Below are 57,671 nucleotides of genomic sequence, written 5' to 3'. Positions count from 1 at the left end.
GAAAAATATGATTTTCTATTTCTCCATGTACTAGAACAGTTGAATTAAATAAGAACAGTAAACAAAAAATAATAAATGCTTTTTTCATTCGAAATCTCCTGTTTTAATGTTTAATATTCAACTGAGTTATGGGCTTTTATGCAGTTAAATACTATTTAGTCATAAAAAAATCGACTAAATAGTCTCATGAACCTCTTATGAGTTAATAATTTGCTTCTTTCCTCTCTTTTTTTAACTCATGAATCCCTTATGAGTTAATTTATTTCGTATTTCCTCTCTTTTTTTAACTCATGAACCCTTTATGAGTTAAGATATTTCGTATTTCCTCTTTTTTTTTAACTCATGAACCCTTTATGAGTTAATAATTTCCGTATTTCCTCTTTTTTTTTAACTCATGAACCCTTTATGAGTTAATAATTTCCGTATTTCTTCTCTTTTTTTAACTCATGAACCCTTTATGAGTTAATTAATTTCGTATTCCCTCTCATTTTTTAACTCATGAACCATACTCGTGTAAGCAATTTTCATATTCTCGGTATTTTATGATCACGTAAATCTTTCATGAGTATGAATGATTTATTTTTCAATATTGACTAGGTTTTATTTCAACAACATGAAAAAAATCGACTAAATAGTCGATTTATCCCATTTAAAATTGTTCATAGTTTTTTTAGATAGCTAAAATTATTTATATAGTGTTCAATCCTTCTGGTGGTGGAAGTTCATTTTCAGCTACCTCATAATGCATTCATCCTTGCTAGGAATACATCGATATAAAAACAAAGTTATATAACCTAATAAGATATTATAATGCCCGATCCTCTACTCCCCTATTTTCTTTAGCGATTATTCCTCTCTTATTCCCAATCCATCTAACAGACACGAAGCTACTAACAAGTAATACAAATGCTCCGAATAGATAAGGTAGATTGATATGAATATCGAATAAAAAGCCCGCAAGTACTGGTCCAAAAATTTGCCCGAGACTCATATATGCATTGTTCAGTCCTGCTACAAAACCTTGTTCATTACCTGCTTCCCTCGAAAGTAATGTATTTATCGTTGGACGTAGTATGTTATTAAATGTAAAGTACAACATTGTAATGACCATTACATAAAAGAAATTTCCTGAAAATAGCAAGAACACAAGTGAAATGCCAGACAACAAGAGCATACTGCTAATAATTGGCTTTTCCCCAAATCTTTGTGTAAGCCTGTTCGTCAGTACCAATTGGTTGAATGTACCGATAAATGAACAGACCATAAACAGGATGGATATTTCTCTAGTCGTAAATCCATAGCTCTGAGTAACGAACAGTGGGTATATTGCTTCAAAGTGAGTAAGTCCGAAACTAAGTGCGAATATCAATAACAATAAGATAAAATAGCGAGATTTAACCGATTGTGCAAGTTGGCGAAAAATATTATCCTTCTTTGGTTTTGATTTCAGAAGCACTAGACGTTCCTCTGCAGTTTTGGCTTCCTTTAGTAATGGTATGCAACTAAGTACTGCCAAAAATCCAATACTTGCAGACGCAAAGAAAGGAGTTCTCGTTCCAAACTCAGCAAGTAGTCCTCCTATACCTGGTCCAACAATAAAACCAGATGACATTGATGCGCCTAGAAATGACATTGCTCTTGGCCTTTGTTCTTCTGTTGTAATATCAACAACATAAGCCATAATAGAAGGAATCAAGGCTGCTGCCCCCATCCCACCAACTAATCGTGAGACAAGAAAAAGCGAAAAATGATCTGCAGTAGCAGCCAATAGGTTAGATAAAACGAATAGGCACAGTCCAACAACAATCATCGGCTTCCGTCCGTATTTGTCTGAGATATTACCAGCTATTGGCGAGAACAAAAATTGTGTTAAGCCGAATGCGGATACTAAATATCCCGCTGCTTTTCCACCTGCTCCAAAATCTATTAAAAGCTCTGGAAGAATTGGAATAACAAGTCCAATTCCAAGCATTGCAAGAAACGTATAAATCAGTAAAAACGGTAACGCAGTTTTTCGTAACATGGATTTTTCCCTCTTTTACTCGTATTGCTCAAAAAATATATTTTTCATTTGGAATACCTTAATTAATTTGATACAAAACTATCTGCTTTTGAATAGTGTAGAACAGCTTCTTCTAAAACATCTACTCCAATTAAAATATCATCAATATCCGTGAATTCATCTGGATGATGGCTAAGACCATCCTCAGATGGAACAAAAATGAGACCTACAGGAGCAAGCTTTGTCATATTCATTGCATCATGTCCTGCACCGCTTTGCATCACTTCAAAAGGAAGTTCTTTTTCAACGCAAATAGCTTGTAACCCATCAATCAGTTTAGGTGAAAGCAATACAGGTTCTTCTGTACTGATGATTTTACTTTCTATTTCTAGCTTTCTATTTTTTTCAACCTTTTCGATCGTTTTTAATAAATAATCCAAAACAAACTTTCTTGATTGTACTGAAGATGATCGAATGTCGATTTTCATCAGCACTTCTCCTGGAACTACGTTCATCGCACTAGAATGGATATCCAATACACCAACTGTCGCAACAGTGCCATGTTCTTGTTCATGTATTGCAACTTTTTCAAGCTCTAAAGCGATCTCAGAAGCTCCAAGAAGTGCATCTTTTCTCATATTCATTGGAGTGGTTCCAGAATGAGACGCTTTTCCGTTTATGTTAACTAGAAGTCTAATAGGTGCTGCAATTCCAGTAACAATTCCAATTTTTTTATGATTATTTTTCAATATTGGACCTTGCTCAACATGAAGCTCAAAAAACGCTTTAAATTCTTCATCTGCTCTACTAGCTTCATCAATACTATTGAAATCAAGTGCACAGTGAGCAAATGCTTTCTCCATCGTAATGCCATTACGATCTTCTAAATGACGGTACTTCTCTTTTTCAATGATCCCCGCCATCGCTTTACTCCCAACAGTTGATACCCCAAAGCGAGAAGATTCTTCACAGGCAAACGAGATAATTTCGATTGGGTGGTCAGTCACAATATTCTTTTCATTTAAACGCGCAATAACTTCGAGTGCCGCAATTACGCCAACTACTCCATCATATTTCCCACCCTCGTACACTGAATCCAAATGAGATCCCATTACAACAGGAGGGAGCCCTTTTACTCTGCCTTCTCTTCTTGCTATCACATTTCCACACTGATCCATTTGGATATCTAATTTTTCTGCTTTACACATACGGATAAAAGCATGTGTACAAGTTTGTTCCATATTCGAATACGCTAGTCTTGTAATTCCTTTTTCCCCAGTGTTATATTGACTAATTTTATTAAAAAGTGTTAAGTATCTTTCTTTACGATCCATGAGATATCTCCTGTCCTGTTATTTATCTTTTTCCCTACACTTAACGGGAAGTAACCCTCCACTAATAGAGATTTCATTTTATTGAAGGTAAGAGAAAACACTTTACATCATGTTCCTCATGAAAAGTTTATTTATAAAATGGTAAAATCCGACTCCAATGACAAGAGAGCCGGACAGTGTTATTTTCGTAAACGATCTAGTAGTAAAGCTCTGATGATATTGGCTTCACTTAAATATATGGTGTAGAAAAAGATTATTTATTTAGTTTGTGAAAATGCTCAAATAAGTTATCGCAGTCTTCCCTTTTGTCCACTTTAATCAGATTAAGAACGCTTTTATCTTCTCCTGTTAAATATTTTCGAAGATGTAGATCAGAGAACCCGTGAACATCAGCGTCTTCTGAAGTATTGCAATAGTAAACTTTCTTAATCCCAGCCCAAATAATTGCAGCTACACACATTGGACATGGCTCACAAGTTGCATAAATTTCACAATCAGATAAATCCATTGTTTCTAACTTCTTGCAAGCTTCTCTGATTGCAACCATTTCTGCGTGTGCAGATGGGTCAGTATCTCTCATCATCGTGTTGCCTACAACTGCGATAATTTCATCGCCTCTAACGATTGTAGCACCAAATGGTCCCCCAACTTTATTATTCATTCCTTTGATCGTTTCTTCTGCTGCCATTTTCATGTAATCCATTATTAAATCCTCCTATTATATAATGACTATATAGGTGTCTATATGTTACCCAGTCGTCCTATGAATCTTACTACTTCGCTTTGCTTATTCTTCCGAAAATGGTGTATAAAATAAGCGAAACGATTAATCCACTAAAGAAGGCAAATTCATTCATTTTCACTAAAAACGGCACACTTTTAAGGAAAGCACCTGACATCGGAAAAATAAAGCTGATGACCAAAACAATCATAGCAATTGGATTATATCCGCTCTTATATTCTCCATTACTGCCCTCTGGAACATAAATATGATCTAGATTTATCTGTCTTTTGCGGTGAATATAAAAGCTTGAAAGCATAATACCTGCGATTGGTCCGAAAATTGAACCAATAAAGCTATAGAAATAAAATAATGTCGTTGGGCTTTCTACAAGCTTCCATGGTAGAATTAATGTTCCAATAATTGCTGTTAAAATCCCCGCTGATTTTACTGTAAACACTTTTGGGAAAAGAGCAGTCATTTGTAATCCTGATGGTAATAAGTTAGCAAACACACAAAACGCTGTAGCACCAACGTTTAATGCAAGTATTAAAACAAGAACTGAGAATGTATTTTCGATTTTATCAATCGCATGAACAATATTAAAGATTGGTTCACCGAAAGCTATTTCAGTACCTGCAATTAATGCAACACAAGTAATGGCAAAAAGGATATAAGATAAGATAAACCCTAAAGGTAATCCAATTATGGCATCCTTTGGACGTTTAGCTCGATTCGTAAAATCGGAAATATTTACGATTGGACCTGCCCAGTTAGATACTAAAGCACTCACACAGGCAATAAACACTAGTGGGCTACTTGTTGGGTTCTTTGGAACATAATCAAAAATTGGCCCAAAACCTCCAGCCATATTAATCGCCCAAACAGCTGCACCAATGATAAAGATGTAAACAATCGGTGAAGACCAGCTACCAAATTTGTTAAGAACATTCATTCCACCTAAGAAAAGTAAAACAGTTACTGTCCAAAGTATTGCGTATGAAATCATCGTTGGGACTGTTAATCCGAGTAGATTAAAGTCACCACCTAGCGTCATAAAATTTGGAAAAAATCTTGCAAAAATGACATTTAAAGATTCCGCTCCGACCACGGTTGTGGTACCAAAGAATACTAAGCCAGCAATTAGACCACGACATAACGCTGGGATAATAGCTCCTTTTACTCCAAACGTATCACGGAGTAACATCGCAAATGGCAAGCCATATTTAGAAGCGGCATAACCATTAAGGCAATAAAACACTGCGACAATACTAGCTGAAAGCATAACAGCTAAAATAACTTGCTTCGTGTTTAAACCGAGGACAAAAAAACCTGCTACTGTCATATAAGACATGATATTATGAACCGCACCCATCCAAACGGTAACATAGTTGGACATACCCCAATCTCTTTGATTAGGCGTTTTAGGTAACAGTTCTTCCGAGTACCCATAAGATTGATAGATCTCATGGTCACTGGCTGCTAATTTAGCTTCTTCCATCATTAACACCCCTTACTCATTTAAAAATTGATTTTCTTACTAGTTTGTAATTTAATACAGGGCCGCCTTTATATTATGCATTTACAATATGAGTACCTGCTTGCTCGTTGATTGCTTCCTTCAAGCTTTCAGGATTCGTTATAATTACTCGTTTTCCGTTATTTTGTAAGAAACTTAAACTAGCCTCAATTTTTGGTAGCATACTTCCTGGAGGAAAATGATTTTCTAAGACATACTGTTTTGTCTCTTCTACAGTAATTTTTTCAAGTGCTTTTTGATTTGGTTTACCAAAATTGATACATACCCTTGGAACACCAGTTGTGACAATTAATGTCTCCGCTTGAATTTGTTCTGCTAAAAGACTTGTAGCAAAATCTTTATCGATCACTGCGTCAATTCCTTCATACGTTTTATCATCCTTTTTCACGACAGGAATTCCACCGCCACCTACAGCAATTACTACGTAACCATCCTCAATTAAAGAATTGATTACCTCTTTTTCAACAATATCAGTAGGTCTTGGAGATGGAACAACTCGTCGATACCCACGGCCAGAGTCTTCAACAAAAACCCAACTTGGGTGATCTTTTTTCATTTCTTCAGACTGTTCTAGTGAAAAGAATGAGCCAACAGGTTTCGTAGGGTTTTTGAAATTAGGATCATCTGCGCTAACTTCAACTTGTGTTATAACAGTCGCTACTTTCTTGTTTATCCCTCTTCTTGCAAACTCGTTTGTTAAAGCTTGTTGTATTTGATAACCAATACCACCTTGTGTATCTGCCACGTTGTTAACAAGAGGGACTGTCGGCATACCTGCTACTTCATTAGCAATCTCAGATCTTTGTAATGCAAATCCAACTTGTGGACCATTACCATGAGTTACGACAATTTCATATCCTTCTTGAACCATGTCTACGATATTTACAACCGTTTCTTGTACGGCTTCATATTGGTCTTGAGTTGTGTTGCGGCCGTTTTCTCTAACTAGAGCATTGCCTCCGATCGCAACGATCACTAATTTCCCCATTATTTACCTCCTAGTTGTCTAAACTCGTTAATACTTAACAAATTTAGAGATTGCTCTTTATGCATCTGATATAACGAATTAGTTGGATCATTTTCAATAGCATTTTCAATTGCTTCTACAGCTTCTTCATGTCTTTCTAGCGATCTAAGACTATTCGCTTTATGAAACGAAAAATCATATCTTTTTGGCTGAAGAGCTAGAAGATTTCCCATGGCATGTACAGCTTCCTTATGTCTTCCAAGTTCTCTTAAATAATTTGATTTATGGTATAGATAGAAAGTTTCGTTAGGATCAAGTAAGACAGCTTTATCATATTCACCTAGTGCTTCATCTGGTCTATTCATTAATCTTAAGCAATTGGCAGTGTAAAAATAAAAATCAAGATCTGTAGGATCAACAGCTAGAGCATGATTGTATTGCTCAAGAGCTTCTTCATATCTTTTTAATTCTTGTAAAAAATGCCCTTTGTAGTAGATTAAATCTAAGTTTTTACTGTCTAATTCAAGAGCGCTATTTATCTCTGAAATGGCTTCCTCGTATCGATTTTCATTAGCAAGTACTTTTGCTTTTTTAATCGACTCATTTTGTTCCACATACTCTTTATTAAGTATTTTTACAACCTTATGGTGATTCAGTTCAATTGCATGTTGCAAAGAGGATTTTCCATCACGGTCTGCCAAGTTTTCATCCGCACCCGCATCAACAAGTAGTTCAATTACATCAGAGTATAACCGGCCTCCATTTCCCAAAATAACTGCCTCAAGTAAAGCCGACCAGCCTAACTTATTGGCATGGTTAACAGGAACTCCTGCCTCTAAACAAATTTGTACAGTCTTTAAATAGCCTTTTTCACTAGATGGTAATAAAGCTGTTCCACCAAATCGATTCACGCTATTTATATCAGCCCCATACTTTAACATCATGCTTAATATTTCATGAAATCCATTTGCTCCCGAACAGATAAACGGAGTTAATTGGGTAATGTCCCTTGAGTTAACATCACTGCCAGCTTCCAATAAACTTTTTACAATTGCAATTTGATTTTTTTGAGTAGCCGCCATTAAAGCTGTACGACCATCAGCATCTTTATATTCAACACTTGCTCCTTTTGATAAAAGCAGTTCTACTGTCGGTAAATCTCCTCTTTCACTTGCGAGAATTAATTCTGAATTTAAGGATTGATTTTCCATAGCATTTCTCTCCTTCAGTTGTTTTCTTATACGAAATGGATGGCCACTTTATTTAAATAATCCTGGGTTTCCTTCCTCAAAAAAGCGTAGTTAAATCCATGTGTATCTAAGAATGAATTGTGGGGTCTGACACTTACTTTCGATTCAGACCCCAAGCAATAATTTAAAATTTTTAGGATGATTAAGTGTGACAATCTATATGGGGGGGAATCCCATGAGATGTCAACAGTTTAAAAGTGGTTTAGAGTACTAGATTCGAATAATTCAAAGCCCTTACTCCTGAATTATCCGAATCTAGTGTAACTATAAGATGTTTTCACTTAAAGTTAATAAAGCCTTTTCAAACGCTTCAACTGGTGGATAAGTGATACCCGCACCAATCATGCCAATACCCGCTTCTTTATGGGCAATAGCTGTATTGATAACTGGCATGATACCTGTTTGAATTACTTTTCTTACATCAATACCAGTTGAAATACCCATGAAATCTAATAAAGGAATCGTGACATTCGGATTTTCATCAGTTGTGATTTCTTTCATTTTTGTCGAAAAGCCAATTGCCTCATCAACCGTTCCACCTACAAGTGCAACAATCGCTGGAGCTGTTGCCATTGCAAATCCACCGATACCGTATGTTTCAGTAATCGCACTATCTCCAATATCCAATCCTGAATCTTCTGGTTTGTATCCAGCAAACATTGGTCCTACAACCTTTTGTGCTGGTCCAGTAAACCAAGTGTTTCCTGCCATACCACTTACACGAATACCGAATTCTACACCATTACGTGCCATCGTTGTGACAATCGTGCTATTTTCAATACCATGAGCAGCATCAAGAGCACATTTACAAAGTGCCATCCATGTTGGACCAGAAAAATAATCACTGCTAGCTACGAAATCAAATACTTCGCGCTTTTGTTCAGTTGTAAAATCTGTTTCCAAAATATATGGAGTTAATGCTTGAATTAACAGCGCTGTACCTGCATTGTTTCGATTGTGACACTCATCACCCATGTGAAGAGCTTGTGCAAGCATTAAACGTAAATCAATTCCATTCTTATTTAATTTCATCGCATCTCTTAAAATAGGACCAAATACATCGCGCATCCAGATTAAACGATCTACAACACTTTGATCATTTGCACCCATTCTAAGAATTTTTGCCATCTGTTCACTTAAGTTTGTATAAGCAATATTACCGTAAGTTTTATTCTCAACAATGTGCATGAACATAGAAGCTGATGTTACCCCAGCCATAGAGCCTACACAATTGTGTTCATGACATGGTGAGAAAGTAATCGATCCAGAAGCCGCAACCTCGTAAGCTTCCTCTAAACTATTTGCTAAGCCTTCATACACAATTGCTCCTGTAACTGCACCTTTCATTGGGCCGCTCATTTTTTCCCAAGTAATCGGTGGGCCTGAGTGAAGAATCGTATGCTTAGTCATACCTGGCACGCAATTGATTGCTTGGTCGAAGCCAATTAGTACTGGTTGAGAATTAATAATTCGTTCTACAGCTAATTTATTTGCTGCTTCAATTTTTTCCATTACGCTTGGATCTTCTAACTTATCTAGAGCTGCAATTAATTCAGGATTTCCTCCACCTGGTGGTGTCCATTCTAAATGAGTTGCACTTGCATTTTGTTTTAAAATATCATCTTTAAAAAATTCAATCCCCACGTTAATAGCAGAAATTTTACTATTAAAAAGTTCGTTAATTTTATTCATGACTATTCTCCTTTCACTACGAATTCTCTAGCTAATAGTCCTGCGTTCGTACTACTGCTAGCATGTGTAACACCTACAGCTAATAATTTGTTCACTTGATCATCAAAGTTTTGAGGGTCTAAATCTGTTCCAAGAACGTATCCAATAATCTCTAAGTGACGTCCTTCTTTTTCAGCCAATTCCTTCGCTTCGATAATAGCTGGAAGCATTACGCCAACTGGATCTTCGTGTGAACCATAGCCTAAAACAAAGTCCATAACGATCACACCAACTGATGGATCCTTCGCTTCTTGTAAAAATCTAGCGATTCGAGTAGATGGATCAATCATTGGGTGAGGTTTTCCTTGTGTAAAGTCATCATCACCTAAGTCAATGAAAGTATGCTCTTGACTAACATTAATGTCTTTTAAAAGGTAATCAGGATTTTTCTGGATGTTACTATAAACATTGTCAAACTTATCAAGTGCTGCATACATCGCTTCGTCACATAATGTACCGCCACAAAATAGTCCACGAATATATTTTTGTTCCGGTGTTAATTTGGCACGAACCTCTTCGATTAGAGGAATATTTAAAGCACGTTTGTTAATTTTGCTTTCATCAGCTCCTGCTAATAAAACTGCCTTAAGCGCAGCTTCTTTTGACATTTTTGCAAAATGTCCTCCAGCCTGAACTACCTTCTCTTCATCTCCACCAATGAACCAAACGACAACTGGTTTTTTGCATTGTTTAATTTGCGCTAACACTTTCTCTTCTACACTTGGTGCAGGTGGCTTAGAAACAAGAACAATTACCTTAGTAGCCTCATCATCATCTAACGCTTTAATCGCATCTAACATCATAATTCCGCCAACTTCTTCACTTAAATCACGGCCACCAGTTCCGATTAACTGAGTTATTCCACCACCGAAATCATGGATACGAACACTAACCTCTTGACTACCAGTTCCAGATGCACCGACGATACCGATGTTTCCTTTTCTTACTCCATTAGCAAATGCTAACCCCACGTTACTAATAATCGCTGTTCCACAATCTGGACCCATCATTAATAATCCTTTTTCATGAGCAAGCTTTTTCAATTCGACTTCTTCTTCAACGCTTACATTATCGCTAAATAGCATGACATGAAGATCATTTTCAAGTGCTTTTCTTGCTTCTCTTGCAGCAAAGGCACCATTAACCGAAATAACTGCTAGATTTGCTTCAGGTATACTCGTAGCAGCTGAAGAAATCGTTGAATAAATAATCTCGCTTTTCCCTTTGGAAGTATTCTTTTTAGTTAATAATTCATCAATTTCTAAGAAAGCGTTTTCAATAAGTTCATCAGTTTCTGCTTTAACAGCAATAATCAAATCACTGTTTTTTGCTTCTTCAATCTCAGGAGTGTTCAAACCTACATTTTTAATTACTCCTTTATTCATTTCAGTACCCATTGCAATGATCGCTTGTTCTATGCCTTCAATTTGGTTCGCTTTCGTTGATAAAGACATTAAAGAAACTGAATCAAAAAATGTATTTGGCTTTACCACAACTTGTACAGTCATAATCTACCTCCAGCTTTAATTTTCGCCTCCAACCCACAGACAAGTCCTAAGGCTATATCTGTTCCGGATGAAGACCCGATGTTTAATACTTTGTTTAAGGAGAGAATCAAGTCCTCTTCTGTCCCATTTATTAAGGAATGAATTAATTGAATAAGTGACTCTCTCACTTTGCCAATTGATGCCTTTTTTATCGCCATATAGCTTATTTCATTTGTTAAGCTTTTCGCTTTCTTAACCACTTCTTCACAAAACGATTTATTGGTAAATCCTGAATTCGTGTTTAAAATAGTTAATATTCCAACTAGAAAATCATCACCAGATGGAGTTAATCCAGAACCAAGACCTATTAGTGATTCTGCATGCTGTAAGGCACTAGTCATCCGGTTGTTTGCTAAATCATTCAATAGCAAACCCGTTCTTTCTTGAAGTAGTTTCGACATTTCCTTTTCAAAAGAGGTATGAAATATAGGGGCTTTCTTTATTCCACCGCTTTTTCCATGAAGGTCGATGTAGTTCTTCATGAATGCGAGATGATCTTTCAAACGTTCGATATTATTAGGTAATAAAGGAAGTTTGCTTTCCCATTGTTCAACATTCACAATATGAATGGATAATTTATTCGCTATGTGTAGAATTTGATTTTCTACATAAATCGTGTCTTTTATTTTTAGATCCATCCTGTCAAAACAATCGACATCGATCACAAGTGTATTCGGCGCGTTATCAATTTCATTGCAGGCGACTGTGTACAGTTCACCATCTTCTAAACATTGAAAATTGAATGTCCTATGAAATATACTGTGAACAAAACCACTCAAATTCGAATTTTTTATTTTTTGGATAAAATCAACATCACCAGATTTTGCAAATATCATTCGAGTCACCTCATCAATCTGGAAGAAATGCAATTTTCTACCCAGTACACCCACTCTTAATTTCCTGAAAACTCATATGCAGCTTGCCTATGATAAAATTTGTTAGATTGTTACAAAATAAGCTATTATAAAAATATTTTTCAGTCTAAAACCTACTTTTCTTTGTAGTAAAAACGAAGATTTCCTACAAAATAATTGACGATTAGCTAACCTTACGTAATTATTTTAGAATGAATACCTTCTATCGTCATCGTTTACAAAAACCAAAAATTAAGGATGTCATTTAGGCATATTGCACAAATATATGTGATTAAATTATGTCAAAGGAGTTGAGAAAATTTGTTAACAATTAAGGATTTATTAGAAATAAAAGCGATTGATGGAATTAAACTTGTTGGAGGAGAAAAGGGGATTAATAACGTTATTTCTCTTGTTAATATCATGGAAAACCCCGATGCGTTTGACTGGTTGTCGTCAAATGAATTACTTCTATCAACTGGTTATATATTTAAAGGTCAGGTAGATTTACAAAATAAAATTATTAAAGAGCTTTCAGAAATAAATTGTTCCGGTCTCATTATTAAAATGAAACGATACTTTGATCAAATTCCTCAAAATATGATTGATCAAGCAAATAAATATGGTTTACCTCTTTTAGAACTACCATTCGAATACACGTTATCAAATGTCATATCGATTATTAATGAAAAGGCTTCTGGAAGATATGATTTGCTGAATAGAAAAACGTTGGACATGCATAATACGCTCTTTAGAATTGCATTAGAAGGAGGAGGAATTGAACGAATATCTTCTACGGTATCTGAAACCGTTAATAATCCAATTCTGATTGTAGACGATCATTGGGATTTGATTCACTTCTCAGAACATAAAGATAATCCAACCTATTTAGCCTATTGTCTTAATCTCGTAAAAGGTAGACAAGTGTTCCATAAAGAATTTATCGATTCGATTCCGCACAGCATTACCCAAATGAAAAAGCTAATAAAACGGATCTATTATTTGGAAGATTTAGAAGTTAAGTGTAGAATCCTGCCCATTGGGGTTGCAAACGATATTTTTGGATATATCGTTGTTTGGCAAACCGTAAATGAATTATCGGAATTTGATTATATTGCACTAGAACAGGCCTCTACGATCATAGCGCTTGAGATGATAAAGCAGAGGGAAATAGAAAGTGTGAAACAAAAAATTAGAAATGATTTCTTTGATGATTTATTAAATGGAAAAATAACATCTAAAGAATCGATTAAAACGCTTTGTGACTTACATGGCCTGAATCCAAATTATATGTACTACTGTATGGTTATTAATATCGAATCAGATGAACTTACAAACATTGAAGACATGGTTGATTGGAGATATAAACTAGAAAATAAAGCAAGAAAATGTGTAGACATAGTTTATGAGTGTGCGAATCAAATAGATGGAGAAATTACATGCTTGCATAGAAACAACCGACTCATTATTTTGATCGGACAAAGTGATAACAAAGCTTCTATATCCTTAAATGAAGCAAAACTAAATGCTAATACAATTCTCGAAGTTCTTACTAAAAACATTAATAAAACGACTTTTTTTATCGGAATAGGCCGCCAGTTTAAAACGATTAGTTCAATTCATAAAAGTTTTTCTGAAGCCCATGAAGCCATTAGACTAATGCAGAAATTTGATAAAAAAGAAGGGATATCTCATTTTGAAGATTATGCGGTCTATCATCTTCTAGATTCAAATATTAAAGATATGCAGTTAGAAAACTTTTTCATGAAATCTCTCGGAAAAGTATATGAACATGATCAACTTCACCAAACAGGCTATATACAAACACTAGAGAACTATTTCAATCACAACCAAAATTTAAGTGAAACAGCAAAAGCAATGTTTTTACACAGAAACACTCTCATCTATCGAATTGAAAAAATCAAAGAAATATTAAATACAGATTTAAAGAATGCAGAGGATTTACTACAAATCCAGATAGCATTAAAGATTTTCCGACTTTTACAAAAAAATCTTCCACACATCAACAATGAAATTTAACTAATTTTATCTCTACTATTGGACGTGAACGAATGAAACAAACAGTTATTTACAAAAAAAATGATCGCTTTTCTCTTCAAGCAGACTTTTATGAAACAAATCGTGAACATGCTCCTGTGATTATTTATATCCATGGAGGTGGTCTCATTTGGGGAACAAGAGAAGATATTACGAAAGATATGATTGAGTTTTACACTAGCAACGGATTTTCGTTGTTTTCGATCGATTATAGGCTGGCTCCCGAGTCTAAACTACCAGACATCCTTGAAGATGTTCAAGATGCACTTCGTTGGATTGAAGCTGAAGGACCCAAATATTTTTCGATAGATCCAAATAAAATTGTGATAGTAGGAGGTTCTGCTGGCGGTTTTCTTGCTCTATGTTCTGGAACATTTAAACATAAGCCACGTGCAATCGTCTCCTTCTACGGCTATGGCGATATTAGTGCGAGTTGGGCTACAAATCCAAGCCCTTATTATTTGCAAAAGGATATGGTTCCAAATGAAATTGCTGAAATGCTTCAGTCTAATCAAGTTATTACAGAGGGAACCATTGAACAGCGTTTTTTAATATATTTACACGCCAGACAGCATGGAGTATGGGTTCAAAAATTAACTGCTCTTGATCCAATAAAAAATAAAGATCAGCTTCTTACATTGTGTCCGATTCATCACATTACAAAAGATTATCCGCCCACTTTATTTTTACACGGAACGAAAGACACAGATGTTCCATATGAACAATCTGTATTCATGAGAGCCGCCCTTTTAAAAAAAGATGTGAAAACAAAATTCATTACAATTCCAAACGGCGAACATGTATTCGAAAAGGATTTCCATCTCCCAATCGTTCAAAATGCATTGAAACAGATGATTGAATTTCTCCAAGAGCATGTACAAGAGTAAGATCAAAAAGAGAAAGTCGTAGAAACCCTACTCCCTTCTCTTTTTCTGATCTCTTTTATTTTAGTTCACCGCTCCACTACACAATTACCCGATTTCATATGTAACTATAAAATAAAAAAAAGTGATAGACTCTTCTATCACTTAAATTATCTGTTTTGATTTTCACTTTCATCTAAATGCTTTAATTTCTTTTTATTTTCGTTCATCCATAAACTAATGATTACGACTGAAACGTACACAAATGCAGTCATGATCATTAGATTATATTCTTCTAGCTTGTTTAATAAAGTAGTTAATACACCTGCAGCAACTGTTATTTGTAACATCACAAAATGATATCTCATCTGTCCCTCACCTTTTTTCTGTTTTTATGTATTTTAAAAAAATATATTTAAAAGTTTTATTTTTACAATTTTGTACACAATATTGTAACATATTTATTTTCAAATAAACTAAATATCATAAAGATTCTTAAGAGGTTATATTTGGATAATTTCAATAAATTCATTTGCGACAATGATGCCTAAATTTACTTACTGTTTAATTCATACGTTTATTAGCAGGATTTTTATAAATAGGTTCTTAGTACAAAAAAAGGATAGAAATAGTAGATTTCACTTCTACATTTCTATCCTAATATTTATATAAATTTACATATTATTTTATTTACTTTACTTATCTATTAACCAAAATTCTTTCTCTTTTAAAACTTAAGCTACTCTTTTTTCAACGTGACCTTTTTCCTTTATTTCGCTCATTTTTGGAACAAATTTTTTAATAAAATAATCTAAACCAAAGCGACCAGCATTTGATCCAGCAACAATAATGAAAATACTTAGTAAAACTAATTGTGGGTTAATGCTTGTTGTACCACTAAACATAAATGAGAAGTTCATCATAAGTGCAAAAAATGTTGCTGTTTTTGTAAAACAACCAATAATTAAACCAAGACCAATAGCAAATTCACCAATAGGTACTAAGAAATTAAATAAGTCCACATGTGGGATGGCGAAGTTTGTTAAAAAGTCTGCCCACCAACTTTGAACGGCTGGATGATCGCCTGTTGCACTTTTTACAGCAAAAGCAAGGAAACCTGACGCATCGAATCCACCACTTGATAATTTTTGCCAACCCGCACTGATAAACTCGTATCCGACGTATATACGAAGAATAGTTAAGACACCAGCAGCGATTTTATTGTTACGTAAGAAATTAATAAACATTTATATCCCTCCAGTTGTTTTAATGAATCTTGTGTGTGATGTTTACGGATTTATTGTACAATATACCTTGTGAATTATTTCACATTATTATTGAACATTTTGTGTCGTTTCTAAATTAACAATTCATCGCTAACCGTCTATGCGTAAAAAGAAGATTTTATCCACTTTCAAAAGCTTTCGTTCAAGAGAATTTTTAATTAAGCTCTTATAATTCTTTGCCTTTAAATAAAATGAACCAGAAAAACCCTCTCCGGGATCTTCCGGTTATATTTTCGAATCTATATTTTGAACCATGAATTATATAACAATCGAATAGCCTCTTCAATCTCATCCTCTGATAAAATAGCAAATCCAAGTAAAACTGTATTTTTGGGATTATTCCCTTCGCTATAATACATTGAGACTGGATATACTTTAATACTATTTTCAGCCGCTCTTTTTATTAGCTCTTCTTCTAACATTCCATTGTGAACTTTTAATAAAATATGTAAGCCAGAATCTTCTCCGATCACTTCCACTTTATTAGAAAAGTATCTTTCGATCGCCGAAACAAGAACATCTCTCTTTTTTCTGTAAACAACTCGCATTTTATGAATATGTTTTTCCCAATGTCCTTCGTTTAAAAATCTTCTAATGATTTCTTGGTCAATTCTCGAAACAGTTTGTGTGAGGAATAAATATTGTGAATGATACAATTTAATTAGTTGTTTTGGCAACACCATATAACTCATTCGTAATGACGGGAGTAAAGCTTTTGAAAATGTTCCCATGTAAATTACTTTTCCTTCTGTATCAAGTCCCTGCAATGCTGGAATCGGTTTTCCAGAGTAACGAAATTCACTGTCGTAATCATCTTCAATAATATAACGTCCATACCCCTCTTGTGCCCATTGTAATAGTTGTATTCTCTTTTTAATTGGCAAAATCATTCCACATGGAAATTGATGAGACGGGGTAACGAACATAACATTCGCATTGCTAGCTTCTAAAGCTGCAATACTGATCCCATCCTCATCAAGTGGGATCATTTGAACATTTTCTTCACCCTTTTCAAAAACAACCAACTTTCGATGATATCCTGGATTTTCAACTGCAAAATGCTTTCCCTTTAGTAACTGAAACAGGATTTTTATTAAAAATTGTGTTCCGGCACCAATTACAATTTGACTCGCAGAACAGCTAACACCTCTTGATTCATATAAATAGTTCGCAATTTCTTCACGCAAGTTGTACTCACCTTGAGGATGACCAAGAAATAGCAGGTCCTTATTTTCTAGTTGCCATACTTCATTTGAAATTTTCCGATAGACAGCGAATGGAAATGTCTTTGGATCTACACCCGTTTGTGTAAAATCATATTTATATAACTGTTCTCTGACTAATACTTCCTTAACGGATTCTCTTTTTTTCTCTGTAAGCAACATTTGCTCAATTTCACATACAAAATAACCCTTTCGTGAAACTGATTCAATATACCCTTCTGCCAAAAGTTGGTCATATGCTGATTCGACTGTATTTTTACTCACTTCTAAATGCACTGCTAACTTTCTTTTTGCAGGAAGCTTCGTCATAGGAGGGATTTTTCCGCTTCTTATTTCTTCTTTTATATACCCATATAACTGTACATACAACGGGATTTTTGACTCAATATTCAAATTTGGTGTTAACTCTAACATTAAAATCTGACCCCTTTAAAAAATACATTTCTGACACTTCTAGCAGTACCAGGTGTTATATATAATAATTTTTATCATGTAAATTGAATAAAATCAATCTTTGAAAGGAGCATCATGATCATGCAAAACAGCAGACGTCTTGGACTATTTATGATTCTTACAGGAGCTACTTTATGGGGAGTATCGGGTCCATTAATTCAGTGGTTTTTTCAACGCACGGCACTCTCATCTATCGACTATTTAGTCATTCGCCTCTTACTTGCAGGGGGTTTTATTTTATGTTTCTTACTTACAAAAAAACAAAATATTTTTCGTATTTGGCAACAACCACGTCATCTATTTCAACTGATCATTTTCTCTATTCTTGGAATGCTTGGCGCACAATATGCTTTTATTGAAACGGTGCATATTAGCAACGCTGTCACAGCTACACTATTCCAATTTTTAGGGCCAGTTCTAATTACTATTTATGTCGCAATACAAAATAAAAAACTGCCTTCTACTTTGCAAGCACTAGCAATTGTCTCTGCACTGATCGGCACATACTTTATTATTACAAATGGATCTGCCCACAATATTGTCATGTCTAAGGAAACTATCTTATTCGGACTGTTAACAGCTATTGGTTTTACCTTCTACACACTTCACCCTACTTCCCTTATACAACAATGGGGGACGACTCTTATTATTGGCTGGGGTATGTTAATCGGAGGTATAGCATTATTTATTTACAATCACTCTTTTGAATGGAAGCAATATTCACAAACCTTTACATGGTCAACATTCTCGATGCTGATTTTAATTATAATAATTGGTACACTTTCTTTTCTTCTCTACATCGGTAGTCTAAAATATTTATCAGCAACAGAGACTAGTATTTTATCTAGTATAGAACCACTTGTAGCAACTATTGTTTCTATTACGTGGCTAAAGGAATCTTTCGGAGTATACCAATTACTAGGTGGTATATGTATCGTCATTGCAGTTATTTTCTTAACAAAGCCAGATAAAGTAGCAAAATCTACATTCACAGCTGAGCAAATATAATGCCAAATGTAAAAAGAGGACTATTTTTACTATTACTACTCCTTGTTCAACTAACATGCCATTATGTTGAATAAGAACTCTTTCTTGCTATTGATTTAACTCTAAGTCTTTACGAAAAAAACCAGAAAAACCCTAGACAGCACCCCTTAAAGTAGATATTGAAAAAACCCTCTGTTGGGCAAGAAATTAAGGGGTGCAGTCTAGATTATAGCCGGTTTTAAAGGGATTGTGACTTAATTCGGTATTCGGTAGGTGAACAATTTTTAATTTGTCGAAATACCTTATAAAAATTTGAAGTACTCTGATATCCGACCTCATAACAGATTTCAAGGTTTGTTTGATTTGTGTTTTTAAGTAGATGTGCTGCCTTATCAATACGAATTTTTTCTAAGTAAATTCGAGGGGTGTCCCCAGTTTCTTGTTTAAATATTCTTTCAAGATAAAAAGGGCTCATACCTATATGTTTTGAAATATCGTTTAGTACAAGCTTATGTCTATAGTGATTTAATAAAAACGTAATCACACTCTTAATAAGTACGACTTTAGGTGATTCAACTATTTCTGGCTGGCATCGTTTACAAGCACGAAATCCAGCCTTCTCTACTTCATTCAAATCATAGTAAAACTCTACATTTATTTTCTTCGGTTTTCTTGATCGACAGGAAGGCCGACAATAAATTTTTGTTGTCTTCACTGCCGTAAAAAATAAGCCATCATATTTACGATCACAATCAATAATTTTCTCCCACATTTCCTCAAATGAAAGATTGATAGTGCACATTATTTCACTCCTAATCTTACTGATTAACATATAGATGAGAGGTATCCATCGTGCTAAATATTTGCTCTATATTTGACTCTAGGTAAGCAATAATCTTATCTGATAATGCATTTCCAAAACTAAAACGCTTTACCCCTAATTTTTCAAGCTTATTACAATTTGTTAATCCAGGTAAAGATAAAATATTCAGTGGTGATTGAATAGTGGTTGCAACTTCTAGTATTTCTTCTTCATTTATTAAACCTGGAACAAATATCCCACTAGCTCCACTCTCGACATAAACTTTACCTCTTTCAATTGTTTCTGTTAAAGGATTTTCCAATTGAAAAAAAGTATCTATTCTGGCATTAATAAAAAAGTCTTTAAAACCATGTCGATCCAAGGCCGTTCTCATTTTTTCTAAAAGTTTACTATGTTGAACAATTTGGCTAAGTCCTTTTTCATATTTTAAAGAATCCTCAATATTAATTCCAGCTACTCCAATATCTGCTGTTCTTAACACGTTATTTACAATTATTTCAATTGTTTTCCCGTATCCTGCTTCAATATCTGCAGATACTGGGATGGCTACATTGTCTACTATTGATTTTATGATAGCTAAATGTCTATTAAAATCAATATGTTCGCCATCTGTAAGGCCGATTGAATTTGCTATCCCAAAGCTCGTTGTACCGATTGCTTTAAATCCAACTTTTTCAAGTGTTAGTGCTGAAAGAAGATCCCAAGCATTTCCTAAAAATAATAGTTCATCGGATTGATGAAGCTCTTTAAATTGTTGGATTTTATTCATGTTAATTCCTCCCAAAGTAAGTTATTACCAATTGTAGCAACAAATCTTAATTGTTCGCGTCCTCAATCTTGCTCTTATGGTCACAAGAAATGGTACGGTTGAACGTTGATTTCTATGTCATTTAATTAGGTGGAAAATATTATTTTGAGAAGTTAAGTAAATTAGTATCTCCTTCACGTAGAAAGAAATGAGGAAAATGCTATAAGATGATTATAAGTCGAAACAATTACGCATTTTAACTTTTTACCAGAACTAAAAAAAACCAGGAAAACCCTCTACTGGGCTATTCTGGTTTCACTTATATTCTATTCGTATTTCATTAAAGCCTAATGACAGGTGATTATTTCGCTGCCTTCTCATACTCCTGTTTAAAGAAGCTCTTCATTGAATGGAGTACATCTGATTTTTGTAAGGATATAGTAGTGGAATTTTTCATCGTTAAAGCTTTTATATGCGGACATTAGAGTAGAGTGTCTGTTGTATCGGCTTACTTGTTTAGGTTATACCAGGTATTTTCACTAACTCCTTTAATTCTTCATACAAGAAGTTAATTATTTGATTAATCCACTCTATTCATTTTAATTTTCCTATTGATAGGTTAACACGATAATTCCCGTACTCTAATAGTCTTTCTAGAAATGTATCCAATTCTTCATTCGAAGCAAAATGCGTTTTTAATAAATAACATCCTTCACCGCTTGTACGATGTACTTCAGAAACTGCTTCTTCCTCTTGAAAGAAATTCTTAAACCCTTGATGATTAGCAGTTTTTACGAACACAGTAACAAATGCAGTCACTATTTGTCCTAATTTGATTCGGTTTATTGCGATTGTATATTGTTCAATAATCCCTAAATCCTCTAATCTCCTAATTCGATTTCCTACAGCCTGCCCTGTCATATGTATTTTTTGACCAAGTTCTTTCCATTGAATTCTTGAGTTTCCTCCTAATAATTTCAGTATTTCAAAATCTGTTTGATCAATGATATAAATCAATCCTTTCATCATGAAAGTAGAAAGTCAGATAGTGTTTCGCCAACTTATTCTGCTTATCAATCCAATTCACTATACTTAATCTATCCTCATCACTTTACTTATACCATAGAGGAATCAACAAAGAAAAACATCTAAATTTAAGGGTGGTAATAAATATGCTATTACAAGAAATATTAGCGTACAACGAACAATTTGTACAAAACAAGGAATACCTACCTTTTGAAGCAACAAAAATACCTCAAAAGCATATGGTTGTTGTCTCTTGCATGGATGCTCGTTTAATTGAGCTACTTCCAAAAGCTTTAGACTTACACAATGGTGATGCAAAAATCATCAAAAATGCAGGTGGAACGATTACAGATGCCTTCGGTAGTATCATGCGAAGTGTTGTAACAGCTATATATGAATTAAATGCAGAAGAAATTTATATTATTGGACATCATGCATGTGGAATGAGCCAAAGTAATCCAAAAGGAACACTTCAAAAAATAATAGATCGTGGAGTATCTTCACCAGAAATTTTATCAGCTATTGAATATGCTGGAATTGACCTTGAAAAGTGGTTATTTGGATTTGATCATGTTGAAGATTCAATTCAAGCTAATATTGGTTTAGTAAGAAATCATCCATTTATTCCAAAAGACATTCCTGTACATGGCTTAGCTATTGATCCCCACACAGGTAAACTAGATTTAATAGTTGATGGATATCAAACATTAAGTAACGTGAAAAATTAATTATTATTATTTAACATGGAAGGAAGTTATTAAATATGAATAGAAACGAAACTACACAAAAAATTATTGAAGCAAAAATTGCAAAAGGTTTAACTTGGGAGGAAATTTCAAAAGTAAGTGAGAACTCTGAGACTTGGGTTGTAACAGCATTATTAGGACAAGCTACAATGACTCGCCCGGAAGCAGAAAAAATGGCTAAACTATTAGAGTTAGATGAAGATGTAGTTCAAGCATTAACGATTATTCCACATAGAGGTGCTGCTATGCAAATGCCTCCTACTGACCCAATCTTATATCGTTTATATGAAATGTTATTAGTGTACGGACCAACCATTAAAGAATTAATTCAAGAAAAAGTTGGCGAAGGGATCATGAGTGCAATTGATTTTGAATTAGGTGTGGAGAAAAAAGAAGATCCAAATGGTGATCGCGTAATCCTAACACTTAACGGTAAATTCTTACCTTATCGTAAATGGTAAATTATTAAAAAATATATCTATTAAAATTAAATAATTTTATAAACTTACACCGTATAAACCTAAGTAATCCATCCTTTTTAATTTACCTATATTGAAAAGGTGGATTTTTCTATGAGGTCCTTTTTCGGCAAAGGAGATTAATATGAATAAAAAATATTTTAATACTAGTTTTAGTATCCTACAGTGGTTTGTGTTTCTTTTAGCTAATGCAATTGCATTGCCAATCATCATTGGTGGCATATTCCATTTATCAATAGAAGACATCTCAACTTTAATGCAGCGAACTTTTTTAGTTGTAGGGGTTAGTTCATTTTTACAAGCATGGTTAGGGCATCGTTATCCTATTGCCGATGGTCCTGCCGGTTCATGGGTAAGTATATTTGTTATATTGGGACAAGTAGCTATGCATCAAGGACAAAGTGCAAAAGAAGTACTGCAACTTTTAGAAGGTGGATTAATAATTGCAGGTATCTTACTTTTCGTTCTTGGGATAACAGGGCTAGTGCATCGAATTCTACGTTTATTTACCCCTTTAGTTACAGGAACATTTCTTTTAATCTTAGCTCTTCAGCTTAGTGGTGTGTTACTAAAAGGAATGATGGGATTACAAGGAACTGTAACTCATCCTAATTATCTATTGGCTACTATTGCGCTCTTAGTTTTTGCCATTATTACATTCTTATCAATTAAAGGGAAAGGATGGATGAAAAGTTACGCTGTATTACTTGGAATTTCAAGTGGTTGGATTTTGTATGCTTTAATTGGAAAACCGTCTCATATTCCTTCTCATACATCTTTTATTAAGTTTCCTGAAGTATTTGCTTGGGGCACGCCTAGGTTAGATATTGGGATCACCCTAACTGTAACTTTATTTACATTCCTTTTAGTTGCAAACACAATTGCTGCTATTTCAGCTGTAAAACAAGTGGCTCCACTATCTAAAGAAAATGAAAGACGAACTTTGAATCGTGGTGTATGGGTCGGAGGTATATCACATGTTTTCACGTCGTTGTTCTCTACAATTGGAGTTGTACCATTACCTGCATCAGCAGGATTTATTCAACTAACAGGACAAAAAAAAGTGAAGCCGTTCCTTATAGCAAATCTCATATTAGCAGGAATTTCTTTTTTCCCTTCATTTGTAAGCTTTATATCCTTGCTACCAGGTCCAATTGCAAATGCCGCACTTTTAGCAACATTTGTTCAAATGATTGGAATTTCATTTCAATCCATTTTACGTGAAGAATTAAATCAACGTCGATTAACGATATTAGGAATTTCATTATTAATTAGTTTGGGAATCATGTTTCTTCCAGAAAGTGCATTTAGCGGAATCCCATCTGCCTTTAAATATGTCTTAAGTAATGGATTACTAGTAGGTACCATGATTGGCATTTTACTAGAACAATTTTGGAAAGAATGAAGAGTTTTTCAAATTTGGCTCATTTGTTTGTAGATGCATTTCGTTAGAATTTTTGATTACAATCATGATTGGCAACTGCAACCTACGATCAGAAAATGAAGCCGTTTCGATTATTATGACTAAACTACCATTATATTGAATAGGAACTCTGACTTTACTATTGATTAAGCACCATATCTTTATGACAAAAAACAGAAAAACCCTATAACGGGCTTTTCTGTTTTTCATTTGCTATTCTATTCGTACTTCATTTCAATCTATTGACTAGCGATTATTTCGCTGCCTTCTCATACTCCTGTTTAAAGAAGCTCTTCATTGAATGGAAAACATCTGATTTTTGTTTTAGGATGTAGTAGCGGAATTTTTCATCGTTAATGTTTTTATATGCGGACATTAGAGTAGAGTGTCGGTTGTATTGGTTTAATTGTATAGCATACACCCTTTGATCTGACTGAGTTTTTTCGATTTCATTTTTAAAAAATCTCATTAAGTTGTTTAGGATATACCCATATTTTAACTAACGTGTTCGGTCATTTTAGTACACTTATTAATTCAAAGCTTTTCTGATCTTCCTTGCAAAAGCTAAAGGATCTTCAACAGCTTCAATATTGACATATATCAAATTCGGATTATCGAAAAGCCACTCATTATGAACCGATGAAACGATAATTCCTTGTTTAGTTATAGAGGCAACAAATTTTTCGACTTCATTTTGCAAGAGTGCTACTCTACCTAAGCACAATGCCTTTTTAGTTTGCTTATCTCTCGATTCAAAAGAAAAGGAAGAGGTAACTTTGAATGGTTTACCTAAAATTATTACTGGCAATTCATAACGATTTATGGTTGCCACACATTTACCACCCGCAAACCCCTCTTGGCCACCGATAATTCTAGCAAACTCCTTACAAATCAATTCCTCATTAGACACAATTTTCAAATCCCTTCCAAATATTATCAGTATTTGAATTTGTGAATTGATCGGATCACATATTCATCTAATTCGTGATAAATTTTATGATATTCAACTAACATATGATGTCGTTAATGCTTTGTCTAATCTGTTTTAGACAAGAGCATAATACATTTTCTCTATCCCTTCACAGCTATTAAAACTATCCTATGCACTATGTTTTAGTAATGTACTTAACTTAAATTTTACTTAATTTAAGTAAAAGAAGATCTACAACTAATATTTGATTTTAATAGTCAAAACTGCATTAAAAAAGAGTCTGCAATAGACTCTTTTATTTATAATGAATTTTAAAGACATTAAAAAAAGAATCTCTACAGAAGATCCTTTTTTATTATCTATAAATACCATAATACAATTTGAATTGCTTACTCAATTCACAACAAGATTAAGAATTTAATAATTGAGCAAAATAAAGCTTAATTCCTTTAATTTTCCACCCACTAGTAGTTCTTAAATAGACGACATCTTCACTCTGATAGACAAGATTAGTCACACCCCCACCTTTTACACCGACCCATAGCAAGTACTTTCCTGTTGCACTGTCACCATTGATATCGATAATTGGGTTAGTAAAGCTATGCATGCCAAGTTCACCATGGGCAGTTGCTTTCTTTAACATGTCTATAATGTTGTTAATGCCTTTAACGTTAACCTTCATTGCTTCAGACTCCCAAGTCGCATCTTCAGTAAATAGAGTAGGAAGTTCTGCAAAGTTAACTTCTTTACCATTCCACCCTTTATCCACATAGTGTCCGTATATTGCCTGAAGTTTCTTAATGGCTTCAATATCTTCTAGACGTTGTATTCTTTCTTCTAATGAAATATTTTCTTTCATTTTAATTAGCTCCTTAAAGGTTCGATTCATTTTTATAATTTGATCATAAGATTACCGTCAATAACGTCCACCATGAACCGAGTTCTCAGGGCTGACTTCTTCAAGGTGTTTTAAATCTTCTTCTGTAAGTTCTATGTTAAGTGCTTCAATATTCTCTTCCAAATATTTAACTCGTTTTGTACCTGGAATTGGCAATGCACCATTAGCAATTGTCCATGCGATTGCTAGTTGGGAAACAGTTACATTTTTTTCATTCGCAACTTCATTAAGTTTATCAACAATATCAACGTTTTTTTTGAAATTATCACCCTGGAATCTTGGCAAATTTCTGCGAATATCATTTGGTTCAAGGTCATCAAACTTTCGAAGTTCTCCAGAAATGAATCCTCTACTCAGTGGACTATATGCCACGTGTGTGATACCAAGTTCTCTTACTGTTGGAAGTATCTCTTGTTCAATATCACGACTCCAAAGTGAATATTCTGTTTGTAATGCATCGATTGGATGTACTGCATTTGCTCGACGAATAATATCTGCTCCTGCTTCAGAAAGTCCAAGATAGCGAACTTTACCTTCTTTAACTAAATCAGCCATTGCTCCAACAGTTTCTTCAATTGGTACATTAGGATCAACTCGATGTTGATAATACAAGTCGATATAGTCCAGACCCAAGCGTAGAAGACTCTCGTCTATTGCTTTTTTTACGTAATCCGGATGTCCACCAATGAACTCCCAATTAGGTCCGAATGTAAACTTAGTTGCAACAATTGCCTTATCACGTCTTCCTGCTAATGCTTTTCCAAGTAATTTTTCATTATGCCCATTCCCATAAGTGTCAGCACTATCTAAAAAAGTAACGCCGAGGTCCATCGCACGATGTATCGTTTTAATTGATTCTATATCATTGATGGAACCATAAATTCCTGGTGACATTCCCATTAAACCTAGTCCAATAGCTGAAACTTCTAAATCACTATTTCCTAACTTTCTTGTTTTCATTTTATTTCCTCTCTTTCAAGTGAGATTAACTTCTTGGCCAGTGTATCACAAAAAACATACACCTTAAACAAAAAAGACGTTTTTTGTCTATTTTATTTTTAGTGTATAAAACGTATTAGATATGATTGATTTTTGATATAATACTCATAATGAGGAGGTAACAATAGTGACCGACGAAAATAATACAAATGAAAAATTTAAACAAAAACAAGAAGAAATTATCTTAAAACTGATGCCGACTATTAGAACAAATGGTTTTCAGACACTACGAATGGATGAAATAGCGAAAATCGTTGGCATTAGTAGAGCAACATTGTATAAATATTTTCCTGCAAAGGAAGATTTATTCCATAGAGTTACTGATGGATTTGTGCAATACATTAAAGAAATGACCTCTAATATACCCAATGAAGATACAGTCTTTGCTTCGAAATTTCAACTAATCATTGAGCAATCTGTTTCACTCGCGCTTTTTATCACGGATGATTTTCTTAATGAGCTACAGAGTACCTATCCGTTAATGTATGATAAGGTTTGGGACATCATTCAATTTCGTGAACAGCAATTACTTATTTTTTATAGTGAAGGAATGAAAAACGGTGTCTTTAATAATATCAATGGAAGACTCTTGATATTACAGGATCAGATGTTATTTTCAATACTAGATCTAAAGTATTTAATGAAAAATCAATTTTCAATTGAACAAGCGCTTTTGGATTTTTATCAGCTAAGGAAACTACAACTATTTAAACCAGACAAACTTTCAACCGTTGATGATTCATTAATGATGCCTAGAATTGAATATTTATCCCAGAAAATATCAAAGGTTTTATATTAATTTTTGAAAAAAGTCAGNNCTGACTTTTTTCAAAAATTATAAAAGAATTTCTTGTTTAACTATCGCTAGAATTTATCTTTTGTTTGTATATTTTCGCGTACTGTGTCGATTGTATTGGTTTACTTGTTTAGGATACACCCTTTGATATGACTGAGTTTTTTGTATTCAATTTTTAAAAATCCTATTAAGATGTTTAGGATATACCCTTATGAACTAATATTACAAAAGGTGACTAAACTGGGTCCACTAATAATATTGTTAATGATTAGATAGAGATTCACTTTCCTCAAATAGTAAATTATCGAAATAGGCATCACTCTTAGTATTCTTATTAGAATGATCTACGTCTAAAGGACAACATGGTTTACATTATCACCTGTTGTAAATGTAACTTCTTTGAATTATGTTACAATCCATTGTTCAACAATCTGGTCCTTAAATGGCTAAAATATTTACTAATTCCCTCTGTATCTCCATTATTACTAAATTAATCCTTTATCTTTATTCATAATGCCTAATAGAAAACCCACATTTTTGGTTATTTTATACAATTACATTAAATGGAATACCTCATACAATAATCTTGCAAGGTCAAATGAAAGCGCTTTATTAAAGGTACACCTTACAAATTAAAGAAGGGGGAATCACAAACGACAATTATAAATAGATCCACCATGTTTCGCTTCTTTGCTCACCAGTGAACAAATTAGTTTGTCAAATGCGGTCAATCATGAAATTGGTCTAATGAGTCTAAATACAAGGGATACACCCTCTTGAGATGACTTATTTATTATTCAACTTTTATTTGCCTAATTGCCCATGTGACTCGTTAACAATATTTCACAAAAAGGTAAGGTAAAGTATACATCAATTTTTCGTTCCGACTTTCAGCTTTAAAGTACGTTTTAAAAAAAGAGTTTCATCCAAATCAGGCTTTTCTCTTGGCCTTGTTATCGGATTGGAGACTCACCAAAAATTTGTTTCACTAGGAGGAAACATTCATGTCAACCAGCGTTGATGAAAAGAAGTTATTGGATCCAGAGTTTGAACACACTCCTGTTCCTAAAGAATACCGCAAAAAATTATCATCCGTTGCAGCTGTTTGGTTTGGTTTCCCAATGGTATTAACAAGTGCAGTAATCGGCGGACTAATCACTGCACAGCTTGGCTTTAAAGCCGGCGCCTTAGCAATGCTGCTTGGTAATCTCCTCCTTTTCGTTATGGTAGGCTTACTAAGCTATGATGCCGGCCGTTCTGGATTGAACTTTTCTCTGACCGCACAAAAGACATTTGGACGTTCTGGTTATTATATTATTTCCGGATTACTTTCTACAGTTGTAATCGGCTGGTTTGCGCTTCAAGTCGGACTTACTGGCGCTACGATGCATGGATCATTTGGTGCTAATTTGTTAATAATGACCGTCATCGGTGGAATTCTCTATGTTGCAGTAACTTATATCGGTATTAAGGCTTTATCTTTCTTAGGGTGGATCGCAGCACCATTTTATTTTCTAATTGCCATTATTACAATTGTTATGGCAATGAAAACCGGTAACTCTGATATCTTAAACTATCATCCTCAAGTTTCAAATGCAATGTCATTTGGAGCTGCTGTAACGTTAGTATTCGCTGGGTTTGCCGATTCAGGTACAATGACAGCGGACTTTACCCGTTGGGCAAAAAGTGGCCGTGAAGGGATTTTATCAACCATTTTCGCCTTTCCAATCGGGAACTTGATTGCCGAGCTGGTTGGAGGAATTATTGTAGCAACTGGAGTTATCCCAAATCCAGCTTCAACTGGTGGGGACTTCATGTCAGTATTAGCAGGACATGGTCCATTGCTTACCATCTTGTCTATCCTTTTTGTCTTTATCAATTTAGGTTCTGTCGGTACACATTGCTTATACAATGGCGCTGTAGGCTGGTCACATATGACTGGTAAAAAAATGAGACCTATCACGCTTATTATTGGTATAGTCGGTTTAATCGTTGCAGTTTCTGGAATTTATAATCACTTTTTCAACTGGCTCGTTCTTCTTGGGGTAATCATTCCGCCTATCGGAGCAATTATGATTATGGATCGCTTGGTTCTACGAAAGAATGATTCGGCAAATTTAGTAAGCTGGAGACCAATGGGATTCGTTGTCTGGATTTTGTCTTCGGTCATCGCAGTATACTGTAACTTCTACGCACCACATCTTTCAGTAGCTTTTGTTGGCCTTGTATCTGCAGCCATTTTCTATTGGATAGGCAGCAAGTTAGTCAAAGGTCCCGACTCTATCCCTGAAATGAAATAGGTTGTATGAATTAAAAAGATAAGAAAAAGCCGTCTCCTTTTTATAAAAGGTGAACTGCCTCCCAATTGTTAGATACGTCGAACAATTGGAGGTGCAGTTTTTTTATGGTGAAATCTTCTCCAGAAAATAATTGCTAAATCCAGTGGTTTTCATCCTAGTATTCTTCACAATTTTCCAAACCAATCATAAGGAGTTATTCTTACATAGAGAAAGAGCACAATTCTTGCTGCAGAATTGCGCCTGATTGTGGAAGATTTCTTTTGGTAATATTCTCACCCTTTGTGACAGTTTAGAAAAGCTCAAACAATTACAAAAATCTCAGTTACTTATGATCCGGCTCCCAGCTATTAATACAAAACCACATCCTTTACGATATGACTATCCTGCCATTTACTTGAATAAGAAAACGATCCTTCGTTATTGAAGAATCGCATGCGTTAGTTGAATAGTATTTATTTAATTAATGTCTAAATTCCTAAAATTGTAATAAACTCATGTTTCTTGCTTTGATCGCAAATCCATGATTGAAATTCAGTGATTAGATTTATTAAGTCAATAATATTTTGATTAATATTTTCTTTAAATTTTGATTCTGTATCTTCCCACAAAAAACCGACCATAGTTTTTATCTCTTCTTCTTTTGGAATGTCTTTTAAAAAGAGCTTTACATTTTCTAATTGTTTTAAAATTAAATTCCAAGTATGTTTATCTATTTCACTAACTCCCCATAGTCCCCAAGGGCTATAGTCTTTATACTCTTTCTCGATTGCACGAGACAAATAGGTAAAAGTTTCATCTATAAGGTAAATAGAGTCTTTATTCCAATGACTTCCTGTATCTTTTCCAGGTTTAATTTCTACATAACAAGTACCTTTTAAAGTCTCTACATCATATATAATTTCAATTGGAGATAATTTTAACGCTTCTAACTCATCATGAATAATCTCTAAAAGAAAATCGCCAAAATCCTCAGCAATCATTTCTTGTTTGCCCCAGTCCTCTCCTATATTAAAAGAAACAACCGCTGGCTCACCTTCGTTATTGAGCTTATTTAAGTCCAAACAATATAAGATTTCGTAATCATAATCAATAATAGAAATGAAGTTATCAGGTAATTTATTCTCTTTTCTTTTTGATAATGTGAACCTAATGGCATCTGGATTGTCTGGATTATATGCTTCGTAAAAGTTTTCATTAGTAATACCCAATATATCCCATGTTGCAAAAACACCTGAACCATATTTTCTAATAAAATGACGATAGATGTTTGGAAATTTCAAACCTAAAGTTATTTCCGCCTTCTCAATTATAAGGTCTGAACATTCCCCAATATATTCACTATTAACTTTATCTTGTTCCAATAGTGCTAAAGCCTTTTCATAATTTGACCAACTCATTGATAATCCCCTTAGAAGCTATTTATTATTAAGATACCATAGAAACTCTTTTATTTCTTGTTCAACTAAACTGCCATTATGTTGAATAAGAACTCTGTCTTAACAATTGATTTTAACTCTAAATATATAAGACAAAAAACCAGAAAAACCCTCTACCGGGCTTTTCTGGTTTCACTTACTATTTTACTCGTACTGCATTAAAGCCAATTATCATGCGATTATTTCGCTGCCTTCTCATACTCCTGTTTAAAGAAGCTCTTCATTGAATGGAAAACATCTGATTTTTGTTTTAGGATGTAGTAGCGGAATTTTTCATCATTAATGTTTTTATATGCGGACATTAGAGTAGAGTGTCGGTTGTATTGGTTTACTTCCCCATAACCAAACATATTGCTTACTTTCATTAATTCTTGAACTAATTTTACACAGCGAGCATTATCAGATGTTAAGTTATCTCCATCAGAGAAATGGAATGGATAAATATTGTATCTTTCAGGTGAATATTTGTATTCAATAACTTCTAATGCTTTTCGATATGCAGATGAACAGATTGTTCCTCCACTTTCTCCTTTTGTGAAAAATTCTTCTTCAGTAACTACTTTAGCTTCTGTATGATGCGCGATAAACTCAATGTCTACAGACTCATACTTTGTTCTTAAAAATCTAGTCATCCAAAAGAAGAAGCTACGTGCCATATACTTTTCCCATAAGCCCATACTTCCGCTCGTATCCATCATTGCAAGTACGACGGCTTTAGACTCAGGTTTTCTAATTTCGTTCCATGTACGGAATTTTAAGTCTTCTGGTGATATAGGATAGAATGACGGTGTCCCGCTCATGGCATTCCGTTTAAATGCTGACATCATTGTACGCTTTTTATCAATATTACCCATTAAACCTGTTTTTCGAACATCATTAAATTCAATATTTTCTACAGTATTTAAATCTTGTTCTTTTCTTTTTAAATCAGGTAATTCTAACTGACTAAAAAGAGCTTCCTCTAATTCCATTAGTGAAACCTCTGCCTCATAATAATCTTCACCTGATTCTTTTCCTGCGCCTTGCCCTTTACCAGCACCTTTTTGCGGCTGGCCACCTTGTGAACCATCTCTTGCTACTACATCGCCAACTTTACTGTCTCCAGTACCCTGACCAACGTGTTTATTTTTATCATAGTTGTATCTAATCTTATACTCATCTAGTGACCGAATTGGAATTTTTACTACATCGCGTCCGTTTGACATTATGATGCTTTCTTCTGTGATCAAATCGGCTAAATTCTTTTTTATCGCCTCTTGTACCTTCTCTTGGTGTCGCTGTTGGTCATCGTGTCCTTTACGATGGAGGGTCCAGTCTTCCTGTGAAATGGTAAAATTATGCTTTTGTTCATGTTCATTATTTTCATTACTCATTTTCTTTCCCTCCCTTACTTGTTTTGATTTATTTGTAAAAATAAAAAAATCGTCACACAGTAAAACACATTTGCATAAACTAATTCGGTAGGTGATTTTCTACCCTTTTTTATGGATTACTCTATCATATGCAGAAGGACACAATAATTGACAATGTTTCTTCTAAATTTTACACCCATTTTTTCAGAAAATAGGACGAGTCCTTAAAATTAAATATATTTATATAAAAATTTTAATCAATTTTTGTCAGAAAAATTACACAATATTGAACTAAAAAAACAAAAAAATAAGTGGAAAACTAGAAAAAGTTCTCCACTTATTTTTTTTATGGTAAATTATGTCCCATACCAGCTACATAAATTCTTAACCATTGTTCCGCTGTCATATTCAATTTTGTAGACTCAGCAGCTGTTTTAACACGTTCAATTTTACCAGAACCAACGATTGGCATCATTTTAGCAGGATGAGCTAATAGCCATGCATACAATACTTCATCAATTGTATTTGCGCCAATCTCACTAGAAATTTCTTCAAGCATCGCTCGCACTCGTACCGCAGCTTCAGACTGACTTGTAAAAATTTGACCGCCTGCTAATGGAGACCAGATCATCGGAGCAATCTCTTTTTCAAGTAATAAATCAATTGTTCCCTTTTCAAAATGCTCTAATTGCATTGGTGAAACTTCAATTTGATTAGTTACTAAAGGCATTTCAAGGTGAGCTTGTAATGCATTAAATTGAGATGGTAAAAAGTTTGATACTCCAAAATGACGTACTTTACCTTCTGCGTGAAGCTGATTAAATGCTTCAGCTACTTCTTTTGGATTCATAAAAGGATTTGGTCTATGTATTAAAAGTAAATCGATATAGTCCGTTTGAAGATTTTTCAAAGAATTGTTAACGCTCATTAAAATATGTTCTTTACTAGTATCATAATGATTCATTTTCAATTCCGGAAATTTTGATGATTTTAACTTGATGCCACATTTAGTAATGATTTGAATATTTTCTCTAAGCTCCGGTTTTAATGCTAAAGCTTTTCCAAAAATCTCTTCACAAGTATATCCTCCATAAATATCGGCATGATCAAAAGTTGTAATGCCTAATTCGATACACTCTTCTATAAACGCTACTAATTGTTCGGATGTCATATTCCATTCGCCTAAGCGCCATAAACCATGGATTATTTGTGAAAACTCAAGATCTTCAGTTAGTTGAATTCTTTTCATAAACGCTACTCACCCTTCTATTATTTATTATCATAATTATAGGATAAACCATTTGAATTGCAAAAGAAAACGGCTATCTAATAGATAGCCGCTTAAACATTTTATCGGTTTAATAATGAGCCTACATAGCGCAATAATTCATTTGCTGATGATGAGTTATATCCATACTCATCAATTAGACGACTTACTACATCATTAATTTTCTTTAACTGACGCTCATCCGGCGTTTTTGTGGATGTCGTGATTTTTACAACATCCTTTAAATCTGAAAAAAGTTTCTTTTGAATTGCCTCTTTTAATCTTTCATGTGAATTATAATCAAATCGTTTTCCTTTACGTGCATATGCTGAAATTCGAATCAAGATTTCTTCACGGAATGCTTTCTTCGCATTTTCAGAAATTCCGATTTGCTCCTCAATCGAACGCATTAGTTTCTCATCTGGATTCATTTCTTCACCAGTTAGAGGATCACGCAGCTTATTCTTATTGCAATAAGCTTCAACATTATCTAGATAGTTATCCATCAATGTTTTAGCAGACTCCTCATATGAGTATACGAACGCCTTTTGAACTTCATTTTTCGCTATATCATCGTATTCTTTTCTTGCGATTGATATAAAGTTCATATATCTTTCACGGTCTTCATTTGAAATTGAAGGGTGCTGATCCAATCCATCTTTTAATGAACGTAAAACATCTAACGCATTAATAGATGGAATCTCTTTTCGAATAATTGTAGATGAAATACGGTTAATTACATAACGTGGATCGATACCATGCATACCTTCATCTAAATATTCCTTCTTCAGTTCTTCTAAATCAACTGTGTTATAGCCTTCTACCATTTCACCATCATATAGACGCATCTTCTTCACTAAATCAATATCTCCTCGTTTTGGTTCTTTTAAACGAGTAAGAATTGTAAACATTGCTGCAACACGTAATGTATGTGGAGCAATATGGACATTTGAAACGTCACTTTCAGAAATCATTTTTTGATAAATTCTTTCCTCTTCACTTACTCTTAAATTGTACGGAATTGGCATTACAATAATACGCGAGTGTAGCGCTTCATTCTTCTTATTGTTAATAAAGGATCTGTACTCTGTTTCATTCGTATGTGCAATGATTAATTCATCCGCAGAAATCAATGCAAAACGCCCTGCCTTAAAGTTACCTTCTTGCGTCAGGGATAATAAGTGCCATAAAAACTTTTCATCACATTTTAACATCTCTTGGAATTCCATCATTCCTCGGTTTGCTTTATTCAATTCACCATCAAATCGATAAGCACGTGGATCTGATTCCGATCCAAATTGAGCAATTGTGGAAAAATCAATACTACCTGTTAAGTCTGCGATATCTTGGGACTTAGGATCTGATGGACTAAAAGTACCTATTCCAACTCGACGATCCTCTGATAAGAAAATTCTTTCTACCATAACATCTTCAATTCTTCCACCAAACTCTTGTTCAAGTCTCATTAAATTTAAAGGTGAAAGATTTCCTTCAATTCGAACTCCATATTCAGTGAAAAAGTCATCTCTCAAATGGTTAGGAATTAAATGCAATGGATCTTCATGCATCGGGCAACCTTTAATTGCGTAGATTGCACCTTGATCATTCCTTGAATAAGATTCTAAGCCTCTCTTTAACATCGTTACTAGTGTAGATTTACCACCACTTACAGGACCCATTAATAATAAAATACGTTTTTTTACATCCAATCTCTTGGCAGCGGGATGGAAGTATTCTTCCACGAGTCTCTCTAAGGCTTCTTCTAATCCATATAGGTTGTTATTAAAGAAACTATAGGTTTTTTTACCATTAACTTCTTCAATACCTGCGTCTTTAATCATATTATAAATTCTAGAATGTGCAGTTTGTGCAACCATTGGCTCTTCTTTTAACATTTCAAGATACTCAGCAAAAGTGCCTTCCCATTTCAGTCTTTGTTCCATGTCCCGGTGCTGCTCAAGTTTCTTTAAAATATCCATGGACAAGTACCTCCTTCTTCTCATCTGTAAGAGAGATTATTAAAGGATATGCAAGGATGTCCGTACTCATGCTATATCTTTCTTTAGGAAAATATATTTTATCAATTTCTAATCTGTTGAACGTATTATGACTAAAGTCACACGATTCTAAGAACGGATCATTTCCTTTCTTACGATTAGTAGCATGGATAATCTCTACTATTAGGGAGCTTGATGTACCTTTCTAACACAGCAATCATAGTAAATTGCTTTACAGTATTTTGAATGGATTATTCTTATTTTTATATCTGAGCTATTAGATTTTTTAAAAGAAAATTGGTAGCAAGCGTAATTGTCCTTCATTTGAATTCTAGTTTTATAAATTTCCTTTCATAATTCTACGTTTTTTTTGTATAATAAGTTTAGGGTATTGGGAATTTTTCAATTGGGAGGATACATACTGATGAGACTAGTATTAATTTTATTAGTTACAGCATCATTCTTGACAGCAATTTTCGCAGCTGGATATAATGACAGACCTGGACTGAAAAACCGATAATATTTCAAAGGATGCTTCTAAAAACGGATCTTAATTTATTTTAGCCGTTTTTATGGAAGCATCTTTTTTTGCTGATAAGTCTTTTAATTAAGTTGCATCAAAGTTAAATGCAAACAAAAAAAATCACCATTTAAGGTGACTTTTGTTTATTATTTCGTATAATCCTTTACTTTTAGCAATTCACGAAAATCTTGCTGACGTAAAGCTTCGTAAATTAAAATTGCAGCAGTGTTTGATAAATTTAGAGACCTAATATGATCTGTCATCGGTATACGTAAACATGTTTCCATATTTTTTTCAATTAATTCCTTTGGAAGACCTGTAGTTTCTCTACCAAATACAAAGAAAATTTCTTCATCTAAATTTGTATAGTCAAAGTTAGAATAAGTTTTTTCGCCAAATTTAGTAATAAAATAAAACTTTCCTTCTTTATATTTATCAAATAAATCATCTAAAGAATCGTGATAATGAATATCTACATGCTCCCAATAATCAAGTCCAGCTCTTTTTAACATTTTATCATCAGTTGAAAATCCTAATGGACGAATTAAATGCAAACTTGTATCAGTTCCTGCACAAGTACGTGCAATATTCCCTGTATTTGCTGGAATTTGTGGTTGATATAATACAACGTGTATTCCCATCTCTTTCACCTCTATATTGTTTCAATGCTCTCTATTATACCAAATTCATTATTAATAAGGTATTATTCCATCGGAGGATTAGAAAATCCATCAATTATATGAAAAAACTTGTACTTTATATTCTCTGTAAAAGCAGTTGAGTCATAATATGACCAATATCTTTTACGACTATTAACAGTATGTGCATTCACTAATGGTTCACCATTTTCATCCTTAGCAACGACCATTGTACAATGATTCCAAATTCCATCACCTTCGAAATCATATATAATAATATCTCCTAATGAAAGCTGCATTTGAGAAGACACTTCTTCTGCCTTAATTTCACTTTTAGCATTTGGCAGAAATCTCCTTAACGCATGTGCAACTCTCCAGCTATAACTACTGTTCGAATGATTTCTATACCACCAACCTGCTCCAGGTTTTGGCATTCCAACCATTTTAACTCCACCAGCCCTTAAGCATTGGGATATAAAGTTAGTGCAATCATTGGCATACAAAGGATATTCCTTATTATGGCCATCCCACCAAGTTTCAGCATATTTAACAGCATTAAATCGGTTATATCCACTATTTCGATCAATTGACTCACTTTCACCTATGTCTTCTTCTTCCTCGACTTCAAAGGGTTCAAGATGATAATCAACTGGAAACGCGATATCATATAAAATCTCTTCTTTTTCAATCGCCATTTGTCTTTCTTCTTGATCTTCTTCAAAATATAAATCAGTTTGCTTTAAAAAATATCTAGTATGCAAAGTATAATTAATATACGTTATGTCATTTTCGCTCCAAAGATTGCTAACTTCGAGGTTTCCATATACCTTTACTAAAGAAACATTACGTTTATTATATAGTTCAACTTTACGTTGAATCGTCTGATACTCTTGTTCTTGAATAAGATGGCTTCTTTGTCCTTCACCAAAATAAAGCTGTAATCTCTCTTTTAAATAACGCTCTAAAAGGTCGCGATTAAACAAGATAATCCCCCTTTTCAACATTTATTCATATTCTATACGATGTTGAAAAATAGGAGATTATACCACTCATTATTCTTTACTTCGAAAGAATAGCATTAATTTCATTTAAAACAATCTCGTCTTCCTCAGATTGTAAACAACTTTCGATAAAAGGAGTACCGTCCTCTCCTTCTATTTCTGAAATAGCCCAAATAGCCGTTCCTCTAATTACAGGTCGCACATCTTTTTTTGCTAATTGTTTTAAATCTTCTATTGCTGATTCATCTTTAAAATGAGCCAATGCCAAAATAGCATTTCTCTGAATAGGATTCTTCCCTCTCCATGACCCAGACATTTGACCAAACCTACTTTTAAACTCTCTATTACTCAAATTTAATACTGAACGTAATAAGGGTTTAACAGACTCAGCATCTGTTTCCATCTCTGCATGATGAGTAAAATTAACGCCTTTATTTTTAGGACATACAGTCTGACAAGTATCACAACCATATATACGATTTCCAATCTCTTTTCGAAACTCAACTGGAATCATTTCTTTTGTTTGAGTTAAAAATGCTATACAATTCTTAGCATTCAATTGACCTGGTGAAACAATAGCACTTGTAGGACATACATCTATACACTTTGTGCACTCCCCACATTGGTCCTCAATAGGTGTATCCGGCTCAAAAGGTAAAGAAGTAATCATTTCTCCTAAATAAACATATGAACCAAATTCAGGAGTAATAATAGAGCAATTTTTAGCACTCCATCCTAACCCCGCACGCTCTGCTACAGCTCGGTCTACTAACTCACCCGTATCGACCATCGATTGGACCTTTGCATTTGGATAATGCAATAAAATAAATGACTCAAGCTGTAGTAATTTCTTTTTAACTACTATATGGTAATCCTCGCCCCAAGAAGCCCTACAAAATATTCCTCTTGTAGAACCTTTTTTGCTTTTAGGAGGATTTTTCAGCTTAGAAGGGTACGCTAAAGCAATAGCAATAATTGAATTTGCTTCTGTCATAATCTTTCTAGCATCTACCCTTCTTTCAATATCCTTTGTCTCAAAACCCGATTGAAAATTTAATTCCTGCTGATTATACAATCGATCCTTTAATGTTAAAAACGGATCAACTGTCGTAAAACCAATCTTATCTATTCCGATTTCCTTACTATATGAAATCAATTCTTTTTGAAATTCTTTAATATTCACAAGAATCACCTAACTGCCTGTTAATTTACAATTTTTATTTTCTATTCTAGTCAGAAAATTAATTATTTATCTAATTATGACACAAAAGCTTTCTTTAAAATTCTTTTTAAATATAAAAAAACGCAATGTATCGTTCTTCATTGAATCAATACACTGCGTTGTTATCAAGTTATAAGTGCTAAGCTACTAATACATATGTAATAAGTATTTAGTAGGTTTTTAATGAACTTGTAATTAAATTTATCATAAATATTTCATATATTCAAGAATAAATGCAAAATTTGTCGAAACGGCATGATATATATTATCTGCTATCCTATTTCTTCTTGGAAATGAACGTTGTATCAAATACATGAACTAATACTATTCAATTCATTATTTAATTAAAGAGCTTATATAAGGGGTTTTGAAAGATTTGTAGAAATTTGAATAAAGGTATCGCCAATTATCCCATAGAATTCTTCTATTATAAGGTAAAAATAGGAGGAGAGTTGTTATGACAGATACTATGTCAATTGAAGAAAAAGATCCGCTAGTTGAAAGTTTAGAAGGGGTCTGTAGTTTAATCGAAGAAACGAATGACAGAATTGATTTTACACAGGATACACTGATGGAGCTTGATCGCTACAATAATGAGAAATTAAAAAATGCAAAGCAATTTACTTTTAAAGTTGCAGCGGCTAGTCTGTTAGTAGCAACAACTGGTTTAGTAGTTGCTTTAGCGAATAAGAAAAAAACAAAAGAAAATAACTATGATTGGTACAATGCAAAGAAAAAAACTAAATTTGTTAAAATGCAGTGAGATGCAGAGATAAATTAATAAAGATAGGCAGCGACCATTGAGAAAGTCGCTGCCTTATTTTTTTCAGTGAATGCGATATTAACAGCTTATGCGAGTTTGGCTCTATACGTATTACATTAATTAAACAAAAAAGAGTTCTGCATTTCTGCAAAACCCTTTTCCCTGTTTTCAATATAGCGGTGACAGGACTTGAACCTGCACATCCGTGAAGATACCTGATTTTGAGTCAGGAAATCCAGCACTACCACCACATCGCTTTATATACCAAGCTTTCCAGCTAATTGTTGTTTTTCCGTTGCACATTATTCTTTAATTTTACGCATATGCGATGGAAAATGCAACCAAAAGCTGAAAAATTTAAACAACATATTTAAAGCAATAACCAGTTGCTTTGTGGCGATTCCCTCGTTTCAAACAGCTCGTAATCGAGGAATGTCTAATATTCAAATTTCTACTGGCTTCAGATAACGATTGAAATTCAATTTCTTGGGTATTGCTAAATGCCATTACTTTACGTTGTTGCTTTTCAACACATAATTTATTATTTTCTTCAGCTGATAACACCACGCAAGTTTCCAATGAATAAATCATGCCACCATTTACATCTTTGTCGAGCTCCCAACCTTTTTCATATAATAAATGTCCGTTTTCTAAGCGAGTTTCTACATCTTCAACATAATTTTCAAAGTTATGCCATCGTTCAGCTACTGTTACACCTTTAGCTCCATAGTATTTATAATGTGAATGATATGATTTATAGCAACGATTTATCATGTTGAGCCACCTTGAATATAACGGGTGCTTTTTCTTGTTTTTCATATGTGATTACCTCCATTTATTGTATGAAGTCATTATATTGGAAAGATTTTTAATGTCCTGTTGATTTTAAACTTTATTTTTTGAATATTAATATTCAATAACATATGTAAACAGGAAATATATAGGTCCTATATTAAATGTATATAATAGAAGGAACTCGTTTTTTGGCTGAGTATGTAGAATTGATGTATAAGTGGATTTACTGAAGGATTTAATATGTAGGAACTGCTCAGAAGGTGTATATATACAAAAAATGCTAAGTTTGTGAAAAATGGCGTCAAGGCTGGCTTGAGATTTCACAAACTTATTTCTAATAAAATAGCCATTTTACATAAAGGTTCTGTTAAATGAAAAATGATGATTTTTGAATTAAAAAAGAGGTTGTCCAATTAGACAACCCTAAGAGCACTTATTTAATTAAATTTGTTTTTCCGTTTCACTCTTACGATTTTTTGCTTTGTTTTTTCTTTTTTCACGGCTGACGTCAAAAGCAATGCCTGCTAAAGCGCCTGCAACTAAAGGAAGCGATGATACAAACAGGCCTTTTGATAAACCTTCATTTCCACCTATAGAATTAATTCCTGAAGTAAATCCGGCAGAACTTAATCCAGGTATACCTTTCTTAGACACTAATATTTGCTGTGCTATTCCACCAGCTATAATTCCTGCTCCTGTCCCACCCAATCCGAGTTCTTTTAAAAGCTTATATCCGTTTAAAATTTGATTCTCCTTTGCCATTCGTCTGCCATCTCCTTAGAATTATTAATCAATTATATCATTCTTTGTTAAAATATTCTGCCGGTTTAAAAAATGAGAAAATCAACAATCTACTTTAACAGAACCTTCATAAAAAAAAGAAACGGCTGCTATGCTATTTCTCCACTAATTACTTTATTTAAAAATGCTTCAAATTGATTTTCAAAACGTTTTAGGGCAAGTTCGGGCTTATGTTCCCTGTAATCAATTGCCATATAATATCCGTTTTGTTCGGCGTATGTTTGTTTTTGTAAGTCGATTTTTTGTTGTCGCTCAACAGAAACGAACTTTCCTTTGCCACTAAAATCACGATTTTCATAATGTTGTATGCCATGAACTTCAATGAATAAATTAAACATTGGAATATAAAAGTCAAATTGACGAGCTTTAGTTTTTCCGATTTTAACTGGATATTCAATTATATATTCAACACGCAATTCATCTAAATATTGAGCAATTGCTTTTTCGCCTTTTGAGCTTGTACAATGTGGACAATTAGTTTTGTTTGTGCTCGTTCGATGTGCTATTTTTGTTTTCCATTCATGACCTTCGGAGCATTTCCACCATACTTTTTCAACTGAAGCATGAGAATAATCAAATGGGGTCAATTTATTTTTTTCATGCCATTCATCAATTAAATGTGGGAATTTAACACCAGCAGAATTACAATATTTGCAAGAAAAATTTGATAAAAAACCGTTGTTATTTGGTTTTAATGCTGTGTAATGTCCTGCCGATTTTATTTCTTTTTTCATGTGTTGTTTATTGCATATATCACAACGTAATATTATTTTTTTTCGTGAACCATGAGAAATTTCATTCATTTGAATACCATCATTATCTTCAGCATAATAATATTTAGCTAAATCTGGTCGTACATCATATAATGATTTTTTCTCTTGTTTTTTAGACAAATTTCTCGAAAAAATAATTGCTGAACATGATTGACAATATGGAAACTGTTCCATTGAAATAAAATGCCCATGAGTTTTCTCAATTATTTCATCACAGCTCATGTTACAACATTTAACTTTTACTTTGGTTTGCGTTCCTTTAAATTTTCCAATTTCAATCAAGTCGAAGCCAGAAATTTTCATATTGTATTCAATACTTTCTAAAGTATGTCTTGTTGAAGTTAGCAATAAATCATGTTGTTTAGCATATTTTACATTGGGAATTTTAAATGTTAGCTTTATTTCGCCATCATAATAAAAACGATGACCCCCAAAAGTTGGTGTTGTCCCATTTAATACATGAGAAACATGACTTAAATATTTCGTCATTCCTATTGCTCGAGCAGCTTCATTGCCAGTCATAAAAGGTCCTTCGGGTTCACCAATGTTTTCATAAATGGCTGGCTTATTCACACGACAACCACCATAAGTTTTTTTAACTTTGACCGCCCATATTAACGGCACTTGGTATTCTTGAATTATATATTTGTTCATTGTTTCATCGTCTCCAATCCTTTGCTCACAAGTTCATGAACCGCTTCAGATGTAGAAATGCTTTGTTGTTTTGCAAAAATTTCAACTTCAGCTTTTGTTTCATTGTTTGTTCTGCATTGAAGCAACTTATTTTTTGGGTTGCTCGTATTTCTTTTTTTAATCATGTTTTTTCCTCCATCTAATTAATGTCTACACTATTGTATTTGAAGGAAAAATAGCTGTCAGGTTAGCTCATAAAAATAAAAAAAAAAAATTACCGAGTCACCTAAGTGACTCGGATTTATTAACTTGCTTGGGCGATTAATAAACGTCCATAAGAATTTGTAACAACAGCGTCTACATATATTTCGCCTTTGATTACTTTTGAACGGCGTAAAGATTGAATAGTATCGCCTTCGATTACTTCAATTGTTAAATCTTTCATAGCAATTGTGTAAGCTGTAGGGTTAACAATAATAGCTCGAGTAATTTTAGCATCTGTAGTATCGCCTAAAGTTGCAAAATAAACTGGTAAACCAAGTAATGTAGCATCTGCTCCTTCAGGAACATCTTCAAATTTCATATATTCATTGCCAAGTGAATCAGTTACACTCAGCATAGAATCAATGTTAAATAACCAGAAACAATCACGTGCTGTTTTGTTTTTAATCATGCTAATGTATTTTGCTTTAACTTCATTGATTGATAAAGATGTAGCACTCGTTCCAACAGCTGTTTGAACATCTGTTACGTGTAAACGTTGTAATTTTTTAGGGTCAACTGCCCCAGTATAACCATCTAATGTGATTTGTTTTTCAATTGTACGACCAATGCTACCAGCAATCAAGTCAGCAACGTAATTTTCATATCCAATAGCAGAATCATTCAAAAATTGTTCGCTCACTTCAATTGTACGAGCCACACGTTTATTTGGATTTAATTGAAATTCATTTACAACGTTATCATTAGACGTGCTAATTGTTTCCATCTCGCCATAAATACCAGCAACAACAGCTTCAGCTTCTGCAAGGACTTTCACAGGACCATCAACTTTAAGAATATTGAATTTGTTAATGAAACCATCTGGTTTAAATTTACGACCATCTATGATAGTGTCAACGATTGAAATTTCCTTTAATTTATCACCTAAGTTGGTTGTAGTTGTTTGTGCCATGTGGCATATCTCCTTTTTTATTAAAGTTGAATATTAATATTCAAAAATGCTTATCAACATTAGTTGAGGTATCACGATAGGTGATACCCCATGAACATTGACAAGAGCTAACCGAAAAGAGTAGCAGAAATGGAAGTGAACTGTTCAGCATTGAATATTGAAATAGTGTAGATTAACCACACCAATTAATAGCCGTTATTACATCTAATGGAAGAATCAATTTTAAAACGACTGCTAGTTGCTATGGTTAAAATACCGATTTATTTGTTCCAATTATGTTTAATAAAACTTATTGTGTTTGGCTTTTGACCTTCAGATTTAAGCCATATATTTAATTCTTCAAGAGCTTCCGATTGTGACAATTTAGCTTTCTTGTATTCTCGTATTTTCATTTTCTTTTGGCCTCTGTAATAAATTTGTTCTCCATATATTTCGATTTCTTCAAATTTGTTCATTTTCTAAACCTCCATTTTGAGAATTTGTTAGTTCAACGAACGAACTGCCTACAAAATATATATATAAATGTCGAGTAGAAATCAGTGGCTTTTCGTAAAAAAACCAAAAAAATCGTGTCTCCAATTGAAGAAAACACGATAATTTTTATACACCTGATAGGACTTTGGTCGCATATTCATAATATTTATTCATCATCATCGTCCTCCAGTATTGCTAGCAATGGGTTGACTTCCTTTACTTTAGGAGCTTCCATAGCTTCTAGTTTTTTCTCCTCAATCATTACCTTGGCCATGTCGTTTGCCAGTGACATACGAGCATTAAGAGGTATACATAATTGTTTCATTGATTCATTGATTTGCTTGTTGAACTTTTCTAAGTTGATGAGTAAACGACTGAAGTTATCGTCCAGTTCGTCAGTAGTGATGAGTTTCTCCTGTGAACGTTGTTTCATGTACAGATTGAAAACTAACGTGTTTAGTGCAATACTATCTGCCTCAGTGAAGTGGTCATTTAAATTCTTTAGCTTGTTGAATAATTTTCTCATGATTGAGTGGTTTTTAGTTGTTTCATCTGCTTTAGGTTTGGTCTGATTTGTCACCACCAATTCTTCAGCAGTTTCTCGAGCTGTTATTTCTGCTTTTGTCAAGTTTTTTCGTATACTATGCACTCCTCGAGCTTGATTTGCCATAATATTGCTCCTTTCAATTCTAAATTAAGGGATTTCGGATTTTCCAGAGTTTCCCACTTTTCGGTCCTCTTGTTTTTCTTGGTTTTTTCTTTTTTGACCTAGGGGGACTATTAATTGGGTCTGCTTATTTGTCTAAACATAAATAAAACAACTGCTAATCATTTAACAGTTGTCTTCATCTTCATCTAACAATATATCAATGTAATTAATGTTCATTCACTCCTTTGAATATCTATATTCAATCACTTATTGTCGTTACAATATTTAGCTAATAGCATGGTCACGTATGGTGCAAAGTTACTGCCGTTCTTAACTGCTTCATCTTTAAGTTGCTCGTGAACCCAAACAGGTAAATATAAATGTATTTGCTTTTTCTCTTTCATATTCAATCTCCTTTAGTATCAATTTAGTAGCTTATAGTATATACATACGTACTAAACGGTAATGTAAACGATTTGTTAATAAATATTTACAACAACTCACACAAAGAAAGCGACCGAGCACCGTAGGTGTCTCGACAGGCGAGGCCACGAGCCCAATACTAAATGATTGATATATTAATTGATTAATAATGTTATCTATCCGTTGTGGCGTACCACAACTCTCATCTCCGATGGTCCTCGGCGGAGCCAGAGCTTGGCGCTGCCGATAATTATCGCCTTCAGCGAAATTATCGCTGGAGACACCTATCGGTGCTCCCATCAGTTTTTTGTTTGTTTTGCTATTGATTTATTCGCTCTAGACCTTTTTTACCTTTCTATAGAATAATAACTAATAGACAGACAAATTTTGTCTAGAGCGAATATTGTGCTCAAAAATATTAAAAGTCATTTCATTTGAAAATAAATATTCAACTGCCATTATTGGTCGCTCTAGACCTTTTTTGTCTCCTTATAGTAATTAATATAATAGATAGACAAAAAAAGCCTAGAGCGAAATATAAAAAAATACTGTCACCAATTTGGTGACAGTATTCAATATTTTCCACATATTTTCTTTTCAAATTCTTCACTTACGTTCCATTCGGCAACCCGATTAATCGAATTAAAACTAAACTTTTTATCAAGTTGTTTTAAAGCAAAATTATTTGCTAAACCATTGCCTATGTTTGAATCATATTTGGCACCATGGATACTTTTTAAATAAGCAATTTGCTGTTTATAAAATTTACCGAAAGCATTATGAACTTCAGAAGTTTCAATGATTTTTTTGATATTGCCGTTAAGCAATGTATCATAATAAAACCAATAACAATCTTTTCGCTCATATTCTATGATTTCGCCAGTTTCCTCGTCATAATCAGTTTCGAGCACCGTTGGAGTCGGAAGCTTAATGCCTAACTCTTTCATTTCCTTCACACGATTTTTAACTGTGCCTATGCCTTTGCCAATTACTTTAGATAATTCACTTTGTATTGGCACAATCCTGTCAATCAATACTGCTTTAAGAATTAATTCGATTTGTTTTTCTGAGTTCTTAGTTAACTCCACCTCACTACTGCTTTCCAAAAGTACTTTTGGCAATTCATTTTCATCTTTTGGAGTTACATCGTAATATGTTGTGCTGTTGCTGTGTGGTCCTTTTATAACTTCAATGTAATCTGTTTTTCTCCATTTATTGAGAAGCTTTTCAGAATTTTTACGGAAGTAAGCTGGTGTAACGCCTTTAAAAGCACACAGTTCATTTGTGCTGTATCTTTTTGCAAGTTTTGCCATGCTATATCGCTCCTAAATTTAATTAGGCATTAACTTTTTCATTTTGTTGTGCTCTTCCAAAGCAGTTAATGCCTCCGAGAGCTTTTCATTTCTAGCGAATAGAAATGTACAAGCTCTTGGGTCGTTCATCACCTCCCCACTTCTAATTTCAATTAATTCAGCTCCACGACTTAGTAAAAAGTTGGTTACCTTTAAGCTAAAAATTCTTTTCTTTGTATATGTTTCCATTTGTAATTCCTCCTACTTGTTTAATCCGTTTGTAATCAATTCACGAACTACTTGAGAAAACTTAATATTGTCGTTGTCTTCAGCGTATTTTTCAATCATTTTAATTTCCTCGTCAGTAAACCTGACCGTCTTTTTTGTTTCACGATTTGTTTTCATATAATTTCCTCCTAAAATGTCATACAAGTTATATGTATACTGCTTGATTATTTACAAGTAGGTCTTAAGAACCTACTTGTCGGACCATATTATCATTGTATTGTCTTAGAAATGGCTGTAAGGAGAGCAAATAAAAAAAACGTCGAAAGACGTTTTTTTACGCATAACATGACTGACGACGACAAGATTTACTCAATTTATCTATTTACTTTCTAACTGATAACTATCACAATTAACAGGGAAAAGTATGGCACGAACAGGTATAAAACTTCGATGCTCAATAGTTGGCCCTGATATATGAACTCTTTTAAAATCTAAATAATGCTCAAATCGTTTATTCTTTAATTCTAATTCAATGTCAAAGTAATTCATTGTTTTTAATTTATTATTTAAATCGTCAAGTTTATCTTCAAGTTTTTCATATTCATTTATAGTAAACTCTAATTCACCTGACTTCCACAAAAAGCCAAAATCTCTTAAACCTTCTTTAGATGATATTTTTAATTTCCCCGATATATTAGGATAATTTTTTGCTAATTTAAATAATTCCCCAAGAATTGTATCAACCACTAGAATATAAGTGTAACTACCCCTATGATAGTAAACTTCAAATTTTAAACGTAAAGTTCGCATTACCAATTCCCTCATATCTACACCCATACGTTTGTTTTCGATATGGAAAAAATTATCGTACTTTACCACTCCAGCAGGTCGAGTACCTAAATATGCTATGTAAAGAATAAATAGAAATAATATTACAATAGCCACGCGCATAAAAACTCTAAAAAGAGAATTACCATCTATGACAAGAGAATAGAAATACCAAGCAACCGTTACCGCACTAACAGTAGAAGTAGCTAAAATAATAATAGGGAAATTCAAAAAATTAACCTTAGTCAAATGATAATAATGTTTCCTAAGTTGAATGAACCGTTCGAATGATTTCTTTGTTCCTTTTGAATTGTTATATAAAAAAAACTGCATTTCATAAACAACATCACGTGCTTTATCAGCAGACTGTTGATTTGCGATACCCAAATATATGGAGATAAGACCCACAAGAGAAAGTAGAGCTGCCGATACCCCAAATAAAATAGTAGCTTCTAAACTTGAGTCGATACCAAACATACTATTTTCTGCACTCTTTTCTATTAATTCACCTGTGCCAATCATTGCTATAACCAAAAAATTTCCAAACAATTTAAATAAACCTCCTTCACATACAATTAACTAAATAAAACCTAAGTTAATTATACAGAACTAATGACTTCTGTAATTTGGGGGAATTTTGCCTTTTTACATAAATTTTAGTTAATCCTTATATAACTAATCTGTAATTAGATGAACAAGGTACACTTACCGAAAAAAACATCAGCCGTAGCCATTGGTCGTGATGAAGATTATGTGGTTACTTTTAATATTCGAAGCAGTTTTTTGCTCTACAAATTCGTAATAATTGTAAAAACAAAAGTAATATTTGTAAAATTACCAGCAATTACCTATATTAATAGATTCTAATATTTGGTAATATATCAAAGAATTTGAAATATTGGAGGAATATTCAACATTATGAAAACCAAAATGAAAAAAGGGCTATTCATTGGTTCAGCTGTATTAGCAATATCATTAGCTTCGACAACGAGTGCTTTTGCAACAACTGACCCTACTAAAGCTTTAAAAACGAAAATAACACAATTAACAAATCAAGTAACAGGTTTAAAGAAACAAGTAACATCACTAACAAGTCAAGTAACAAGTTTAAAGAAACAAATTACAACACTAACAAGTCAAAAAAATACTTTAACAAGTACCAACAAATCACAACAAACTCAAATTAATTCGTTAAAAAGTGAAGTTGCTCGATTAAATAAACTTGTTCCAACAGTTAAAGCTGGTAAAGTTTATCAAGATGGCATTGAATCTGGTGGCTCGAACTTCGTGTCCATGGGTAATAAACAGTATGTACAAGTAGACACGATTATTCCAGCATTATCAACATATAAAAGTTCAGATTATTCATACGATGGAACAAATTTATATTTAGGTATTAAACCATCTAATGGTGTAGTTAATTTAACAAAACTGCCTATTTATTCAACTTATGGTCAATCCATGGGTAGTAGTAGTGATTGGACAGCGATAAATAAGTTTCCGAATAGCTCTTTTGCTATTAATGGGAAAAAATATTATAACGGTATTAGCGGTTACAATCGTTATAATGACGATGAACCTGCTAATATTGGATATAAATTAAGCAGAAAATATAGTACATTAGAATTCCTGTTAGGCATGGATGACATAACTCGTGATGGCGAAGAACAAAGTAAACTTGTTGTTTATGGTGATGACGAAATAATCTATGAATCAGATAAAATTGATTATTTAGATGAACCAAAATCAATATCTATTAGTGTAAAAAATGTAAACGTAATTAAATTCGAATTTATTGGAAGATATAGCCAAACTTATTACTATCAAAATAGCACTTATACGGATATAGTTAACCCTATTTTAATACCTTAATAATAGAGCCCTGTACCTAAATGGTTACAGGGATTTTTTTTATATGGTAAACAATGGTTCAAAACATATATATTGTAAGCTGTTTTTGCTTAATAAGCGGAGCAGTTTTTTTCATGAAAAAATTTCCATAAATGATATAATTGCTGTAACAAATAAAATAATGCGAGGATAATTAATGAAGAGTTTTAATAAGCTGCTTATTTCTGCTATTTTAATAACTTCATTGGCTGGGTGTTCTACTGATACAACAACAACGACAACTGCTGAGAAACATATCCCAACTGCCAAAGTTGAAAAACTGGGTGTGTCCGTTTTCACGAATGATACCACTTATACTAAAAATGAAAAGATTATCGTTACATTGGTAAACAATGCTAAAACCATTGGTACGTTCAAAGTTAATTGTGAACCCAACAAAGAAAGCATGGTATATAGTGACTTATTAGACGATGAAGCTGACGAATTAGCATACATACTGAAGCCAGGTCAAAAACAAAAAATTGTATTTAAACGTACACGCTCATTTCAAAAAGGCGAATATCATGTAACGGTCAGAACTGCTCCCAACGGTGACTCATCTTTGAATTTAGATACATTAGCTTCTGAAGCAATCAATCTTAAATAATAATAAAAAAGAAGTTGGTCATTTACGACTCAACTTCTTTTTTATTTTACCTAATAATGTTTTTTCATTTTGCTTTTTAATATGCTCCTCGTTTTCCTTAGCTGTAAAACGCTTCACTTTTTTCTTATCTTGTATTATTTCATAATGGAAACTTGTTGTAAGTTCACTGCCTTTATACCTATATGAGTTCGGAATAAATATTCTAAATTCCTTACGCCATGAGTGAAAATTTATATCGTCATAAACTATACTCAACTTTAAAATCGGCCTCAATTTTTCATCTTTCATTGTTTGTAAAAAATAGTTATTTAATAAAATAATGAAATAATCTGGTAAAACAATTTCAGCTTTTTGATTTGGCATTATTGAATCAACCGTACGAATAAACGGAAGTATATCACGAGATTCATTAATATTCTTTTTTAAAAATTGAAAATTTGATATTATCAATCTTGCACCATCATCTTCATTTTTCTTTTTTATTGCCAAGTCATAATATTCATTACTAAATGGATTGTTTATGCTTTTATGCAATTCATTTAGATTAAAAAATTCTACTTCATTTTCTAACTGATAACTGAATCCAATATTAAAAATTGGTGTTCCGCCGTAATTCCATATTGGTATTTTTGCTCGGCTAAATTGTTTTGTTATAAATTTTGCTTCTGCACTGCTACCATCCTCATATTCCCAATCGCTTAAAATATTTTCTACATTTGCATTTATACTTTTTATACCTGGAACTATTATTGCTTCTTTGTTTTTTTTATCAATCCATCTTTGATAAAAAATCGTTGCAAAAGATGCACCTGCAGCTATCAATGCTATAAATACTGCTACAATTTGTATCTTATCAGCAGGTTCAAGACAATTAAAAAATCCATTACAAGTTTCTTTTATTGTTATTTCGTACATTAAAACATTCCTTTCAAACTATAAAACTATTTAATTAATTACCGAAAGCTAGCGGTCATTGTTTTAATTTATTTTCAAATTTTGTTAATTTCAATTTTTCGAATATTAATTTCTGATACTTAATGTTTCTCTCAATTGGTTCAAAATCTTTTACATATGTTAAGCTATTAGACAATCCAATTAAAGCTCCACAAACTTCATTAATATCTTTTAATTTTGGTGCTCCAAATAAACTATGAAATTTATAAAACCATCTCATGTTATAAGTGGCTATTCGTAATTTTGTAGACAATCGTCTTATATCATCGGAAACTTGATTAATATGTTTCTTAATTTCATCAGGAGTAGCTTTATCAATCGCTATTGGATTACTTGTTCTATTAGCATAAAAAATCATTCCATCATAAATTTCAGCAACTATTGCCCAATATTCTTTAATCGGGTCAATTATCATTTTCTCAATAATTCTCCCAAGCACGAAAATTAATACACCTGTAAGTATTGTATAAAACATTGTCATTGCTAACACCTCCATTAACATCGATAAAAAGCACTCCTTAAGGAATGCCTTATAAATAAGTTTGAAGCATCTTTATTTGAAATGCACGTAAGTTATCTGAATAATATCCGTAATTGAAAACAGCCGATAAATATATTGCAATTTGGAAAACCAAGCCAATCCAAAAGAAAATGTTATCTGGAAAAGTTTGTAGATGAGTAAAAATGATAGCAACTGACATTAACAATGATAATAAAGAACTTACAAATAGTGCTCCAAGTCCATGAATATTCCCCAGCAGATGTCTGTATCTTGCTTCTAAATATGCTCTGGTTTCGGCATTTTGCTTAATCAAGACCTGATGCCAAACATATTCAAAATGGAAATAATCTTGATTTTTATTTTGCCCCCAACCATTTGGTCTAGGAAACTTTTTACCTACTTTTCTTGCAATTTTCACGTAATTCTTGTTTTTATTGCTAACCCAAACGTATCCAAAATACATCTGATGTAACAGGTAACCAATTGGAACCCCAATAGCAGTTAAAGATATTAATAACGTCAATCCTGTTTTTAAATCCGCCATTTTGGTGTCAAGTGGGTTAATTCCTTTTAAAAAAAGCATTTCATAAAATAACCAAAAGATGAATACCCAACCAGGAATACCCCAGCGAATTAAATGTTTCGTTTCAAACTTCAAATTTTCTTCCTCCAATGCTCGTTCTCATTATTAGTGTACGATACATTATTAAGAACACCAAGAAACAATTTACAAAATTTCCATAAATTTGAATTTATTTTTCAAATAAAAAGACCAGCTCTTTACGAACTGGTCATGATGATTATTTACACATTTATATTGTACATATGCGTATAAATTTTATAAATTTCTTCAAGTGTCATTGAATGATGATTAATTTTTCCATCATTTACGTTTTTAGCATAATATAGTTCATTGTCTTCATGTTTGTATAAAAAGCTGTAATGAATCGCATAATCTGAATCCAGATGAGCACTTTCATTTAACATAGCTATTGGTTGTGGTTGATTTCTGCATTCTTCGTAAAACTTTTCTTTTTCTTCAGCTGTGTAATTTGATAATTCCTCGAGTGATATTGTTTTCATGTGTAAAACCTCCAAATTGTAATTGTTTTTGTCTTGATGAAGTTATTGTATTGGCTTGTTTTTAATTGTCATGTTATAAATGTGTCCAAATTGTGACAAATAAAAAACGTCAACTTTTTACGGTTGACGATTCACAATTCACAATTCACATTTTCAATTGTTTTTGACTTTTTCCACCTGTCCCATCTTTCTCTGATGTTTACATCTTTAAGAACAAGCATACAATTTTCTAAACTGTAGATTTTGTTATTGAAGAATTTCACATCTTTATCAAGGTCGAGTTTGCTTAAATTTGCTTCATCATAACCTTCAATTAATGGGAAATCATTTAAAAAATTTTCAAATGAATGCCAACGGTCACAAACTGTAATACCTTCGGCTCTGTAATTTTTATGTTTTTTGCTCGTATCGCAATAGCACCTTCGGAGCATTGCCGACCACCTAGTGTAAATATATTTATGGTCGGAAGCTATTACATTGCCAACATAACCGATTCCATAAACAGTAGGATAATAAGGATTTCTTCCTCGGCCCATGTTAATGTGCCCTTTTGTATAATAGCTTTTATATTTAACCCCGTTATATTCATCAAACTCAATTTCATACAAATAAGCAGTACTTTGCTTTTTTTCTGTTTTTCTTATCACAGTAAACCAGCCACCACTATGGCTTTCAAACCGTTTTCCAATAATATCTTCAGCCATTTCTAACTCCTCCAAATAGTTTGTAATACTATTGTAGGTCTTTAAAAATAGCTGTAAGGAATTGTGAACAAATTAAAGGATTTTTAGTAAATCACGAACGTTGTTAACTTTTGTAAACAGTTATTGTTCGTTTATTGTGGAAGTTAAATGTTTCGTTTGTAAGTTTACGGCAAATCAATTTGCCGATAGTGACATTTAACATAAGTGAGGTATTTAATACAGAAGTATTAGAAATGATGAAAAACGATTTTAGACGTAAGCAAATGCGAAATACGTTTATTCAGCTATTTCTTCTTCAGTAAATTCTTGATTGTTAAGCTCTGCTAAATCTTTCCGTAACTGTTGTGAATCTCCGAAAACAAAAATTTGATATTTGAGATTAGCACGATTAGGCATTGTTTTAATAATGTCATGTCCACACCTTACAAGTTCCATGGCTAAACTCCGTTTGTATACATTTTTATACCCAGGATATTTTTTATTCTCCATATTTTCTCAGCTCCTTATTGATGGCTTTTAAACAGCTTTCGTTATTTGTCGCAAAGTATATTACTAGATTAGATGTTAATAAATCATACGAGCTTTCGGTAATCTCAACGTACTGGTTGTAATATTTAATTTCATCGTATTCTTCTTCTGTTCCTTCAATTTCATTAATTGCTTTTCCATTTTTGAGCTTTACTGTCACTTTGTTAATTGTATCGAACGCATAATTTCTCATTGATAATTCAGCTCCTTATCTGCTAATTGTTAATGATTTACCGAAAACAGTTAACGTTATTTCCTTCCATTGTTTGTGCTGTACTTTAGCTACCGATAAACTGCCAAATGGAATAGCTAAAAATAATGTTAAAGCAACAATACTCCAGAAAGCTCTTTGCACCTTACGATTTTCCTTCAATTTCTTAATTCGTTTTTTCATGACCATAGCTCCCTGTATCAAGTTTAGGAATGACAGGTTCAATGGCATTATGAGATGTAAACAATGTTTACGTCAGCTGACCGCTACAATATCTGACCTGACCGCTACGGGATAAGTGTCAGCTATTTCTTGAATATTAATAATCAACTTTTTTGTTAATAGTTAAATCCATGAGTAAGCGAATATCCCTGTAGGTACAGCTCCACTACCATCTATGCCATCATCATTCCTAATTGATAAGTATTCTGCCACTTTAGATAAACTTCCTTCTAAATACCGTTTAAACGAGCGTATATTTTTTTTATTTTCAACTTGAGCTAATATTTTCATGAACAATGTTTTATTGATTCCTTGTGATTTAAATTTTAAATAAGCTTCATGAATTGTATTTGTATTGTCAACTTCCTGTTTAACAGTATTTATATTTTTATATTTTGTAGTTGAATTAATTAAATTAGAAGTCGGTTCAGCTACCTGTACACATTCGTTGTCAGTATTGATTGGCTCGTCTTCTGTACCGTTTGACATTCCGTTTGACATCTCGTTTGACATTTCTGTGCTCTTATTACTAAGTAAATCAGACCCTTCTGGAATAAATTCAAAAACAAGAGCTGCAAATTTTTCTTCACAATTACGATTTTGTTCAATTTTAATTAAATCAGAACATAACGTTTTGATTTTCTTGAGGTTGCGTGAAATTGTTGAAGCTGTGACACCACATTTCTTAGCTAACGTACTATTTTTCTGTGACACTACAAACGAACTGGTTGCGTAAGCTTGACGAGAAATTGCCTCGATGATTGTAAACATAGTCGTGCCTTTTCTTGCGTTTAGACGTGTAAGCAATTGATTTTGGAGTTCATTTATTTTGTATTTAACGTTCATTATGGAAATACGCTCCTTTTATTCAAGGAAACGGTATGCTACAATTAACATACAGCTCCTCGTGAGTTGTGGTTGAAACGCTTATTCTCAAACTTTGGTCGGGGAGAGAATAAGCGTTTTTTATTTTGTAAACTTTTTCATTATACATCTTGCTTTGAGCTATCTAAATCTCGCTCATTAAAATAATTTCGTTAAAGCAGAAAATTTTTTATGACTTTCAGCTACATCGGTACTCCATAGGTTTACATATTTTTTTGTTATCTCAAGTGATGTATGTCCCAATAGCTGCTGTAAATGAAATGCGTTGCCACCATTTTGAATGAACATTTTAGCGCTGGTATGTCGGAACGTGTGACAGCTCACTCGAACATCTTCAATCTTGCTCAATTTCCCATAATGATTTATTCTCGTTTGTAAGCTTCTCTTCTTTAGCTCCGTTCCATCTTGAGAAATGAATAGCTTGTCCGTTTCTGCTTCACCTCGTATACGAATGTAAATATTCAACTGCTCCTTAAACTTCTTACTAATCGGAACAATACGCTCAAAGAATGTTTTCGTCTCTCTGATTACAATTTCACTATCCTTCACGTCTTTAAGCTCAATGTTAACTAGCTCATTTAATCGTATAGCTGTATCTAACATCAAGAGCATTATTGTATAATCACGAACGCCAACGAATGTTTTCATATCACACAAAGAAAATAAATGTTGTAGCTGTTCCATCGTAAATGTATTAACAACTTCCTTACGAGTTTTCAAAAGCTTTATGTTCGCCATTGGATTCTTTTTGATGTGTTTATGTTTATATAGGAAGTTATAAAAACTCCGTAAGCCACGCAATCTGGTGTTAATACTGGTTGTTTTCAATCCGTTTTCCTGTAGGTTCAATATAAAGTTTTTAATATCCGATTCTGTCATTGTCACTAAAGGTTGTTTAACTGCTTGAAACTGCTCACGATAATATCTGATAGTGTCTTTTCTTAAGTTCCTAATGTGGCAATCATCAAAGAATAATTTCAATGCTTCCTCGTCATTATCTACATATGTACTTTTTGAAACAATCTTTAATTCTTCAGCTGATAACATCATTCTACGTTTGCTCATGTACATGACCTCCAGCACCTTATTTGTGGATATTTTGTCATGTGCAGAAAAACAAAAAAAGCTCTGCACAATTAAGTGCAAAGCTTGATTTTAAAGCATTTATATAGCGGTGACAAGACTCGAACTTGCACATCCTCACGGATACCTGATTTTGAGTCAGGCGTGTCTGCCATTCCACCACACCGCCAAAATTTATAAATTAATTATAATATATGAAAGTGAAATTGTCCAATCTAAAACTGGAATAAAGCTAGAGCTGGCGATAATTGACTCGGATCTTCGATAATTGTGCTGCGGTTATGATATTGAGCCAGTTCTGGCAATTATTGAGTCGGTTCCATGGATAATTAAGACAGTTCGGCGATAATCGAGCCGATTCTAGTAAAAATTGAGCTTGATCTGCAATAATTAAGCCGGTTTTCGCCAGAATTAAGTGGCTAAAAAAGTATATCAACGAGAACATGACGTTTATCAACGAGAATAGAGCATATATCAACGAGAATAAGCAATATATCAACGAAGTTCACAACTTTATCAATATAGTTCAAATATTGTTCCTATTTTTGAGTTTAGAAACGTTCCTCAACAACTTCGTATCAGTACGATATGCTCCAAGAGAAAGAGTTAATAATTTCCTAAACAAAACAAAAACCTCTTACAAATGTAAGAGGTTTTTTTGATACCGAGGGCCGGACTCGAACCGGCACGGGGTCAACCCCCGCAGGATTTTAAGTCCTGTGTGTCTGCCATTCCACCACCCCGGCAG

General features: G+C 33.4%; 59 protein-coding genes, 3 tRNA genes and 2 pseudogenes (1 of these 64 running past the window's edge). 11 read left to right on the top strand and 53 right to left on the bottom strand.

What is annotated here, in order from left to right:
- The 10 genes from CN692_RS14455 to CN692_RS14410 all read right to left on the bottom strand — a co-directional run.
- Positions 1-88: the 5' end (the start) of a hypothetical protein gene (locus tag CN692_RS14455; protein ID WP_098119873.1), read on the bottom strand. 335 nt of this gene lie to the left of the window's left edge; 88 of the gene's 423 nt are visible here — the first part of the coding sequence; it begins with the start codon at positions 86-88; the stop codon falls past the left edge of the window.
- A 717-nt stretch (positions 89-805) separates the two neighbouring features.
- Positions 806-2,023 (bottom strand): MFS transporter, encoded by a 1,218-nt coding sequence (locus CN692_RS14450; RefSeq protein WP_098119872.1) that lies wholly within the window; start codon positions 2,021-2,023, stop codon positions 806-808.
- 62 nt (positions 2,024-2,085) lie between these two features.
- Positions 2,086-3,336 (bottom strand): M20 family metallo-hydrolase, encoded by a 1,251-nt coding sequence (locus CN692_RS14445; RefSeq protein WP_098119871.1) that lies wholly within the window; start codon positions 3,334-3,336, stop codon positions 2,086-2,088.
- Between the two features lie 253 nt (positions 3,337-3,589).
- A complete protein-coding gene (locus CN692_RS14440; RefSeq protein ID WP_098119870.1) occupies positions 3,590-4,039 on the bottom strand; it encodes a nucleoside deaminase in 450 nt (149 codons plus the stop codon).
- A gap of 70 nt (positions 4,040-4,109) precedes the next feature.
- Positions 4,110-5,558, bottom strand: coding sequence for a cytosine permease (locus CN692_RS14435; protein WP_098119869.1), 1,449 nt, complete (start codon positions 5,556-5,558; stop codon positions 4,110-4,112).
- 73 nt (positions 5,559-5,631) lie between these two features.
- Entirely contained in the window at positions 5,632-6,585 is a 954-nt protein-coding gene (gene arcC, locus CN692_RS14430) for a carbamate kinase (RefSeq protein ID WP_098119868.1), read from the bottom strand.
- Positions 6,585-7,775: an ankyrin repeat domain-containing protein gene (locus tag CN692_RS14425; RefSeq protein ID WP_098119867.1), complete on the bottom strand. Its 1,191-nt coding sequence runs from the start codon at positions 7,773-7,775 to the stop codon at positions 6,585-6,587. The genes arcC and CN692_RS14425 overlap by 1 nt, the downstream gene beginning before the upstream one ends.
- Positions 7,776-8,078: 303 nt before the next feature.
- Positions 8,079-9,506 (bottom strand): DUF1116 domain-containing protein, encoded by a 1,428-nt coding sequence (locus CN692_RS14420; RefSeq protein WP_098119866.1) that lies wholly within the window; start codon positions 9,504-9,506, stop codon positions 8,079-8,081.
- Between the two features lie 2 nt (positions 9,507-9,508).
- Positions 9,509-11,053: an acyl-CoA synthetase FdrA gene (gene fdrA / locus CN692_RS14415; RefSeq protein WP_098119865.1), complete on the bottom strand. Its 1,545-nt coding sequence runs from the start codon at positions 11,051-11,053 to the stop codon at positions 9,509-9,511.
- A complete protein-coding gene (locus CN692_RS14410; protein WP_098119923.1) occupies positions 11,050-11,928 on the bottom strand; it encodes a DUF2877 domain-containing protein in 879 nt (292 codons plus the stop codon). The genes fdrA and CN692_RS14410 overlap by 4 nt, the downstream gene beginning before the upstream one ends.
- Before the next feature lie 339 nt (positions 11,929-12,267).
- Here CN692_RS14410 and CN692_RS14405 point away from each other — a divergent pair, with 339 nt between their 5' ends.
- The gene (locus tag CN692_RS14405; protein ID WP_098119864.1) at positions 12,268-13,986 is read left to right on the top strand and encodes a PucR family transcriptional regulator; all 1,719 of its coding nucleotides are present in this window, start codon (positions 12,268-12,270) and stop codon (positions 13,984-13,986) included.
- A 32-nt stretch (positions 13,987-14,018) separates the two neighbouring features.
- Complete coding sequence (locus CN692_RS14400) at positions 14,019-14,891, top strand: alpha/beta hydrolase (RefSeq protein ID WP_098119863.1); 873 nt, start codon at positions 14,019-14,021, stop codon at positions 14,889-14,891.
- Between the two features lie 146 nt (positions 14,892-15,037).
- On the opposite strand, the gene CN692_RS14395 is transcribed toward CN692_RS14400, so the two are convergent.
- The 3 genes from CN692_RS14395 to pdxR all read right to left on the bottom strand — a co-directional run bounded on the left by CN692_RS14395 (position 15,038) and on the right by pdxR (position 17,790).
- Complete coding sequence (locus CN692_RS14395) at positions 15,038-15,235, bottom strand: hypothetical protein (protein WP_098119862.1); 198 nt, start codon at positions 15,233-15,235, stop codon at positions 15,038-15,040.
- 366 nt (positions 15,236-15,601) lie between these two features.
- Entirely contained in the window at positions 15,602-16,114 is a 513-nt protein-coding gene (locus CN692_RS14390) for a DoxX family protein (RefSeq protein WP_098119861.1), read from the bottom strand.
- 278 nt (positions 16,115-16,392) lie between these two features.
- On the bottom strand, positions 16,393-17,790 hold the full coding sequence (gene pdxR, locus CN692_RS14385; protein WP_098119860.1) for a MocR-like pyridoxine biosynthesis transcription factor PdxR: 1,398 nt from the start codon (positions 17,788-17,790) through the stop codon (positions 16,393-16,395).
- 120 nt (positions 17,791-17,910) lie between these two features.
- Here pdxR and CN692_RS14380 point away from each other — a divergent pair, with 120 nt between their 5' ends.
- The gene (locus CN692_RS14380) at positions 17,911-18,837 is read left to right on the top strand and encodes a DMT family transporter (RefSeq protein ID WP_098119859.1); all 927 of its coding nucleotides are present in this window, start codon (positions 17,911-17,913) and stop codon (positions 18,835-18,837) included.
- A 217-nt stretch (positions 18,838-19,054) separates the two neighbouring features.
- Here the strand turns inward: CN692_RS14380 and CN692_RS14375 are convergent, their stop codons facing one another.
- From CN692_RS14375 to CN692_RS14360, 4 genes and pseudogenes are all read right to left on the bottom strand, one after another.
- A complete protein-coding gene (locus CN692_RS14375; RefSeq protein ID WP_179874450.1) occupies positions 19,055-19,618 on the bottom strand; it encodes a bifunctional transcriptional activator/DNA repair enzyme AdaA in 564 nt (187 codons plus the stop codon).
- A gap of 16 nt (positions 19,619-19,634) precedes the next feature.
- Entirely contained in the window at positions 19,635-20,408 is a 774-nt protein-coding gene (locus tag CN692_RS14370; protein WP_098119858.1) for an isocitrate lyase/PEP mutase family protein, read from the bottom strand.
- A gap of 340 nt (positions 20,409-20,748) precedes the next feature.
- Positions 20,749-20,902: pseudogene (locus CN692_RS26750) on the bottom strand (sporulation protein YhbH); the annotation flags it as partial.
- A gap of 79 nt (positions 20,903-20,981) precedes the next feature.
- Complete coding sequence (locus tag CN692_RS14360; RefSeq protein ID WP_098119921.1) at positions 20,982-21,413, bottom strand: Lrp/AsnC family transcriptional regulator; 432 nt, start codon at positions 21,411-21,413, stop codon at positions 20,982-20,984.
- A gap of 146 nt (positions 21,414-21,559) precedes the next feature.
- On the opposite strand from CN692_RS14360, the gene CN692_RS14355 reads away from it, so the two are divergent.
- From CN692_RS14355 to CN692_RS14345, 3 genes are all read left to right on the top strand, one after another.
- Positions 21,560-22,141: a beta-class carbonic anhydrase gene (locus CN692_RS14355; protein ID WP_098119857.1), complete on the top strand. Its 582-nt coding sequence runs from the start codon at positions 21,560-21,562 to the stop codon at positions 22,139-22,141.
- 35 nt (positions 22,142-22,176) lie between these two features.
- A complete protein-coding gene (gene cynS / locus CN692_RS14350; protein WP_098119856.1) occupies positions 22,177-22,620 on the top strand; it encodes a cyanase in 444 nt (147 codons plus the stop codon).
- Positions 22,621-22,762: 142 nt separating this feature from the next.
- Positions 22,763-24,043 (top strand): purine/pyrimidine permease, encoded by a 1,281-nt coding sequence (locus CN692_RS14345; RefSeq protein WP_098119855.1) that lies wholly within the window; start codon positions 22,763-22,765, stop codon positions 24,041-24,043.
- Between the two features lie 271 nt (positions 24,044-24,314).
- On the opposite strand, the pseudogene CN692_RS14340 reads toward CN692_RS14345, so the two are convergent.
- The 4 genes and pseudogenes from CN692_RS14340 to CN692_RS14325 all read right to left on the bottom strand — a co-directional run.
- Positions 24,315-24,470, bottom strand: a pseudogene (locus CN692_RS14340) (sporulation protein YhbH); the annotation flags it as partial.
- A 120-nt stretch (positions 24,471-24,590) separates the two neighbouring features.
- Positions 24,591-24,974: a DUF1259 domain-containing protein gene (locus CN692_RS14335; RefSeq protein WP_098119920.1), complete on the bottom strand. Its 384-nt coding sequence runs from the start codon at positions 24,972-24,974 to the stop codon at positions 24,591-24,593.
- Between the two features lie 427 nt (positions 24,975-25,401).
- Positions 25,402-25,851: a nuclear transport factor 2 family protein gene (locus tag CN692_RS14330; RefSeq protein WP_179874449.1), complete on the bottom strand. Its 450-nt coding sequence runs from the start codon at positions 25,849-25,851 to the stop codon at positions 25,402-25,404.
- Positions 25,852-25,908: 57 nt separating this feature from the next.
- The gene (locus CN692_RS14325; protein ID WP_098119853.1) at positions 25,909-26,850 is read right to left on the bottom strand and encodes an aldo/keto reductase; all 942 of its coding nucleotides are present in this window, start codon (positions 26,848-26,850) and stop codon (positions 25,909-25,911) included.
- A gap of 166 nt (positions 26,851-27,016) precedes the next feature.
- On the opposite strand from CN692_RS14325, the gene CN692_RS14320 reads away from it, so the two are divergent.
- Together CN692_RS14320 and CN692_RS14315 are read left to right on the top strand one after the other, a co-directional pair.
- Complete coding sequence (locus CN692_RS14320; protein ID WP_098119852.1) at positions 27,017-27,688, top strand: TetR/AcrR family transcriptional regulator; 672 nt, start codon at positions 27,017-27,019, stop codon at positions 27,686-27,688.
- A gap of 1,001 nt (positions 27,689-28,689) precedes the next feature.
- Positions 28,690-29,985: a purine-cytosine permease family protein gene (locus CN692_RS14315; protein WP_098119851.1), complete on the top strand. Its 1,296-nt coding sequence runs from the start codon at positions 28,690-28,692 to the stop codon at positions 29,983-29,985.
- A gap of 467 nt (positions 29,986-30,452) precedes the next feature.
- Here CN692_RS14315 and CN692_RS14310 read toward each other — a convergent pair whose 3' ends face one another.
- The 7 genes from CN692_RS14310 to queG form a co-directional block, all read right to left on the bottom strand.
- Positions 30,453-31,382: an SMI1/KNR4 family protein gene (locus tag CN692_RS14310; protein WP_098119850.1), complete on the bottom strand. Its 930-nt coding sequence runs from the start codon at positions 31,380-31,382 to the stop codon at positions 30,453-30,455.
- Positions 31,383-31,600: 218 nt separating this feature from the next.
- Positions 31,601-32,794, bottom strand: coding sequence for a sporulation protein YhbH (yhbH, locus tag CN692_RS14305; RefSeq protein ID WP_098119849.1), 1,194 nt, complete (start codon positions 32,792-32,794; stop codon positions 31,601-31,603).
- Between the two features lie 325 nt (positions 32,795-33,119).
- A complete protein-coding gene (locus CN692_RS14300; protein ID WP_098119848.1) occupies positions 33,120-34,022 on the bottom strand; it encodes an aldo/keto reductase in 903 nt (300 codons plus the stop codon).
- Between the two features lie 101 nt (positions 34,023-34,123).
- Positions 34,124-36,019, bottom strand: a complete 1,896-nt coding sequence (locus CN692_RS14295) for a PrkA family serine protein kinase (protein ID WP_098119847.1) — start codon at positions 36,017-36,019, stop codon at positions 34,124-34,126.
- Positions 36,020-36,706: 687 nt separating this feature from the next.
- Positions 36,707-37,201: a tRNA (uridine(34)/cytosine(34)/5-carboxymethylaminomethyluridine(34)-2'-O)-methyltransferase TrmL gene (gene trmL / locus CN692_RS14290; RefSeq protein ID WP_098119846.1), complete on the bottom strand. Its 495-nt coding sequence runs from the start codon at positions 37,199-37,201 to the stop codon at positions 36,707-36,709.
- A 62-nt stretch (positions 37,202-37,263) separates the two neighbouring features.
- On the bottom strand, positions 37,264-38,181 hold the full coding sequence (locus tag CN692_RS14285; protein ID WP_179874448.1) for an amidase domain-containing protein: 918 nt from the start codon (positions 38,179-38,181) through the stop codon (positions 37,264-37,266).
- 76 nt (positions 38,182-38,257) lie between these two features.
- Positions 38,258-39,382, bottom strand: a complete 1,125-nt coding sequence (gene queG, locus CN692_RS14280; RefSeq protein WP_098119844.1) for a tRNA epoxyqueuosine(34) reductase QueG — start codon at positions 39,380-39,382, stop codon at positions 38,258-38,260.
- Between the two features lie 496 nt (positions 39,383-39,878).
- Here queG and CN692_RS14275 point away from each other — a divergent pair, with 496 nt between their 5' ends.
- Positions 39,879-40,184, top strand: a complete 306-nt coding sequence (locus tag CN692_RS14275; RefSeq protein WP_098119843.1) for a hypothetical protein — start codon at positions 39,879-39,881, stop codon at positions 40,182-40,184.
- Between the two features lie 174 nt (positions 40,185-40,358).
- Here the strand turns inward: CN692_RS14275 and CN692_RS14270 are convergent.
- The 13 genes from CN692_RS14270 to CN692_RS14225 form a co-directional block, all read right to left on the bottom strand.
- Positions 40,359-40,441, bottom strand: a tRNA-OTHER gene (locus CN692_RS14270).
- A gap of 100 nt (positions 40,442-40,541) precedes the next feature.
- On the bottom strand, positions 40,542-40,958 hold the full coding sequence (locus CN692_RS14265) for an NUMOD1 domain-containing DNA-binding protein (RefSeq protein ID WP_257144032.1): 417 nt from the start codon (positions 40,956-40,958) through the stop codon (positions 40,542-40,544).
- A 462-nt stretch (positions 40,959-41,420) separates the two neighbouring features.
- The gene (locus tag CN692_RS14260) at positions 41,421-41,741 is read right to left on the bottom strand and encodes a hypothetical protein (RefSeq protein ID WP_098119841.1); all 321 of its coding nucleotides are present in this window, start codon (positions 41,739-41,741) and stop codon (positions 41,421-41,423) included.
- Positions 41,742-41,869: 128 nt separating this feature from the next.
- Entirely contained in the window at positions 41,870-43,207 is a 1,338-nt protein-coding gene (locus CN692_RS14255) for a zinc-ribbon domain-containing protein (protein WP_098119840.1), read from the bottom strand.
- Positions 43,204-43,371, bottom strand: coding sequence for a hypothetical protein (locus CN692_RS26195; protein ID WP_179874447.1), 168 nt, complete (start codon positions 43,369-43,371; stop codon positions 43,204-43,206). Before CN692_RS26195 ends, CN692_RS14255 begins: the two co-directional genes overlap by 4 nt.
- Positions 43,372-43,490: 119 nt before the next feature.
- Positions 43,491-44,360 (bottom strand): phage major capsid protein, encoded by an 870-nt coding sequence (locus CN692_RS14250; RefSeq protein ID WP_098119839.1) that lies wholly within the window; start codon positions 44,358-44,360, stop codon positions 43,491-43,493.
- A 260-nt stretch (positions 44,361-44,620) separates the two neighbouring features.
- A complete protein-coding gene (locus CN692_RS14245) occupies positions 44,621-44,815 on the bottom strand; it encodes a hypothetical protein (protein ID WP_098119838.1) in 195 nt (64 codons plus the stop codon).
- 185 nt (positions 44,816-45,000) lie between these two features.
- Positions 45,001-45,504, bottom strand: a complete 504-nt coding sequence (locus tag CN692_RS14240; protein WP_098119837.1) for a hypothetical protein — start codon at positions 45,502-45,504, stop codon at positions 45,001-45,003.
- 242 nt (positions 45,505-45,746) lie between these two features.
- Positions 45,747-45,887 carry a hypothetical protein gene (locus CN692_RS26190; RefSeq protein ID WP_179874446.1) on the bottom strand — a complete coding sequence of 47 codons (141 nt, stop codon included), beginning with the start codon at positions 45,885-45,887 and terminating at the stop codon, positions 45,747-45,749.
- Between the two features lie 591 nt (positions 45,888-46,478).
- Complete coding sequence (locus CN692_RS14235) at positions 46,479-47,219, bottom strand: hypothetical protein (protein WP_098119836.1); 741 nt, start codon at positions 47,217-47,219, stop codon at positions 46,479-46,481.
- Between the two features lie 18 nt (positions 47,220-47,237).
- The gene (locus tag CN692_RS14230) at positions 47,238-47,447 is read right to left on the bottom strand and encodes a DUF5659 domain-containing protein (RefSeq protein ID WP_098119835.1); all 210 of its coding nucleotides are present in this window, start codon (positions 47,445-47,447) and stop codon (positions 47,238-47,240) included.
- 12 nt (positions 47,448-47,459) lie between these two features.
- A complete protein-coding gene (locus tag CN692_RS26185; RefSeq protein WP_179874445.1) occupies positions 47,460-47,603 on the bottom strand; it encodes a hypothetical protein in 144 nt (47 codons plus the stop codon).
- Positions 47,604-47,804: 201 nt separating this feature from the next.
- On the bottom strand, positions 47,805-48,803 hold the full coding sequence (locus CN692_RS14225; RefSeq protein WP_098119834.1) for a hypothetical protein: 999 nt from the start codon (positions 48,801-48,803) through the stop codon (positions 47,805-47,807).
- 369 nt (positions 48,804-49,172) lie between these two features.
- Here CN692_RS14225 and CN692_RS14220 point away from each other — a divergent pair, with 369 nt between their 5' ends.
- Both CN692_RS14220 and CN692_RS14215 read left to right on the top strand, forming a co-directional pair.
- Positions 49,173-50,126, top strand: coding sequence for an NPCBM/NEW2 domain-containing protein (locus CN692_RS14220; protein WP_098119833.1), 954 nt, complete (start codon positions 49,173-49,175; stop codon positions 50,124-50,126).
- Positions 50,127-50,301: 175 nt separating this feature from the next.
- Entirely contained in the window at positions 50,302-50,751 is a 450-nt protein-coding gene (locus tag CN692_RS14215; protein ID WP_098119832.1) for a hypothetical protein, read from the top strand.
- 18 nt (positions 50,752-50,769) lie between these two features.
- Here CN692_RS14215 and CN692_RS14210 read toward each other — a convergent pair whose 3' ends face one another.
- The 12 genes from CN692_RS14210 to CN692_RS14155 all read right to left on the bottom strand — a co-directional run bounded on the left by CN692_RS14210 (position 50,770) and on the right by CN692_RS14155 (position 57,669).
- Complete coding sequence (locus CN692_RS14210; protein WP_098119831.1) at positions 50,770-51,666, bottom strand: hypothetical protein; 897 nt, start codon at positions 51,664-51,666, stop codon at positions 50,770-50,772.
- 55 nt (positions 51,667-51,721) lie between these two features.
- Positions 51,722-52,186 (bottom strand): hypothetical protein, encoded by a 465-nt coding sequence (locus CN692_RS14205; protein WP_142317529.1) that lies wholly within the window; start codon positions 52,184-52,186, stop codon positions 51,722-51,724.
- A 49-nt stretch (positions 52,187-52,235) separates the two neighbouring features.
- Entirely contained in the window at positions 52,236-52,865 is a 630-nt protein-coding gene (locus tag CN692_RS14200) for a hypothetical protein (protein ID WP_098119829.1), read from the bottom strand.
- A gap of 146 nt (positions 52,866-53,011) precedes the next feature.
- Positions 53,012-53,290: a hypothetical protein gene (locus CN692_RS14195; protein WP_098119828.1), complete on the bottom strand. Its 279-nt coding sequence runs from the start codon at positions 53,288-53,290 to the stop codon at positions 53,012-53,014.
- Positions 53,291-53,421: 131 nt separating this feature from the next.
- Positions 53,422-53,994 carry a hypothetical protein gene (locus CN692_RS14190; protein WP_098119827.1) on the bottom strand — a complete coding sequence of 191 codons (573 nt, stop codon included), beginning with the start codon at positions 53,992-53,994 and terminating at the stop codon, positions 53,422-53,424.
- 276 nt (positions 53,995-54,270) lie between these two features.
- On the bottom strand, positions 54,271-54,483 hold the full coding sequence (locus CN692_RS14185) for a hypothetical protein (protein WP_098119826.1): 213 nt from the start codon (positions 54,481-54,483) through the stop codon (positions 54,271-54,273).
- Positions 54,473-54,715, bottom strand: coding sequence for a hypothetical protein (locus CN692_RS14180; RefSeq protein WP_098119825.1), 243 nt, complete (start codon positions 54,713-54,715; stop codon positions 54,473-54,475). Before CN692_RS14180 ends, CN692_RS14185 begins: the two co-directional genes overlap by 11 nt.
- A gap of 15 nt (positions 54,716-54,730) precedes the next feature.
- On the bottom strand, positions 54,731-54,916 hold the full coding sequence (locus tag CN692_RS14175) for a hypothetical protein (RefSeq protein ID WP_098119824.1): 186 nt from the start codon (positions 54,914-54,916) through the stop codon (positions 54,731-54,733).
- Positions 54,917-55,078: 162 nt separating this feature from the next.
- Positions 55,079-55,801 (bottom strand): hypothetical protein, encoded by a 723-nt coding sequence (locus tag CN692_RS14170; protein ID WP_098119823.1) that lies wholly within the window; start codon positions 55,799-55,801, stop codon positions 55,079-55,081.
- Positions 55,802-55,978: 177 nt separating this feature from the next.
- A complete protein-coding gene (locus tag CN692_RS14165; RefSeq protein WP_142317528.1) occupies positions 55,979-56,905 on the bottom strand; it encodes a tyrosine-type recombinase/integrase in 927 nt (308 codons plus the stop codon).
- A gap of 104 nt (positions 56,906-57,009) precedes the next feature.
- Positions 57,010-57,092: transfer RNA gene (locus CN692_RS14160), tRNA-Leu, on the bottom strand.
- A 493-nt stretch (positions 57,093-57,585) separates the two neighbouring features.
- Positions 57,586-57,669 (bottom strand) — tRNA-Leu (locus tag CN692_RS14155).
- Positions 57,670-57,671 lie beyond the last annotated feature (2 nt).

It is taken from the genome of Bacillus sp. AFS002410 (assembly GCF_002556365.1).
Lineage (GTDB): Bacteria > Bacillota > Bacilli > Bacillales > Bacillaceae_G > Gottfriedia.
This window is presented reverse-complemented; position numbering and strand designations above follow the sequence as displayed.

What these genes read in the sequence shown, in the direction of transcription:
- CN692_RS14450 (WP_098119872.1), bottom strand. Translation starts at nt 2,023, where the DNA reads ATGTTACGAAAAACTGCGTTACCGTTTTTACTGATTTATACGTTTCTT.
- CN692_RS14445 (WP_098119871.1), bottom strand. Translation starts at nt 3,336, where the DNA reads ATGGATCGTAAAGAAAGATACTTAACACTTTTTAATAAAATTAGTCAA.
- CN692_RS14440 (WP_098119870.1), bottom strand. Translation starts at nt 4,039, where the DNA reads ATGGATTACATGAAAATGGCAGCAGAAGAAACGATCAAAGGAATGAAT.
- CN692_RS14435 (WP_098119869.1), bottom strand. Translation starts at nt 5,558, where the DNA reads ATGGAAGAAGCTAAATTAGCAGCCAGTGACCATGAGATCTATCAATCT.
- arcC (WP_098119868.1), bottom strand. Translation starts at nt 6,585, where the DNA reads ATGGGGAAATTAGTGATCGTTGCGATCGGAGGCAATGCTCTAGTTAGA.
- CN692_RS14425 (WP_098119867.1), bottom strand. Translation starts at nt 7,775, where the DNA reads ATGGAAAATCAATCCTTAAATTCAGAATTAATTCTCGCAAGTGAAAGA.
- CN692_RS14420 (WP_098119866.1), bottom strand. Translation starts at nt 9,506, where the DNA reads ATGAATAAAATTAACGAACTTTTTAATAGTAAAATTTCTGCTATTAAC.
- fdrA (WP_098119865.1), bottom strand. Translation starts at nt 11,053, where the DNA reads ATGACTGTACAAGTTGTGGTAAAGCCAAATACATTTTTTGATTCAGTT.
- CN692_RS14410 (WP_098119923.1), bottom strand. Translation starts at nt 11,928, where the DNA reads ATGATATTTGCAAAATCTGGTGATGTTGATTTTATCCAAAAAATAAAA.
- CN692_RS14400 (WP_098119863.1), top strand. Translation starts at nt 14,019, where the DNA reads ATGAAACAAACAGTTATTTACAAAAAAAATGATCGCTTTTCTCTTCAA.
- CN692_RS14395 (WP_098119862.1), bottom strand. Translation starts at nt 15,235, where the DNA reads ATGAGATATCATTTTGTGATGTTACAAATAACAGTTGCTGCAGGTGTA.
- CN692_RS14390 (WP_098119861.1), bottom strand. Translation starts at nt 16,114, where the DNA reads ATGTTTATTAATTTCTTACGTAACAATAAAATCGCTGCTGGTGTCTTA.
- pdxR (WP_098119860.1), bottom strand. Translation starts at nt 17,790, where the DNA reads ATGTTAGAGTTAACACCAAATTTGAATATTGAGTCAAAAATCCCGTTG.
- CN692_RS14380 (WP_098119859.1), top strand. Translation starts at nt 17,911, where the DNA reads ATGCAAAACAGCAGACGTCTTGGACTATTTATGATTCTTACAGGAGCT.
- CN692_RS14375 (WP_179874450.1), bottom strand. Translation starts at nt 19,618, where the DNA reads ATGTGCACTATCAATCTTTCATTTGAGGAAATGTGGGAGAAAATTATT.
- CN692_RS14370 (WP_098119858.1), bottom strand. Translation starts at nt 20,408, where the DNA reads ATGAATAAAATCCAACAATTTAAAGAGCTTCATCAATCCGATGAACTA.
- CN692_RS14360 (WP_098119921.1), bottom strand. Translation starts at nt 21,413, where the DNA reads ATGAAAGGATTGATTTATATCATTGATCAAACAGATTTTGAAATACTG.
- CN692_RS14355 (WP_098119857.1), top strand. Translation starts at nt 21,560, where the DNA reads ATGCTATTACAAGAAATATTAGCGTACAACGAACAATTTGTACAAAAC.
- cynS (WP_098119856.1), top strand. Translation starts at nt 22,177, where the DNA reads ATGAATAGAAACGAAACTACACAAAAAATTATTGAAGCAAAAATTGCA.
- CN692_RS14345 (WP_098119855.1), top strand. Translation starts at nt 22,763, where the DNA reads ATGAATAAAAAATATTTTAATACTAGTTTTAGTATCCTACAGTGGTTT.
- CN692_RS14330 (WP_179874449.1), bottom strand. Translation starts at nt 25,851, where the DNA reads ATGAAAGAAAATATTTCATTAGAAGAAAGAATACAACGTCTAGAAGAT.
- CN692_RS14325 (WP_098119853.1), bottom strand. Translation starts at nt 26,850, where the DNA reads ATGAAAACAAGAAAGTTAGGAAATAGTGATTTAGAAGTTTCAGCTATT.
- CN692_RS14315 (WP_098119851.1), top strand. Translation starts at nt 28,690, where the DNA reads ATGTCAACCAGCGTTGATGAAAAGAAGTTATTGGATCCAGAGTTTGAA.
- CN692_RS14310 (WP_098119850.1), bottom strand. Translation starts at nt 31,382, where the DNA reads ATGAGTTGGTCAAATTATGAAAAGGCTTTAGCACTATTGGAACAAGAT.
- yhbH (WP_098119849.1), bottom strand. Translation starts at nt 32,794, where the DNA reads ATGAGTAATGAAAATAATGAACATGAACAAAAGCATAATTTTACCATT.
- CN692_RS14300 (WP_098119848.1), bottom strand. Translation starts at nt 34,022, where the DNA reads ATGAAAAGAATTCAACTAACTGAAGATCTTGAGTTTTCACAAATAATC.
- CN692_RS14295 (WP_098119847.1), bottom strand. Translation starts at nt 36,019, where the DNA reads ATGGATATTTTAAAGAAACTTGAGCAGCACCGGGACATGGAACAAAGA.
- trmL (WP_098119846.1), bottom strand. Translation starts at nt 37,201, where the DNA reads ATGGGAATACACGTTGTATTATATCAACCACAAATTCCAGCAAATACA.
- CN692_RS14275 (WP_098119843.1), top strand. Translation starts at nt 39,879, where the DNA reads ATGACAGATACTATGTCAATTGAAGAAAAAGATCCGCTAGTTGAAAGT.
- CN692_RS14265 (WP_257144032.1), bottom strand. Translation starts at nt 40,958, where the DNA reads ATGATAAATCGTTGCTATAAATCATATCATTCACATTATAAATACTAT.
- CN692_RS14260 (WP_098119841.1), bottom strand. Translation starts at nt 41,741, where the DNA reads ATGGCAAAGGAGAATCAAATTTTAAACGGATATAAGCTTTTAAAAGAA.
- CN692_RS14255 (WP_098119840.1), bottom strand. Translation starts at nt 43,207, where the DNA reads ATGAACAAATATATAATTCAAGAATACCAAGTGCCGTTAATATGGGCG.
- CN692_RS26195 (WP_179874447.1), bottom strand. Translation starts at nt 43,371, where the DNA reads ATGATTAAAAAAAGAAATACGAGCAACCCAAAAAATAAGTTGCTTCAA.
- CN692_RS14250 (WP_098119839.1), bottom strand. Translation starts at nt 44,360, where the DNA reads ATGGCACAAACAACTACAACCAACTTAGGTGATAAATTAAAGGAAATT.
- CN692_RS14245 (WP_098119838.1), bottom strand. Translation starts at nt 44,815, where the DNA reads ATGAACAAATTTGAAGAAATCGAAATATATGGAGAACAAATTTATTAC.
- CN692_RS14240 (WP_098119837.1), bottom strand. Translation starts at nt 45,504, where the DNA reads ATGGCAAATCAAGCTCGAGGAGTGCATAGTATACGAAAAAACTTGACA.
- CN692_RS26190 (WP_179874446.1), bottom strand. Translation starts at nt 45,887, where the DNA reads ATGAAAGAGAAAAAGCAAATACATTTATATTTACCTGTTTGGGTTCAC.
- CN692_RS14235 (WP_098119836.1), bottom strand. Translation starts at nt 47,219, where the DNA reads ATGGCAAAACTTGCAAAAAGATACAGCACAAATGAACTGTGTGCTTTT.
- CN692_RS14230 (WP_098119835.1), bottom strand. Translation starts at nt 47,447, where the DNA reads ATGGAAACATATACAAAGAAAAGAATTTTTAGCTTAAAGGTAACCAAC.
- CN692_RS26185 (WP_179874445.1), bottom strand. Translation starts at nt 47,603, where the DNA reads ATGAAAACAAATCGTGAAACAAAAAAGACGGTCAGGTTTACTGACGAG.
- CN692_RS14220 (WP_098119833.1), top strand. Translation starts at nt 49,173, where the DNA reads ATGAAAACCAAAATGAAAAAAGGGCTATTCATTGGTTCAGCTGTATTA.
- CN692_RS14215 (WP_098119832.1), top strand. Translation starts at nt 50,302, where the DNA reads ATGAAGAGTTTTAATAAGCTGCTTATTTCTGCTATTTTAATAACTTCA.
- CN692_RS14210 (WP_098119831.1), bottom strand. Translation starts at nt 51,666, where the DNA reads ATGTACGAAATAACAATAAAAGAAACTTGTAATGGATTTTTTAATTGT.
- CN692_RS14205 (WP_142317529.1), bottom strand. Translation starts at nt 52,186, where the DNA reads ATGACAATGTTTTATACAATACTTACAGGTGTATTAATTTTCGTGCTT.
- CN692_RS14195 (WP_098119828.1), bottom strand. Translation starts at nt 53,290, where the DNA reads ATGAAAACAATATCACTCGAGGAATTATCAAATTACACAGCTGAAGAA.
- CN692_RS14190 (WP_098119827.1), bottom strand. Translation starts at nt 53,994, where the DNA reads ATGGCTGAAGATATTATTGGAAAACGGTTTGAAAGCCATAGTGGTGGC.
- CN692_RS14185 (WP_098119826.1), bottom strand. Translation starts at nt 54,483, where the DNA reads ATGGAGAATAAAAAATATCCTGGGTATAAAAATGTATACAAACGGAGT.
- CN692_RS14180 (WP_098119825.1), bottom strand. Translation starts at nt 54,715, where the DNA reads ATGAGAAATTATGCGTTCGATACAATTAACAAAGTGACAGTAAAGCTC.
- CN692_RS14175 (WP_098119824.1), bottom strand. Translation starts at nt 54,916, where the DNA reads ATGAAAAAACGAATTAAGAAATTGAAGGAAAATCGTAAGGTGCAAAGA.
- CN692_RS14170 (WP_098119823.1), bottom strand. Translation starts at nt 55,801, where the DNA reads ATGAACGTTAAATACAAAATAAATGAACTCCAAAATCAATTGCTTACA.
- CN692_RS14165 (WP_142317528.1), bottom strand. Translation starts at nt 56,905, where the DNA reads ATGAGCAAACGTAGAATGATGTTATCAGCTGAAGAATTAAAGATTGTT.